The organism is Nocardia niigatensis NBRC 100131 (assembly GCF_000308655.1).
GTDB classification, from domain to species: Bacteria; Actinomycetota; Actinomycetes; order Mycobacteriales; family Mycobacteriaceae; genus Nocardia; species Nocardia niigatensis.
In genome coordinates, this window is the sequence record NZ_BAGC01000106.1 from 1 (window position 1) to 52,716 (window position 52,716).

Annotated in this window: 46 protein-coding genes and 2 pseudogenes; 29 read left to right on the plus strand and 19 right to left on the minus strand. The window is 66.7% G+C overall.

Annotation, left to right across the window (positions count from 1 at the left end):
• Window positions 1-1,267 (plus strand): annotated as a pseudogene (locus tag ON33_RS38750) (hypothetical protein); the annotation flags it as partial.
• Between the two features lie 296 nt (window positions 1,268-1,563).
• Here the strand turns inward: ON33_RS38750 and ON33_RS31695 are convergent.
• Window positions 1,564-1,770, minus strand: coding sequence for a hypothetical protein (locus ON33_RS31695; protein ID WP_040862829.1), 207 nt, complete (start codon window positions 1,768-1,770; stop codon window positions 1,564-1,566).
• A 239-nt stretch (window positions 1,771-2,009) separates the two neighbouring features.
• On the opposite strand from ON33_RS31695, the gene ON33_RS31700 reads away from it, so the two are divergent.
• The 3 genes from ON33_RS31700 to ON33_RS38760 are packed head-to-tail and all read left to right on the plus strand — an operon-like array spanning window position 2,010 to window position 4,527.
• Window positions 2,010-2,513 carry a plasmid mobilization protein gene (locus ON33_RS31700; RefSeq protein ID WP_245550914.1) on the plus strand — a complete coding sequence of 168 codons (504 nt, stop codon included), beginning with the start codon at window positions 2,010-2,012 and terminating at the stop codon, window positions 2,511-2,513.
• Window positions 2,510-2,851, plus strand: a complete 342-nt coding sequence (locus ON33_RS42385; RefSeq protein WP_051153203.1) for a hypothetical protein — start codon at window positions 2,510-2,512, stop codon at window positions 2,849-2,851. The genes ON33_RS31700 and ON33_RS42385 overlap by 4 nt, the downstream gene beginning before the upstream one ends.
• Window positions 2,824-4,527 carry a relaxase/mobilization nuclease domain-containing protein gene (locus ON33_RS38760; protein WP_169336859.1) on the plus strand — a complete coding sequence of 568 codons (1,704 nt, stop codon included), beginning with the start codon at window positions 2,824-2,826 and terminating at the stop codon, window positions 4,525-4,527. The genes ON33_RS42385 and ON33_RS38760 overlap by 28 nt, the downstream gene beginning before the upstream one ends.
• Before the next feature lie 11 nt (window positions 4,528-4,538).
• Here the strand turns inward: ON33_RS38760 and mobF are convergent, their stop codons facing one another.
• Entirely contained in the window at window positions 4,539-9,227 is a 4,689-nt protein-coding gene (mobF, locus tag ON33_RS31710; protein WP_245550943.1) for a MobF family relaxase, read from the minus strand.
• A gap of 515 nt (window positions 9,228-9,742) precedes the next feature.
• Here mobF and ON33_RS41850 point away from each other — a divergent pair.
• From ON33_RS41850 to ON33_RS41860, 10 genes and pseudogenes are all read left to right on the plus strand, one after another.
• Complete coding sequence (locus ON33_RS41850) at window positions 9,743-10,702, plus strand: hypothetical protein (RefSeq protein WP_157184822.1); 960 nt, start codon at window positions 9,743-9,745, stop codon at window positions 10,700-10,702.
• A complete protein-coding gene (locus tag ON33_RS31715) occupies window positions 10,683-11,435 on the plus strand; it encodes a hypothetical protein (protein WP_157184823.1) in 753 nt (250 codons plus the stop codon). The genes ON33_RS41850 and ON33_RS31715 overlap by 20 nt, the downstream gene beginning before the upstream one ends.
• A 1,534-nt stretch (window positions 11,436-12,969) precedes the next feature.
• Entirely contained in the window at window positions 12,970-13,125 is a 156-nt protein-coding gene (locus ON33_RS41855; RefSeq protein WP_157184824.1) for a hypothetical protein, read from the plus strand.
• A 105-nt stretch (window positions 13,126-13,230) separates the two neighbouring features.
• Window positions 13,231-13,923 (plus strand): response regulator transcription factor, encoded by a 693-nt coding sequence (locus tag ON33_RS31720; RefSeq protein ID WP_040862831.1) that lies wholly within the window; start codon window positions 13,231-13,233, stop codon window positions 13,921-13,923.
• The gene (locus ON33_RS31725; RefSeq protein WP_083869445.1) at window positions 13,872-15,104 is read left to right on the plus strand and encodes a sensor histidine kinase; all 1,233 of its coding nucleotides are present in this window, start codon (window positions 13,872-13,874) and stop codon (window positions 15,102-15,104) included. The genes ON33_RS31720 and ON33_RS31725 overlap by 52 nt, the downstream gene beginning before the upstream one ends.
• Window positions 15,089-16,141: a DUF8320 family protein gene (locus ON33_RS31730; protein WP_157184825.1), complete on the plus strand. Its 1,053-nt coding sequence runs from the start codon at window positions 15,089-15,091 to the stop codon at window positions 16,139-16,141. Before ON33_RS31725 ends, ON33_RS31730 begins: the two co-directional genes overlap by 16 nt.
• Window positions 16,142-16,192: 51 nt before the next feature.
• Window positions 16,193-17,550: pseudogene (locus ON33_RS31735) on the plus strand (IS701 family transposase).
• 520 nt (window positions 17,551-18,070) lie between these two features.
• Window positions 18,071-18,448: a hypothetical protein gene (locus ON33_RS31740; protein ID WP_157184826.1), complete on the plus strand. Its 378-nt coding sequence runs from the start codon at window positions 18,071-18,073 to the stop codon at window positions 18,446-18,448.
• A 545-nt stretch (window positions 18,449-18,993) separates the two neighbouring features.
• The gene (locus tag ON33_RS31745) at window positions 18,994-20,016 is read left to right on the plus strand and encodes a hypothetical protein (protein ID WP_040862834.1); all 1,023 of its coding nucleotides are present in this window, start codon (window positions 18,994-18,996) and stop codon (window positions 20,014-20,016) included.
• A gap of 305 nt (window positions 20,017-20,321) precedes the next feature.
• Window positions 20,322-21,590 carry a hypothetical protein gene (locus tag ON33_RS41860; protein ID WP_157184827.1) on the plus strand — a complete coding sequence of 423 codons (1,269 nt, stop codon included), beginning with the start codon at window positions 20,322-20,324 and terminating at the stop codon, window positions 21,588-21,590.
• A 94-nt stretch (window positions 21,591-21,684) separates the two neighbouring features.
• On the opposite strand, the gene ON33_RS31760 is transcribed toward ON33_RS41860, so the two are convergent.
• Window positions 21,685-22,245, minus strand: a complete 561-nt coding sequence (locus ON33_RS31760) for a recombinase family protein (protein ID WP_040862837.1) — start codon at window positions 22,243-22,245, stop codon at window positions 21,685-21,687.
• Window positions 22,246-22,755: 510 nt separating this feature from the next.
• Between ON33_RS31760 and ON33_RS31765 the strand changes: the two genes are divergently transcribed.
• Together ON33_RS31765 and ON33_RS31770 are read left to right on the plus strand one after the other, a co-directional pair.
• Window positions 22,756-23,454, plus strand: coding sequence for a trypsin-like serine protease (locus ON33_RS31765; RefSeq protein WP_157184828.1), 699 nt, complete (start codon window positions 22,756-22,758; stop codon window positions 23,452-23,454).
• A 17-nt stretch (window positions 23,455-23,471) separates the two neighbouring features.
• The gene (locus ON33_RS31770; RefSeq protein WP_040862839.1) at window positions 23,472-23,828 is read left to right on the plus strand and encodes a hypothetical protein; all 357 of its coding nucleotides are present in this window, start codon (window positions 23,472-23,474) and stop codon (window positions 23,826-23,828) included.
• A 232-nt stretch (window positions 23,829-24,060) separates the two neighbouring features.
• On the opposite strand, the gene ON33_RS41865 is transcribed toward ON33_RS31770, so the two are convergent.
• Both ON33_RS41865 and ON33_RS41870 read right to left on the minus strand, forming a co-directional pair.
• A complete protein-coding gene (locus ON33_RS41865; protein WP_157184829.1) occupies window positions 24,061-24,294 on the minus strand; it encodes a hypothetical protein in 234 nt (77 codons plus the stop codon).
• Between the two features lie 210 nt (window positions 24,295-24,504).
• Window positions 24,505-25,344, minus strand: a complete 840-nt coding sequence (locus ON33_RS41870; protein ID WP_157184830.1) for a DUF2599 domain-containing protein — start codon at window positions 25,342-25,344, stop codon at window positions 24,505-24,507.
• Between ON33_RS41870 and ON33_RS31780 the strand changes: the two genes are divergently transcribed.
• The gene (locus tag ON33_RS31780) at window positions 25,334-29,437 is read left to right on the plus strand and encodes an nSTAND1 domain-containing NTPase (protein WP_157184831.1); all 4,104 of its coding nucleotides are present in this window, start codon (window positions 25,334-25,336) and stop codon (window positions 29,435-29,437) included. The genes ON33_RS41870 and ON33_RS31780 overlap by 11 nt on opposite strands.
• A gap of 333 nt (window positions 29,438-29,770) precedes the next feature.
• On the opposite strand, the gene ON33_RS31785 is transcribed toward ON33_RS31780, so the two are convergent.
• Together ON33_RS31785 and ON33_RS31790 are read right to left on the minus strand one after the other, a co-directional pair.
• Window positions 29,771-30,310, minus strand: a complete 540-nt coding sequence (locus ON33_RS31785; protein ID WP_051153209.1) for a hypothetical protein — start codon at window positions 30,308-30,310, stop codon at window positions 29,771-29,773.
• The gene (locus ON33_RS31790) at window positions 30,310-31,137 is read right to left on the minus strand and encodes a hypothetical protein (RefSeq protein WP_040862842.1); all 828 of its coding nucleotides are present in this window, start codon (window positions 31,135-31,137) and stop codon (window positions 30,310-30,312) included. The genes ON33_RS31785 and ON33_RS31790 overlap by 1 nt, the downstream gene beginning before the upstream one ends.
• A gap of 1,100 nt (window positions 31,138-32,237) precedes the next feature.
• Between ON33_RS31790 and ON33_RS31795 the strand changes: the two genes are divergently transcribed.
• The 6 genes from ON33_RS31795 (at window position 32,238) to ON33_RS31815 (ending at window position 36,396) form a co-directional block, all read left to right on the plus strand.
• Complete coding sequence (locus ON33_RS31795) at window positions 32,238-32,798, plus strand: RNA polymerase sigma factor (protein ID WP_051153211.1); 561 nt, start codon at window positions 32,238-32,240, stop codon at window positions 32,796-32,798.
• On the plus strand, window positions 32,795-33,724 hold the full coding sequence (locus ON33_RS31800) for a hypothetical protein (RefSeq protein WP_040862843.1): 930 nt from the start codon (window positions 32,795-32,797) through the stop codon (window positions 33,722-33,724). The genes ON33_RS31795 and ON33_RS31800 overlap by 4 nt, the downstream gene beginning before the upstream one ends.
• A 178-nt stretch (window positions 33,725-33,902) precedes the next feature.
• Window positions 33,903-34,748 carry an RNA polymerase sigma factor gene (locus ON33_RS31805; protein WP_157184832.1) on the plus strand — a complete coding sequence of 282 codons (846 nt, stop codon included), beginning with the start codon at window positions 33,903-33,905 and terminating at the stop codon, window positions 34,746-34,748.
• A 46-nt stretch (window positions 34,749-34,794) separates the two neighbouring features.
• Entirely contained in the window at window positions 34,795-35,325 is a 531-nt protein-coding gene (locus tag ON33_RS31810; RefSeq protein ID WP_040862845.1) for a hypothetical protein, read from the plus strand.
• A gap of 475 nt (window positions 35,326-35,800) precedes the next feature.
• On the plus strand, window positions 35,801-36,034 hold the full coding sequence (locus ON33_RS41875; RefSeq protein ID WP_157184833.1) for a hypothetical protein: 234 nt from the start codon (window positions 35,801-35,803) through the stop codon (window positions 36,032-36,034).
• Window positions 36,035-36,123: 89 nt separating this feature from the next.
• Window positions 36,124-36,396, plus strand: a complete 273-nt coding sequence (locus ON33_RS31815; protein WP_157184834.1) for a hypothetical protein — start codon at window positions 36,124-36,126, stop codon at window positions 36,394-36,396.
• A 78-nt stretch (window positions 36,397-36,474) separates the two neighbouring features.
• Here ON33_RS31815 and ON33_RS38765 read toward each other — a convergent pair whose 3' ends face one another.
• From ON33_RS38765 to ON33_RS31865, 10 genes are read right to left on the minus strand one after another with little or no spacing between them, the layout of a single operon-like run.
• Window positions 36,475-38,847, minus strand: a complete 2,373-nt coding sequence (locus ON33_RS38765) for a hypothetical protein (RefSeq protein WP_051153213.1) — start codon at window positions 38,845-38,847, stop codon at window positions 36,475-36,477.
• Window positions 38,848-38,849: 2 nt separating this feature from the next.
• Window positions 38,850-39,176, minus strand: a complete 327-nt coding sequence (locus tag ON33_RS31825) for a hypothetical protein (RefSeq protein ID WP_040862847.1) — start codon at window positions 39,174-39,176, stop codon at window positions 38,850-38,852.
• A 42-nt stretch (window positions 39,177-39,218) separates the two neighbouring features.
• Window positions 39,219-42,140 (minus strand): toprim domain-containing protein, encoded by a 2,922-nt coding sequence (locus tag ON33_RS31830; RefSeq protein ID WP_040862848.1) that lies wholly within the window; start codon window positions 42,138-42,140, stop codon window positions 39,219-39,221.
• Window positions 42,137-42,859 (minus strand): DUF4913 domain-containing protein, encoded by a 723-nt coding sequence (locus ON33_RS38770; protein WP_051153215.1) that lies wholly within the window; start codon window positions 42,857-42,859, stop codon window positions 42,137-42,139. The genes ON33_RS31830 and ON33_RS38770 overlap by 4 nt, the downstream gene beginning before the upstream one ends.
• The gene (locus ON33_RS31840; protein ID WP_245550916.1) at window positions 42,856-44,784 is read right to left on the minus strand and encodes a type IV secretory system conjugative DNA transfer family protein; all 1,929 of its coding nucleotides are present in this window, start codon (window positions 44,782-44,784) and stop codon (window positions 42,856-42,858) included. The genes ON33_RS38770 and ON33_RS31840 overlap by 4 nt, the downstream gene beginning before the upstream one ends.
• Complete coding sequence (locus tag ON33_RS31845) at window positions 44,769-45,626, minus strand: DUF5131 family protein (RefSeq protein WP_040862849.1); 858 nt, start codon at window positions 45,624-45,626, stop codon at window positions 44,769-44,771. Before ON33_RS31845 ends, ON33_RS31840 begins: the two co-directional genes overlap by 16 nt.
• Window positions 45,623-45,868, minus strand: a complete 246-nt coding sequence (locus ON33_RS31850; RefSeq protein WP_040862850.1) for a hypothetical protein — start codon at window positions 45,866-45,868, stop codon at window positions 45,623-45,625. Before ON33_RS31850 ends, ON33_RS31845 begins: the two co-directional genes overlap by 4 nt.
• Window positions 45,868-46,341, minus strand: a complete 474-nt coding sequence (locus tag ON33_RS42925) for a WhiB family transcriptional regulator (RefSeq protein WP_218001542.1) — start codon at window positions 46,339-46,341, stop codon at window positions 45,868-45,870. Before ON33_RS42925 ends, ON33_RS31850 begins: the two co-directional genes overlap by 1 nt.
• A gap of 56 nt (window positions 46,342-46,397) precedes the next feature.
• Entirely contained in the window at window positions 46,398-46,634 is a 237-nt protein-coding gene (locus ON33_RS31860) for a hypothetical protein (RefSeq protein WP_040862852.1), read from the minus strand.
• Window positions 46,634-46,999 carry a hypothetical protein gene (locus tag ON33_RS31865; protein ID WP_040862853.1) on the minus strand — a complete coding sequence of 122 codons (366 nt, stop codon included), beginning with the start codon at window positions 46,997-46,999 and terminating at the stop codon, window positions 46,634-46,636. Before ON33_RS31865 ends, ON33_RS31860 begins: the two co-directional genes overlap by 1 nt.
• A 114-nt stretch (window positions 47,000-47,113) precedes the next feature.
• On the opposite strand from ON33_RS31865, the gene ON33_RS38775 reads away from it, so the two are divergent.
• The 4 genes from ON33_RS38775 to ON33_RS40685 all read left to right on the plus strand — a co-directional run bounded on the left by ON33_RS38775 (window position 47,114) and on the right by ON33_RS40685 (window position 50,655).
• Window positions 47,114-47,947, plus strand: coding sequence for a GntR family transcriptional regulator (locus tag ON33_RS38775; protein WP_169336860.1), 834 nt, complete (start codon window positions 47,114-47,116; stop codon window positions 47,945-47,947).
• 22 nt (window positions 47,948-47,969) lie between these two features.
• A complete protein-coding gene (locus ON33_RS31875) occupies window positions 47,970-48,212 on the plus strand; it encodes a hypothetical protein (protein ID WP_040862854.1) in 243 nt (80 codons plus the stop codon).
• A 237-nt stretch (window positions 48,213-48,449) separates the two neighbouring features.
• The gene (locus ON33_RS31880) at window positions 48,450-48,896 is read left to right on the plus strand and encodes a hypothetical protein (RefSeq protein WP_245550918.1); all 447 of its coding nucleotides are present in this window, start codon (window positions 48,450-48,452) and stop codon (window positions 48,894-48,896) included.
• 637 nt (window positions 48,897-49,533) lie between these two features.
• A complete protein-coding gene (locus tag ON33_RS40685; protein WP_040862856.1) occupies window positions 49,534-50,655 on the plus strand; it encodes a hypothetical protein in 1,122 nt (373 codons plus the stop codon).
• Between the two features lie 95 nt (window positions 50,656-50,750).
• On the opposite strand, the gene ON33_RS31890 is transcribed toward ON33_RS40685, so the two are convergent.
• The gene (locus ON33_RS31890) at window positions 50,751-51,083 is read right to left on the minus strand and encodes a hypothetical protein (protein WP_040862857.1); all 333 of its coding nucleotides are present in this window, start codon (window positions 51,081-51,083) and stop codon (window positions 50,751-50,753) included.
• A complete protein-coding gene (locus tag ON33_RS31895) occupies window positions 51,080-51,904 on the minus strand; it encodes a ParA family protein (protein ID WP_245550941.1) in 825 nt (274 codons plus the stop codon). The genes ON33_RS31890 and ON33_RS31895 overlap by 4 nt, the downstream gene beginning before the upstream one ends.
• 131 nt (window positions 51,905-52,035) lie before the next feature.
• Between ON33_RS31895 and ON33_RS31900 the strand changes: the two genes are divergently transcribed.
• Together ON33_RS31900 and ON33_RS31905 are read left to right on the plus strand one after the other, a co-directional pair.
• Window positions 52,036-52,263: a hypothetical protein gene (locus ON33_RS31900; RefSeq protein ID WP_063711107.1), complete on the plus strand. Its 228-nt coding sequence runs from the start codon at window positions 52,036-52,038 to the stop codon at window positions 52,261-52,263.
• A gap of 154 nt (window positions 52,264-52,417) precedes the next feature.
• Window positions 52,418-52,716: hypothetical protein (locus ON33_RS31905; RefSeq protein ID WP_040862859.1), on the plus strand; the 299-nt coding region annotated here is incomplete at its 3' end.

A 52,716-nucleotide genomic window follows, 5' to 3' on the forward strand; every position in this document is an offset into this window, starting at 1 on the left:
GGACGCCGTGATGGCGTCCTCGGCCGCCGCACCGATCACCGCGCCCGCTCCGGCCGCCAAGCGCATCCGGACCGCCGCACCTGAGCCTGTCGGATTCGAGGGTCCGGCCGACACGGTGGCATCTGGAGTCCGGACCGGCGGAACCGAGCCCGGAATTCCGGTCGTCGTGGCCGGCGAGCCGAGCCCGGAGCCTGGACCCGAGTCCGAGGCTTCGGCCGCGTCCGGCGCCGATCCGGAAGTCCAGCCGGACTCTGCCGGACTCCCGGACTCGGAGTCCGGACTCTCGGGCTCCGGTCCGGCGGAGTCCGGCGGACCCGTTCTGGACGACATGCGGAGTCCGGCCATGTCCGAAAACCGCTTCCGGGAGTTCGGCGGACTCTCGGACTTCCCGGACTTCGATCCGGACCCATTGCAGGCTTCCGGCCCGACTTTCCCGGACTCGGCCGCCGGGGTCCGGACTGCGGCCGGACTCGGATTCCGGACTCTTCCGGAGTCCGACGGAGCCCCGAACTCGGAGTCCGGGAGCGGGCCGCGGAGTCCGGCGGAGTCCGAGACGGTGGGTCCGGCGGTGGTGGCCAAGTCGCGGCCGTGGACCAAGGGTCTGTACGTCTCGGCGGTCATGTGCATGTTGATGAGCCTGGACACGTCGTGGCGGTTCGCCGGGGACCACCTGCACATCACCAATATGTGGGAGCGGGCCGGGCTGTTCGTGATCCTGGAGACGTTCCTGGTCAGCTGTGCCGCCGCGATGGTCGGCAGTGTCAGCCAGGGCAAGGACCCCGGCCCGGTGCGGCTGGCGGTGTGGGCCGGGGCCGGGGTCGGGGTCTGGATGGCGCTCGGTCTCGAGCTGGGCAAACCCGAACCGGACCTGTGGGCCGGGGTTACCCGCCTGTTGATCGGCCCGATCGGCGCGGTGGTGGCGCTGCACCTGGCCCTGGGCATCGAGAAGCGCGAGCGGCGCACCAAGTCGGGCACGCTGGCCCGCATCGGCCGCGAGCTGCGTGAGCGGTTCCTGAGCCGCCTCGGCCTGGCCGACGATGAGCGCGACGCGGCCCAGATGATGCGTGATCGGGCGATCACGCGGGCGGTGGCGTTGTCGCGGCCGGGGTGGGCGCCGTTCCGCGTGACCCGCTTGCAGCGCGCCCTGCTGGCCGCGGGAGTATCCGACGACGCGGAGCTGCGGGAGCGGCTGCTGGCGCGCCGCAAGGTGGTCCACAGCGCTCGCGAGTTCATCGACTTGGAGCAGGGCTCAGCCTGGACCGAATAGTCCGGAGTGGTCCGCCGGAATCACGAAGGCCGGAAGCGTCCCTATCGCTTCCGGCCTTCGTCATGTTCTACACCGGTAGCACGCACACACCTTTTGCACCCTCCCTATCCCGAGTCCGAACCCGAGTCCGGCGGACTGGGCCGGACAGTCCGAGTGGAGTCCGAGAGTCCGAGTCCGGGTCCGGAGCGGAGTCCGGGGACTGGTCCGGCAGAGTCCGGGAAGAGTCCGGACTCGGAGGGTGCAATAGGTGTGCCGATTCCGGACTGATCCGCCGGGGCTGTCGCGTGCCCGGGGGATTACAGGCCGCGCTCGAATACGACGTCCTTGAGTGCGAGGGTCGCGTGGATCTGTGCCTGGGCCTGGATGGCCTGTAGGCGGATCCACAAGACATCAGCGCGGGACGTCTCCCCGCCGGCCACGTGGTCGAGCGCTGACGGCTGCGCACCATCGGCGCGGGCCTGCGTCACCTCCAGCAGTTCGACCAGCGCCTGCCTGCCCTGCACAGCCGACTCATCAGCAGCTTCCGAATGCGATCGAATCATCCACCCGACGCTACGACCGAAGCGCGAACCGACCACCCCGAGAACCCCTCGATGAAGTCACGACTACCAGCAGCTCCACTACCGAAGTCCCCGGTACACTCATACTGAGCCCCAGGCGGAGCAAGTTAGTATTTAGGTGCACTAATGTGCACCCCACCCGGTTCCGGGTGGTCGCTGCGCTGGGCATGAGGGAGGTTGCGGTGGCAGGGGAATCGGCGAAGTCGCGGGCGCGGGTGCGTCGGGTCCGCGCGGCGAACGTGGCCGGCGGGCGACCACACCGGCATGTGGTGAAGCTGTCGGATGCCGAGCAGGCGCTGCTGACCGCACGGGCCGAGGCGGCCGGGGTGAGCGTGCCGCGGCTGCTGGTGGAGACCACCCTCGAAGCCGGGGGTGGGGAGGTCGGGCGCGCGCATGCCGCGGCGGCGCTGCTGGAGCTGGACACGCTGATTCGCCGGTTGGGTAACAACGTGAACCAGTTGACGCGGTACGCGCATCAGGAGCGGGAGTTGCCCGAGGGGGTGGCGGCGGCGTTGGTGGCGGTGACGCGGGCGTCGTTGTCGGTGGATGCGACCGCGCGGTGGGTGATGGGGTTGGCGCCGGCGGTGGGGGAGTCCTCGATCCCTGCGGCTCCTGAGGTTCCGGAACCGGGCGGGGATGAGGAGTGGTTGGCGGATTTGGACGCGGGCCCGCAGGACTTCTCGTGATTCCGAAGGTGCACCGGTCCTCGGACATGGTGCGGTTGCTGCGGTATCTGGCCAGTCCGGGCAAGGCGAACGAGCACACCAATCAGCGGGTGCTGGCCGGGGATCTGGTGACGGCGAGTGTGTTTGTCGGGCGGGTGGACACCGCGCGAGCGGTGGAGATCGCGCGGCTGCTGGATTCCCCGCGTCAGACGTTGCTGCGGGGCGAGCCTGTGCTGGCGGTGAGTCACAAGCAGGCGCGCGCGCTGATGTCCGAGGGGATGAGCCGCAAGGAGGCATTCGCGGCGGCGACGAAGGTGGAGAACACCTGGCATTGCTCGCTGAGCTGCATTGCTCGCTGAGCTTGGGGGCGGAGGAGGGGCAGCTCGACGACGCGACGTGGGCGGCGATCGCGCACGACTTCATGACGGAGATGGGGTTCGCCGACCGCGACGACCAGGTGCCGGATGCGCGGTGGGTGGCGGTACACCATGGTCTGTCGGCCAACGGCAACGACCACATCCATATCGCGGCCGGGGCGATCCGCCCGGACGGGTCGCGGCTGGACACCTACCAGGACTATTCGCGCGCGCAGGACGCCGCGCGGGTCCTGGAACGCAAGTACGGGTTGAAGGTGCTGGCCTCGCGTGAAGAGGGCGGCACGGAGCGGGGGACGAGTCAGGCCGAGCGGGCCCGCCGGGAACGCACCGGCGCGCCGGAGACCGAGCGTGAGGCGCTGCGCCGGCGGGTACGCGCGATCGCGATGGCGACCGGCAGCGAGGCCGAGTGGCTGCGGGAGATGCGGGCCGCGGGGATCGTGGTGCGGCCCCGCTACGAGGCGGGCGGCACCGACGAAGTGATCGGATACGCGGTCCGGTGGCCCGCCCACGTGGCCGAGGACGCGAGGCCGGAGAAGCCGATCTGGTATTCCGGCGGCAAGCTGGCCAAGGACCTGACGCTGTCGGCGATCCGGGGGTGGGCGGCGTGGGAGTCCGGGCCGGCGGCGCGGGAGGAGGCGCTCACCGAGTGGCGTCACGGCCTGGCCGAGAAGACGGCGCGGCCGCGGCGCGGGGCGGAGGCGGCAAGCCCGGAGATGCAGGATCGGGTGATCGCGGAGTTGGGGGCGTGGTCGCGGTACCTGCGCACGATCCCGGTCGGGGATCGTGATGCGTGGGCGACGGCGGCGTCGCAGTCCGCGGGCGCGTTCGCGGCGCTGAGCATGCGCACCGAAGTCCGGCCGGGCCCGCTGGACCGGTTGTCGCGGCAGCTGGCGCGCGCCGGGCAGCAGCCCGCCCACACACGGCGCCCGCACAACGTTCACGGGTCGGGGCTGCGGTCGGTGGCGCGGATGCTGTGGGCGGCCCAGTCGCCACAGGCCAGTCAGGTCGCGCTGGCGACGGCGCTGGTGGAGTGCCTGACCGAGATCGGGCGCATGCTCGAAGCCAGCGACCGCGCGCACGCGGCGGCGGCGATGGCGTCCACGGCCCGGCGCGCGCTGACCGAGATCCATATGCGCGCCGAGGGTATCGACCCCACCCGCCCGTATCGGCGTGAGACCGGGTCGCCGGCGTGGGCGTGCGCGATGCGCGCGGCCGTCGTCGTCGATGGCGGCGACCGCGGCGAGAACGAGCGCGTCATCGCCGAGGCAGCCAAGCAATGGGATATCGAGCGGCTCATGTCCAGGGTGCGGCCGGGCGGGGAACGCTACGACGAGAAGGGCCGGATCCTGGGGCCGAGCGACGCACAACGGACCGCCGACGTCCAGGAGGCGCTGGACGCTGCGAGCGGACCACTGACCCCGTCGACGGGGCGGCCACGCCCGCGAGGCGTGGATCCGGCGTTGTTCGGGAGGCCGAGGCGGCCAGGTGACTGGGCGGCGATGCGCGACGGCACCGAGGAGCTACACACCTACTCCGAGGACCCCGACACTTCGGCTCCAGGATCCTCGGCAGGCCCGGCACGCACGCCGGAGACCGAGCACCGGCCGTACCGAGCCCCCGAGTCGAATCCACGCCATGATCGCGATCACGGGCGCTGACCACGGGCGTGTCAGAGTCCGATGTCGTGGCCGCGGTCGATGGCCGGCGGCGGCATCGGGTAATCCCGGGGTCGTGCCGCGGCCCGGGAGCGGGGGCGGGCAGCGGGGGCTTGTTGTTCTGGTGGGTGCAGGTGCGCGCGGGCGCGGTCTTCGAGCTCGCGTTGTTCGGCGGGCAGGTCGTGGCGGCGCTGCCGTTCGCTGCGGGCGGCGGTGAGGATCTGTTCGGCGTGGGCCTGGCGCTGCTCGCTGCGTTCGCGCTGGGTTTCGGCGTGGGCGTCGGCGGCTTGCGCGTGTTCGACTGCGGCGCGGCGCATCTCGGTGTCGGCGGCGTGGGAGAGGATGTTTTCCCACCGGTGTTCCGGGGCTCCGACCGCGTCTTTCGCTTCGCGGGCCTGCGCGCGGGCGGTGTCCAACTGTTCGGTGAGAGTCGGTTCGCTGTCGCGCAGGATCTCGATCCGAGCGTTGAGGTCTGTACGTGTGTCTCGCTGCCACCACTTGGTGTTCCTGGCCTGCCGCTGGAGCTCGGCGAGGTCGAGGCGTGTGTCCAGGAGTTGTTGTGCGGCCTCGGTTTCGGCGCGCATCGCGGTGTACGCGGCGCGGATGTCGGCGGCCTGGGCGTCGAGCTGGGCATGCTCGGCGGCGACCGTGTCGACGTGGCTGCGGCCGTCTCTGGCAACGGGATCGAACGCGAAGAGGATCGAGTCGTTCTGTCGAGAGGCGGTGTGCTGGCGGATCTGGGCGGCCAGGGCCGTGTCGGATAGTTGCCTCCACCGGTCGGCCTGGATCTGCTGCAGCGTGTGCATGAACGCTTGCGCGGCTGGGTCGATACGGTTTTCGTCGAGGTCGGCGGCCAACCGCCAGCGCAGCGCGGCCGCGGGCTGCTCGTCGGGCAGCGACCGCACCGTGGCGGCTTCGCGGGCGGCGGTGCGGATGTCGCGGCCGGCGTCGTGGGCGCGGGTCAGTTCGGTGGCCAGCACCGGCCAATACGGGTCGGTGAGGATGCGCGGATCGAGGTCACGGGCCAACGGGGTCCAGCGCTGTACGTCGGAATCCGCGGCGCCGACACGCTTTTCGGCCTGTTGTTCGAGCAACCGTTGTTCTCGGCGCTCGGCCTGCGGGGCGCGGTCTGGGCCGGTGAGGCGGCGGTCGTGGTCACCCACCCCTTGGGCGGCACGCCAGATCGCCAGCCGTTCCACCAGCGACGGGCCCGCACCGAGGAACGGCTGTGCCCACAGGGGTGCGGATTCGGTCGTCCAGGCGCGGGCCGTCGCGGCGATATCACTGCATAGGCCGAGGATCTGCTGTTCGCGGGCCTGCAGGTGCGCACCGTATTCCGGGTCACTGGCCAGCACCTGCGGGATGGCGGGCAGCCAGGGCAGCGGGCCGGCCGTGCGTGAGTGTGCGCCGGTGGGGTCGATGCGCCAGTCCAGCACCGCCGCCCGATCCACCGCGGTGTCGAGCTCGCGGCCCGCGACCGCGGTGGTAAGGGCTTCGACCAGGTCGCGGCCGTGCAGGGCGAGGGTCGAAAGGTGCTGGCGCAGTACCGGATAGGCGTCGTCGCTGGTGATCCCGGGCACCAGCTGTTCGGCGGTGGTGTCGAGCGCGGCGAGGTAGTCGTTGCCGAGGCGCTGCTCGGCGATCGCGCCGAGGGCGTCGAGGTAGGCGTCGACCGCGCCGGACAGCCGGTTGCGGGGGTCGACATCGGCGCGGGCTTGTCCGGTCGCCGAGCGCTGGGAGCCGTCGCGGCCGAGGATGCCGGTGAGCACATCGACCGCGGTCGGCGGGTGGATCGCCGCCCAGGTGTAGAGCGAAGAGTCCTGGCCGTCTCCGGCGGTGGCGACGTAGGCGTAGTTGCCTGTCCGGCCCCGGGTGAGCATCACATACGCCTGGTTGCGGGTTTCGCGGCCGGTCAGCACGCCATGGCAGGTGTCGACGGTGAGCCCTTGGGCGGTGTCGATGGTGGTCGCGTAGCCGAGGGTCACATGCTCGCGGACATAGTCCGCGGGCAGCGTGATCCGGCGGCCGGAGCCGAGGTGGGTGGCGGTGATCCGCCCGTCGGGCAGCACTCCCCGGACCTGCCAGCGGTAGCCGTTGCGGACGTGGTCGGTGCGCGAGATCCGCAACCGGTAGTCGTTGCGGCGCGTGCAGATCACATCCCCGGCCGAGGCCGAAAGCCCGTCGGCCAGCTCGGTTTCCGGGCCGTCGACACCGCCGGTCCGGGCGAGTCGGGCGGTGCGGGCGCGGGCGTTGAGGTCGGCGACCAGGTCGCGGGTTCCGGCGAGCAGGATCGAATCGCGCCCTGCGTCGGTGTCGGCGGCCCATGCGGTGAAGGCCGCCTCGGTGACCGTGCTCAGGGTGCCGACCTGCAGGCGGCTGTTGTCGGTGTAGAAGGCGATGGCGGCGGGGTCTCCGGCGCGTACGGCGAGGCTGGCGGCGCGCTCTGCCGGGTCGGCGAACCGCATCACCTGCGACAAGGTGACCGCGCCGGTGTGTTCGACGATGTCGCGGATGACTCCGCCGGCCGCGACGGCCGATAGCTGCCGGTCGTCACCGATCGCCCGCACACTGGCGCCGCGCTCCAACAGCCAGGACAGCGCCGAATCCAGTTTCAGCGTCGAGGCTTTCGCGGCCTCGTCGAGGATCACCAGCGTGCAGGCGTCGATCGAGGTCACCCAGTCCGGGGCATCGGCCCAGGTGAGACGGCCGGTGTCGAGGCGGTCGAGGACATCGACCAGTTTGTCGATGGTCGCGGTCGCAGTGTCGATCTCGGCGGCGAGCACGGCCGCGGCGGCGGCGGTCGGGGCGAGCCCGATCACCGTGCCGCCCTCGCTGGTCCAGGCGTGGGTCAGCACCTGCATGGAGGTGGTCTTGCCGGTCCCGGCCGGGGCGATCGCGACCTGCAACCGGGCTCCGGAGGTGGCGAACTCCTCGACCAGGGCCCGCTGGCCTGGATTGAGCTGGCGGCCTTCGTTGTTCGCGGCGAACTCCACCATCGCCAGCTCGACCGCCCGGGTGATGGTGCGTCCGTCGCGGCGGCCGGCGGCGGCGATGATCCGCTTCTCGGCCGCGATGATCTGCGGGGAGGTGTACAGGGTGGCCCCGGCGGTGGTGTAGACGCTGGTGCCGTCGGAGCGCACCAATACCCCGGCTGCAGGCGCGATCTCGGTCTCGGCCCGCGGGATCGAGCACGGCGCGGCCAGTGCGGTCTCGACCAGCACGGCGACTGTGCCGCGCCAATCGTCGGGTGCGATCGCGCCACGCAGCACGCGCTCGGCCTCGGCGCGAATGTGGTGGGCCTGCCAGGTGGCGCGAGCTTGGGAGACGGTCTCTACCATCTGCTGCGCGGTCGCGGTGATCCATTCTCGATCGATCACGGCCCGCACTGGGAGGGCTTGGTGCAGGGCGGTATTCACCATTGCCGCCACCGCGCCGCCGTCGCCGAGAACCCGGGCGGCGTCGGCGGCCCAGTCGGCGCGCTGCTCGGCGCGCGAGCGGGCCGCGTGCTTGCCGGTCCGGGTCGACAAGGTGGCCTGCTCGGAGAGTTTCAGCCGCTCGACCGGGGTGGGTTCGCGGCCGTGGTCGTCCTGGAATCGCGACGCGAGCCGCGCCAGTTCGGCGGCGATCTTCGCTTCGCGTTTCGACCATTCGGTGCACAAGCGCGGGTCCATGCCGACGATCTCGCGTACCGGGCGGCGGTCCGAGCCGGGCGCGCGGTCGGCGAACACCAGGCCCAGATCCCGCTCCAAATACTGTTCGAGGCGGGTGTTGTAGAGCTCGCTGGCGGCAACGGCGTGGCGGTAGATCATGCGCCCGTCCAAGCATCCCCAAACGCCGTCGAGACGCTGCACCATGTTGCTGATCACGACGTGGGTGTGCAGGTCCGGATCCCCGGCGCGGGAGTCGCGGTGATCGAACGCTGTGGCGATCAGGCCCTGGGTCTCGACCTGGCGCACGCTGTGGCGGCCGACGCGGGTGAAGACCGCGTGTTCGTCGATGTAGTCGAGGGCGTCGCGGATCGCCGCATGGTGCGCCTTTTCGATGACCTCGGAGACCTCGCGCGGCGCGAGCGCCCACAGCGCGCTGACCGACTTCACCGGTGAGAACGTCAGGTCGTATCCGGCCACTGCTTTGGTCCGCGGCCGCGACGAGCGCGCCACCCACCCCGACAGTTCCCGGTCGTCCAGTGGTGCTCGATCGTGCTCGGCGGTGAACATGCGCACCGCCACCGCAGTCCGCATCGCGGCGCGCTCGGCATCAGGGATCGCGGCATTCCCTGGGCGGCCGGCGCGCAGATTCCAGGCCGCGAATTCCTTGGCGCACTCATGGCGGTAGCTGCCCTCGTGCACGGCGTAGACGCTGAACGGCCGCCCCAGCTGCGCCTGTTTCATTGCGTAGCGGATCGCGTCTTTGCCCTTGGCACCCAACCGGATCTGCTCGGCCAGCGTGGTTTCGATGATCGCGTCCGCGTCCGGATGCAGGCCCTCACCGAACAACGCCTTCATCTGCGACCCGGACACCCGATCCCCGTCGGCCAGGCCGACGGTGTGCAGTCCGGGACCCAGCCAGATGCCGGGGGATTCCCCGCGCTCGGAGTAGTAGTCGTCGAGTGCTTGGCGGCCGCGTTCGTTGGCGTCGTGCGTGGCGATATTGCGGACGTAGTACTCGTACCCATCGCCCGCTGACAGCTTCGCCAACGACATCACGCCATCCACGCTACGCCCACAAGATCAGGTGTTATCGGAAAGTTACCTTCGGAGCAAGAGGTGTGAGTTGAGTTTCCGCGGGAGTTTTCGAGTCCGGAAACTGATCACGTAGGGGAGCGATGCAGCTGACTAGCGGGCGAGCATCGGAGTGGCGCTGGGTGCGGATCTCGGCGTGCTGCTGGGTGGTCGGGTCGTAGGGTGCGGTGCATGACGGGCACCAAGCTCCCGACCTGCGCGCCGAGCTGGCCCGCATCGTCGAGCAGATCGACCTCTCGGGGCGGCCGGAGCTCGAATCCGCCTGCACGGCACCCGGTTCCAGGGCAGCGACCTCCAGAAACGCAGTGACCGAACTTGTCTGGGGACATTCAGGCCGCCAACAGGGCGCGGCTGTTTAATGCTGAAAAGCACTTGCCAGCTAAAGTTGCAGCTCAGGGGGTGTTGTTCGGGCTGGAACACTCCAATCGGCACGCGCGATATGGCAGAACACACGAAGCGGAAGGAGAGGACCGTCGATGTCGTTGGTGTACCGGGCGATATGGCAAGACGACCGCGCCGAGCTATGCGGACGGGCGCTCGAGGAACTGCGTACGTGGGTGCATGGAAAGTACGCTCCCATGCTCACGGTGCCCGACATCGGGACCGCCAAGGCCAGCGTGTTCACCAGCGGAACCCAGCGGGAGGTGGACATCAGTGTCGAAGCCGCGACCTCGGATACCGAAGCTCTGACGGCCCTGCGCGCGACCCTCGTGGAGGCCTATGTCGGTGGTAGCCACTGGAAGACGACATTGCGGGCTTGGCAGGATCACACCGCTGGTGCAGGTTTCGCCTGGGTGGATCTGTCCGTGGTGGGCGAGGACATCAATGTGCGCACTCTTGCGCCCGCGGCACCGCGACTGGTGCGCACCATGCTGTCGAACGCCGAGGCGCCCCGGGTCGATACACACCCGATCTGGTTGGGTCCTCGAACCTTCACCGGCACCGAGGGCGGTGAAGAACTTGCTGAACTGGTCTCCGATTTCGAGCGCACGCTGCCGACCGTGGTCTTCGCTCGCGACGACACCCGCTTCGCGGTCTTCGGCACCCCAGACCGGTATTCCTTCGATGATGTCGTTGCCCGTGTCGCGGACAGGGTGGCGGGTGTCGCCAACATCGCGGTATTGGATCCGCCCGGAGCCGATGCCTTCACCGAAGCACTGGGCAACAGCCACGGGTGTGTGGGAGGGCGCATTCAGGGTCTACCTACGCAATCTCGATCCCGCCGCGGCAGACGACTCCTGGCGTCACCGCTACGTCACCGCCGACCGCTACATGGGCCAGCAGCTAACGGCCGCCAACATCGTCGCCCGCATGCTCAGCACCATCTCCCCTACACGGCGCCCGCCCGAATCATTCACCCGGGCAAAGGAATTGCTCACTACCGATCGGAAGAGCCAGCGCGACCACGACCAGCTGATGGCCTATGCCGACAGTGAAATCGAACGACTGACCCAAGATATCATCGAGCTCCGCGACCAGGTCGGTGCGCGCGACGAGCAGATCCTGGGCTTCGAAATCGATCAGCTCGAGACATTGCAACAGCTCGAAGCCTCGACCGAGATCGCCCGCAAGCTGCAGCGACGAGTCGGATTCTGCGAGAACAACCACACAACGGCCACCACGTACTCACACCCTGCCGACGACCCCCTCGACGCCATCCCGATGACGGCCGCCAACTCCAGCGACGCGGTCGACAAGGCACGCCAGTACCTATCAGACCGTCTGATCATCCCCACTGCAGCCCTGAAAGACCTGGACAAGCTCGATTCCGCGGTCAACAGCGCCAGCTGGGGCCAACATGCATGGCGAGCATTCCTGGCACTGCACGCCTACGCTCGGGCCCTCGCCGCCGACCCGGCAACCTACGGCTTCTGGCAGTGGTGCGAGCATTCCCACGACCCCCTGGCCTGGCCCGCCCGAAACAAGCGGCTAGCGATGACCGAGTCGGAGAGTGTGATCAACAACCCCAAATATCGCGCTCAGCGGGTTCTGCCTGTCGCCACCGAAGTCGCTGCCGTCGGCCGCATCTTCATGGGCGCCCATATGAAGATCGCCGAAGGCGGCGGTGATCTCGCGCCGCGCATCTACTTCCACGTCGATGACCGCAACGCCAAGGTGCACGTCGGCTTCTTCGGCCCGCACTCCCACATGCGCAACACCCGATCGTGACAACGCCCACCAACCCGGCGGCCGACGCGACGTCATGAGCGGGATTGCCGCGCAATCGGTTTCGGCGACGACCGCCGTCCGTGCCTGGTATCGGCCACTTCGTGACTGCCCCGCTGCGGTGGATCGCCGGTGCCGGGGGGTAGTGGTGCAACCGGCCGGAATCCGGCGCTAACGCAGTGATGCGCCGATGACCTGGGATTTGGGCTGAGAGTGAAGTACCGGAACAGCTCCTCGCGGCTGATCTCCGGGAACTCCCGAAGCCGCTGCAACTCCTCATCCGCGAATACCCGCGTTGCCACGAACCACGCCCTCCGGCACACCGACCGACCTCATCGGCAGCCAAGCCAAGCACCAACCACCCTGCTCCACACCCGGATCCGGCGAATCACCTTCTACCAGGGAGCATCCCGAACTTCGTTGGATTTTCGGCGATTACTGCCGGGACCCCCAGCAGTGATGGCGAGAGGTTTCGCCGAAAATGCGGGCGTATATGCTGTAATCAGCTGTCTTGCAGCAGCTTACGGACTCAACCCGAATACGTCGGCAAGGGGCAATGGTCGATCATGCTGTCCCATCGCTCGCATCTGATGCGAGATCAGCACGGTTCCGTATGACGGGGGTTCATTGGAACAGGTTTCGGAACACCGCACCGGAAAACCCCGTGACCAGCCGCGCGGAGAGTTCGATGCCGGTGTTCCGCTGGACGAAGGTCTTACGGAACGCCAGCCTCGACCGTGCATGAGTGCCGAATGCGCAGGTCAAGCGAACTTCGTTGTTTTTCCGCGAAAACTACCGGGATCCCAGACATCTGCGTGGCCAGCATGTTTCGCAGTTCACGCCCTAGATGGCTGAACTGCGGGGTCGGCCACCAACCTCGCCCGGCCCGAAACCGCGCGATCCTGACACTCGCCCCGACTCCCGCAGATGCGTTGAAGCGCGGCTTCTGACAGCCATTTCCGCCCAACTTTCGGGAAGCTGTTTGGCGGTCAGCGCCTCCTCGGTTTTGGTGAGCTTCGGCCAGGACGCGGGCTCCGGTGAGGTCGGCCAAGTCAGGAAAGCTGGTGACGATCGCGTAGTCGGGGTGCCCCGGGCGTGCACGCGGTCGTACGCGGTCAGCCTCGGCCAGCGGGTCGAGGGCGAGGACGCCCCAGAATTGTTGTGCCACACCGGTGTCGCGGGCTGGTCCCCGACCGTACTGGAACCGACGCGCGCGGAGGTCACCTGCGCCCGATGCCTGCGCAAGCTCGGCGGGCCCTCCACCTCTCGGCAGCTTCCGCTATTCGGCGACGACCCCAACTACGGGTCGGCCCGCGCGGTCAGGGGCACTCATCACGCGCGAAAGCTACACCGCGCCAACGTCCGCAACCCTGTTGCGCGCGGGCTTCATGTACCTGACTGATGGCACGGTTCTTACCCTGGAGGTGAGTTCCGACCCCCACGCCTCGGGGCCCCGCGCGGCGGCCTCTATCGACCAGTCCGGGCCGGATTATCAGCAATGACATTCGCAGGTCGGCCAGGACAGTAGCCTGCTCGCATGGCCTTCGCTGTGTTCACTCCCGATGTCGATCCGCACCGCGGCCTCCAGTTCGGAGACCAGGACGAGTTCTGGTTCGAAGGTCCGGCGCTGGTCGTCCGTAGTCACCTCGGCGTGCGGTACTACGCCCCGAGGCAATGGCAGGAAGTGCACTAGCAGCTGGACTGTGCCCGGCAAACCGAATCAGGTGATGCGACAGTGGTTCGGCCGCTGTGGTGCTTTCGCATAGCCCTGGTCGGTACACAAACGATTGGAGCAATAATGGCCGAAAGGAGCCAGGGCCCGAGCACTGTGTGTCGGGTCGGCATCGTCGAGGATCATTGCCTCACGATCACCGGACTGCGACAGGTCTTGGCTGCCGAGCCGGGGCTCGAATTAGTGGCGGATGCGGCCACGGTGACGCAGTTGCTTGCTATCACAAGCGATCTGGATCTCGCGGTGCTGGATTTGCGTCTACCGGACGGGTCCTCGCCGGCGGACAACGTCGAGCAGCTGCGCCGAGTGGGGATCCCGACCCTGGTGCTGACCTCAGGCGACGACCCGTATCTGATACGCGCTGCGGCGCGAGCCGGTGTTCTCGGGGTGGTGCTCAAGGCCGCGGAGGAGAAGATCCTCACCGCCGTGATCCGCAACGCCGCGCAGGGACAGGGGTTTCCGACAGCGGAATGGGCAGCCGCGATCGATGACGACGCCGAGCTCGGGGAAGTCGGGCTGACGCCGCGGCAGCGCGACGTACTGGCCTATTTCGCTGACGGCATGTCGGCTGACAAGGTTGCCAGGAAGACGGGCTTGAGCGAGAACACGGTCAACGACTACCTAAGGCGGATTCGGCTGAAATACGCGGAGTCCGGGCGCCGGGCACCAAGCAAGATCGACCTGTACAAGCGAGCCCTGGAGGACGGATGGCTACCGAGGCCTCTGCCGCACTGGCCGCCCAGGCGGCACCAACCGTAACGGCTTCTGCATTGGCGGAAGCTGGGGCGGAAGGGCCCGCGGAGGCGCGGGTAGTGCGTTTGTTCGCTCAGTTCGTTGCAGCGGGGTATGCGGGCTATCTGGGGTTGCTCACGCCGAGCATCAGAACCCAGATGCACGCGGTGGCGATGTGGTGGACGATAACGGCGGTGGTGTTGGTGTTCGCGCCGGCAGCGGTGATGGGCGCGCTGTCGTTTCGGGATTCCACAGTTCGAATCCGGCGGGCAGCGGGGGCCACGGCATGGGGATACATCGCCGCTGCGCTTACCTGGTGGCTCGGGTGGAACGATGTTCTGCTGCAAAATGATTTGTGGATTTCGGTGATTCCCGGGCTGACTGGTTTAGCGGCCGCGATCGCGTGGCGGCCGCTGTGGGCGGTGCTGGCGTTGGTGACCGCAGTGGTGTCGGTGCAGCTGATAAATCATTTCTGCCGGGCGCCGGGTCACAACGGGCTGTTTGTGCCAGATTTGGCGTTCGCCTTGACGTTCTGCCTGTTGTATGTGGCAGCAGAGGTGATGGCGATACGCACCGGACGCAAGCTGGACGATGCTCGGGACCACGCTTACGCACTCACCGCGGCTGCGGCCGAGATCCGAGCGCGCGACGTGCAGCGCAAGTGGTTCGAAGCTCTGATTCACGATTCGATGCTCTCGCCCCTGGTGGCTGTGCTGCGGGAGACGCCGCGTGAGGGGATCCGAGTCAAGGCCCGGCAAGTCATCGATCAGATCACGAGCGGACCCCACAACGGACCCGAGTCCTATACCGGCAGCGAGGTGGTCGCCCACCTGCGTACTGCCGTCACCGCTGAGGATGCGAGTGCCATGGTCGACGTCGAGCTCGAATCAGACGCTGCAACCCTAGATTTCCCGTCCAGTCCGGTGGAAGTGCTCGGCGCGGCGGTGGGCCAAGCAGTACGTAACAGCGTGCTGCACGCGGGCGCGGGCGCGATTCGGCAGATCGCAATCCGGGTCGGTGCGCGGCGGGTGGCCGCCGTGGTCGCCGATGACGGGGTCGGGTTCAATCCACAGAAAGTCCCACCGAATCGGCTCGGCTTGAGGGTCAGCATCATCGGCCGGATCGAAGAACTGCCGGGCGGCACAGTCAAAGTAAGAAGTAAGCCGGGCGAGGGCACCGTGGTCATGATGGCGTGGCAGGCGGCGTGAAGGCACGCGCGGCGCCGATAGAGGATGTGCGGGAACTGCTCGGCATGCACACCCGCGTCGCATGGGTGCTCGCGGTGCTCTTCCTCGGCGCAGAGGCCTTGTTAGCGCTCACGTCCTGGGACGGCGCCCATCCGCATTGGCCGATCGTTACCGCGCTGATGTTGGTAGCGGGGGCGATCGTACTGTTGTTGACGGTGCGGCCGGACCCCTTGCCACCCTGGGTCACCGCCGTGCTCACCGCCGTGCCACCCGGATCCGCGGCGCTGGTGTTGGCCACTGTGCCGGTGCCACTGAGCACGCCTGCACAGCTGTGGCCATTCGGCGGCGCGACGGTGGTCGCCACCTTCATGTGCGTGCGCGGGAGAACGGTGTGCGCATGGATCGCGCTGCTAGCGATGATCGCAGTGGCCATCGCTTGGTCGATGTGGACCAGTCAGGGGTGGCGGCACGGGGTGGCGGTCTCCATCATCAACGTCGGACCATTGCTGATGTCTACCATCTTCGCCAGAAACATCCGTCCCGCCGCCAAGGAGATCTTCGCGCTCGGCGAGGCCGTAGCCCGCCGTGAAGACGAACTCGCCAAGTCCACCGCGCTGACCCGCGAGTTCGAACGGCGACAACAAGACCTTGAAGCAGCTACACGAGATGTTTTCGACCGGCTCGCCGGTCCAGCAGTGATCGATGAACAGCTGCGCGAGGAATGCGGTCTGCTCGAGAAATATTTGCGCGACGTGCTATGCGCCCCAGGCTTCACCACCGAAGCGCTCGCGCGCGCGACACGCCGCGCGCGGGAACGCGGCGTCGAGGTGACGCTGGCAGACAACCACGGATTCGACTCTGCATCATCAGATGTCCGTGACCGCGTGATGCCCGCACTCATCGAACTTCTCGACAACGCGCGAGCCGGAACGATCAAGATCCGCAGCCAGCCTCCGCACAGACCTTATCTGCTCACGGTGGTGTTCGACGATCCGGTCCGTGGAGCCGGCCGCGTCGAATTCGGCCGCGACGGCTACATGCTCCCGACAGCCAACTAGTACTCCAGCCGGACTTCGTGATCAATGATGCTGCTGGTCAGGGTGCCGGATATGGGGCGGCCACCGCGTGATCAGGTTGTGTTTGTGTGGGACACAACTGAATTGGCGGTGGCCGCGCTCGACAGCGTAGCCGCTGGCCGGTGGCGGCGACAGTTCGACGAGTTCACCGGCATGCTCGGGCCACGGTTCGCGCGGGTGGAGACTCGCCGGACCGCGGCACGGATGCTGACTGCGATGATGTCGGAGCTGCCGACCAAGAACTGCTGGACACTGGCCGAGCACGCGGGCGATCGGTCGCCGGATGCGATGCAGCATCTGCTCGCGTCGGCGGTGGTCGACGAGGACGGTCTGCGAAATGATCTGCGCGACTATGTGGTCGAGCATCTGGGTGAGGTTGACGCGACACTCGTGGTCGATGAGACCGGTGACATCAAGAAGGGTGTGCGCACCGTCGGGGTCCAGCGTCAATACACCGGCACGGCCGGGCGGATCGAGAACAGTCAGGTCGCGGTGTATCTCACCTACGCCACGGCCGTCGGGCACGCCTTCCTCGATCGTGCCCTCTACCTGCCGAAATCGTGGACCATCGACCCGGACCGCTGCCAGCAGGCAGGCGTACCGGACGAGGTGGGTTTCTCCACCAAACCCGCTCTGGCGAAGCGACTGATCATCGACGCTCTCGATGCCGGTGTCCCGGCACCGTGGGTAACCGGCGACGAGGTCTACGGCGGCGATCCGAAACTGCGGTCTGCGCTCGAATCGCGTAGCACCGGTTATGTTTTCGCCGTTGCCTGCGATCACCGCGTCACCACGCCGACCGGCCGCGTCCGTGCCGACCTCCTCGCGAAGAGCCTGCCGAAGCGGGCCTGCCGCTCTCGGCCGGTGACGGGGCCAAGGGCCGCCGCGTCTACGACTGGGCCTGGATCGAGATCGGCGCCGAGGACGGCAAGGCCGTTCCCGGACATCGCTGGCTCGTGATCCGCCGCAACCAGCGCACCGGGGAACTGGCCTATCACCGCTGCTGGAACAGCGAACCGGTGGCGCTGGCGCGGCTGGTGAAAGTGGCCGGTCGCCGATGGTCGACGGAGGAAAACTTCCAAACCGCCAAGACCCTGACCGGACTCGACCAGCACCAGGTACGCAACTGGGGATCGTGGCACCGCTGGACCCTGCTGGCCATGCTCGCCCACGCCTTCCTCACCGTTCTCGCCGTCGCCCACCGCACCGGCACACTCTCTACCGGCCTGATCACGTTGACCCGCAACGAAATCCGACATCTGCTCACCACGCTGGCTCTCGCACCGGTCCACACTGTCCGCCACCGAATGCACTGGTCGCGCTGGCGACGCCGACATCAATACCGCGCCCGCCGCAGCCACTACCAGCGACGATCCCGACCCACACCATGATCACGAAGTCCGGCTGGAGCACTAGGTGATTACCGCGGCGAATGATGACCCCAATCTCAGGGGCAAGAAACTGGAACCTGCCCAGAATCGCAGGTCAGAGCTACCTTTCTTCTGACACCCGCTCACCGTGGGTGCGGAGGCAAGAGGTGAGAGAGGAGGAAGAGAACATGTTCGGACTGTTCGATGCGTTCTGTCATCTCGGCATCTGGGACTTCCACGTCGATCCCAAGCTGCTCGGAAACGGACACACGGTCATGGCGTGATCCAGATGAAAGACCCCCGCATCTGTTGATGTGGGGGTCTTTTCGGCCACGGCGAGCGTTTCTCCCGGACCGGGACCCCGAATCATGCTGGTCACCGCCGCGACGGCTACACGCTCCCGACAACAAACTAAGTGATACCGCGGCGAATGATGACCCCAATCTCAGGGGAGCTAACTTTCTTCCGACACCAACCGGTGTCGCAGGCCAAAACTTTGCTCGTAAGTAATCGCTGAGTCGGAGGGTCCAGAAGGAGCGCAATGACCAAATCACGCTTGACACAGGTAGTCTCGACCGCCATGACCGCCCTCGGGCTGGCTGGCGCCAGTCTGGTCATCGGGGCCCCGCCGGCCCAAGCCAGGAATCCGCTCGACGTCGGCGACATCCCGGAGTACTACGACTTCTGCAAGGAGAATCCCCCGAACCCGCAGGGCGAAATCCTGGGTTTCCAGTCGGTCTACAAGACGGCCATCGCCAAACCCGAGGGGGTGACCTGCCAGCACTACCACGGCTATGAGGGATGGTTCGTCCCGAAGGTGTGGGAGACCTACTACAGCTGGGACCAGGTCTGCCGCATGCGAGGACTGGGCCAGCACGGGCGGCTCGACAGCAAGGGGATTCCGCACTGCTCCAAATAGATCGGCGTTTGCGCACGTCCAGCACGGCGAAAGCGACGAGAACAAACGGCCCCAGACGGGATAAGGGGATAGTGGCGCAACCGCTCGGTATCCGGCGCTAGTGGCGAAATGTGCTGTAGTGCAACAGGATTCCAGGTCGCATGGACATTCGCGTGAAATCCGGCGCTAAGGCCGTTACCGCAGATAATTTCGGCACTATCTGTGGTAGCTCGATGTGCGACCTGCGGAAACGTGGTCCGCGCAGCGGCGCGACTCGGTGAGTTATCTGTGGTAGTGGTGCAACCGCCGGATTCCGGACAGTTGCACCACTACCCCCGGATCGGACGGGAGGGCGGGCCGTTGGCGCTGTATACCGTTCGAGGAGCAGATATTTCGCGGGTGAGCTACTCTCTGGCAAGGATGACGCCGTCGAGCGCGAGCGGTGGTGTCCCGATGCTCGGATACGGCTGGGAGGACACCGGCGTTCGAGCTCGGCCGAGATCTCGTACCCCACCCCCCGGCCGCCCTAGCGAAAGTTTCCAGTGAAGCCCTCCCGAATATATTCGATGCTGGCGTCTGTCGCCTTCGTAGTCGCCCCGCTGTCACTGGTGATGATGGTGGTTAGTTCTGTCGTCTATCTCTTCTCCGGCGACGGTAACGGCGTCATTGCGAGCACGCCCGGGAGCAGCCATTGGCTGATCATGACGGGATTCGAGTGGTTCCTGCTTGCGGTGGCAGCCGGGGTGGCCGGATTCGTTCTGTCTGGCATCAGCGCCCGGCTGGGAAAGGCGGAGCGGGCGCAGGAACAGGCGGCGCGCGAAATCGTCGCGGCCGCCGATCGGAAAGCGCAGGAAAAGGCGTGGGCCGAGGCGGAGCGTCGGCGGATACAACAGGAACTGAACGACACGGTGCGGGACGCCAATCGCAGCGCGAGTAGCGCGCTCGACCGGCTGCCGGGGCATCTGCAAGCAGCGATGGATTTCCTCGGCCAGGCCGAAATCGACTGGAAAGAGCGGGTTTACAACCCGTTTTGGTCGTCGATCGAGGGCTGCACGGTGAAACTGTCCGATTTCAAGGACGATGTGGAAACCATCGAATCGAGCGCGAATCGCTATCTCGCCGCGGCGCCACGAATCGAGGGTCTGGTCCCGCCGTTCTCGGTCTCTGAGGTTTCGGTGGCGGCGCTGGACGCTTACGAGGGCATCTACGACGCGCTCGCGAAGATGACGCGCCGCGCGCTCGGCGACATCGAATTCGCCACCATTTTCGAGGCGTGGCGCGGGAACGCGATCATGGAGAAGGGTTTCTCCGGCCTGCGCGCCGCTGTCACCCAGATGGGTACGGCGATCGCCGGCGAGCTGTCCACCCTGCGGTCCTCGATCGACCAGCTCGGTCGAAGCGTTCACTCCGGTTTGAGTGATATCTCAGCGGTTGTCCGTGGGCAATCGGCCGCCCTCGCCGACCAGTCCGCAGCCATGTCCCAGTTCCACGAGGAGAACATGCAGTTCGAGCGTGACCGAGCTCGTCGCGAACAGATCGTGGTCGACCAGATCAGATACATGCGCATCGATCAGAAATATCGCCGGTGAGCAGCTCCCGAATTCCAGACCGCTACCGCGCTCGAGCGCAACTCAGCCGGTGACGGTCAGGTAGATCAGCAGGATGTTCAGGACTCCCGCCGCACCCGACCACACGAAGCTGCCTGCGTGTTGCAACGTTCCAGCCCTCGTTACCCGGACCCGACACCGGGATGTATGGCCAGGACAACGCGACGTGATTTCCCGACACGCCGCAGATACCCACTAGGTTGCAGGAGATACGGGACCAATCAGGGGCGGTGACGTTGCCGACGCCATCGGGCGTCGTGTCGACCTGCAGTGGGAGGATTACGAGTTTGAGCGTGTATGGCGTGAACCCGCCGCCATGCGTCATTGTCCTGGGCGCCGAGGCCGAGAACGACCAAGTGACACCCATCGTTTCGAAGTACGCGAAGACTATCCGTGGCGGTCTTGACCCGCAGCCGCGCTGGTTGAGCTGGGACGCGGTGGTGGCAATCGGTTATCCCCACCTACCACTGGACACTGCCCTTCGCGTAGTTCAGGTAGGTGGTGGCCAAGCCGCCGGTGCGTATGTCCAGCGGTCCAGTACACGGACCATGTACCACTATCCCCGGCGATACATTGAGCCCGGGCATGAGCTGGTCATCCCTGCGAACCTGAGTGACGCGCGGAGGGATCTCGTGAAGCGCCACCTGATCCCAGCCCTCCCGGATGCCCCGTCCAACCGCAGCGTGTTCCATCGTCCACCAGGTGCTGACGACGATAACTGGGTCCCGATACTCGAGAACGCGGATGGCAACGCGATCGCTGTGATCTACCGTCCGCACGCGGGCGCGAGCGAGGTGTGGTACCTGCCGGAAGAGGCAATCGACATATTGGATCCGGCGCTCCATCTCGCATTCGGGGAGTGGAACAGTCAGGACCCGAAGCGATTTCCATCGTCACCGAAGTGGACGTCCGATGTCCGATGGATGTCCGCGCATCAGCAGAAGCAGATCGAGGCTGTGCGCGCCGAAATCGAGGAAGCGCGAGAGCAGGTAGTGCTCCTGACCGCGAGCATCGAATTCGGCGAGGTGAAGCTTGACGAGCTGATGAGAGACGCGGAGCAGTCGCCTCAGCGACGGCTGTTGACAGACAACGACGATTCCCTGGTCGAGGCCGTGATGTATGCGTTGAGGAAGTTCGGCTTCGTGGTGGTCGATCTCGACAAGCAGTTGAGTGAGGGTGAGCCTCGAATGGGTGATTTGTCGGTGTCCGATGAGGATTGGACCGCGATCGCCGAGGTCAAGGGATACACGAAGGGCGCGAAATCGAACGACCTGCTGACGGTCGGACGACATCGCCGCGTCTACGAGAAGAAGCACGGGGACGTACAGCGCATGTGGTACGTCGCCAACCCATTTCGGCTGGACAGCCCCGACGGACGGCCGAAGATCCTCGACGGTGCCGACGAGCACATCGCGGACTTCGCGCACGACGATGGATCGGTGATCGACACCCGAGACCTGTTCGACCTACTCAAGCGGGTTGACACAGGCGATCTCACCCCAGAATCCGCACGAGAAGCCCTGAAAGAGGCGAAGGGCCGATTGCAGCTCGATTGATACGGGCCCGGTTTCTATCGGTGGGAGCCGGTCGGGTGGATGGAAGTGCTCGAACTTCCCGGGTCTCGGGTAGCCCACAGCTTCTGTGCCCGGCTCAGCTGCTGACGGTGTCGGCGCGGAGGTAGCTGTAGACGGTTTCGCGGCTGACGCCGAATTCCTTGGCCAGCAACGACTTCGACTCACCAGCTGCGGCGCGCTCGCGTAGTTGGCCGGCCTGGGCGTCGGTGAGGGCGGGTTTGCGGCCGGTGTAGGCGCCGCGGGCCTTGGCCGCGGCGATGCCTTCGCGCTGTCGTTCGAGGATCAGCGAGCGTTCGAACTCGGCGAAGGCACCCATCACGCTCAGCAGCAGTGTCGCCATCGGCGAGTCCTCGCCGGTGAAGGTCAGGTTCTCCTTCACGAACTCGACCCGCACGCCCTTGCCGGTGAGCAGCCGGACGAGGCGGCGCAGGTCGTCGAGGTTGCGAGCGAGCCGGTCCATCGAGTGCACGAGGACGGTGTCACCATCGCGGACGAAGGCCAGCATCTCGTCCAGCTTCGGCCGCGTGGTGTCCTTTCCCGACGCCTTGTCGATGAAGGTGCGTTCGACCTCGATCCCGTCGAGCTGTCGCACGGTGTTCTGATCAACCGAACTCACCCGGATATAGCCGACCCGCATTACCGACCCTCTCTCACGCTCAAACTGTCAAGATGAACTCTGAGAGCCTACCGTACAGGTGTCAGGAAATTAGGAATCCGACTTCAATCTGACGCATTCCGGCCCGGTCGGCGTTGTGGTGCTGGGGTCTACCCCAAAACGACAGCCACGCATGCATTCAGAGAGGGTCGCGCCAGCCGGTTCGGTCAGCGCGGTATGGCGGTAGCGGATCGTTGAGATGTCATGTGGCTCACGCTATATAGGCGGCCAGGATGTAATTCGGGTGCCGGTCGAGGTTGGTGCGGCGCGGTCGTAGCGCGTCGCGACATGCGGATCAGCGTGGCGGACCACATGGACATCGCACAGGTCCACGTCGGCCGATTCGATCACCGATTCAGCATCTCGCGCGGCGCTTGGTCGGCGTGATAGATCCGTTTAGACCTGTTCTCCGCGAACATGTTACGTCTCACGTTCAGATAGGGAGCGCGGAGAAGCGCCGACCGGTGCCGGTCCTTACCGAAAGATCAACCCTTGCAGTATCGAGTCAGACTTGCGCGGCTTCTGCTTGCCTCGGCCATGGCCGTCGGCCTGGGCGGCGCGGTGTCCGCGACCGGGGCCGCCGAACCTCCATCACTGGGGAAGGTGGCCGCGCCCGGCATGACGATCTCTACCGACACCCAAACCTGTGCGCTCGGCGCGGTCGGAACGATCGGCGGAATCGTCAGCGGTGCACAGTACGGTGTGACCGCGGCCCACTGCTTTGAAGACGGCAAGCCCGTTTATGGCGGTAGTAAGCAAAAACCGTGGTTGCTCGGCCATTACGAGAAGGGTTTCGGCACCGACTCCTCGCCGGCAGAGCTTGGTTTCGCGTTGATCCGGCTCGAACCGGACGTGTTCATGCGCGCGTTCCTGCCTGACGAGACCGTAATAAACACTGCCGACACCGCCGCCTCGCCCGGGCAAGAGGTCTGCCACATCGGATACGGCACCGGCTGGAACTGCGGCACCGTAACTACGGTCGCTGACGCCTACTTCAAAACCAACTTCCCCTCCGACCACGGCGACTCTGGCGGCGTCGTGTACCACAAGACCTCAAACAAGACCGTCGACTTCCTCGGCATCCTCATCGGCCGCACTGACGACGGCCAAGCCCTGATTGAAACTGCGACCCATCTGCAGTCGTTGATCTCCGCCCATGCTGGCGGCCAATTCGACTGGTACACCGAATGACTCACCGATCTACACGCGTGAAGGAACACATGCTCTCCCCCAGGCTCGGCCTCACCCTGCTCACCATTGCCAGCGCGCTCACCGCTCTCACCTGCCTGGTGCAAGCACCGGCTGCCCATGCCGACTTCGGGCCCGGCTGGCGGTATGAGTGCTATCCCGGTGAAGGGTCCAAGCCCCTGCCGCATCAGGGCATTGCGCAGAAGAAGTGCCGGGCGATCGACGACGCGCCCGAACAGGGCCAGGTCGGACGCGTGTATCTAGAGAAGAACTACTACGGCCTCGTCCTTGTTACTACCTGCGCCAGCGCGGTAGTGCGGATCGGTGTACCGGACGTGGAGTACGAACTGATCGGCAGCGACTGCCACAACGCCTAGAACTCGACTGCGCGTTGTTTCACAGACCGATTCCGGTGCGTTCCAGAACGGCCACGTTCCAGAATGCGCTGGAATCGGCTATGAGCGGACGTTCTGCGCCGCACCAGGTTCCCCAAGTAGGCACTCACCGTCAGGTACGAGCTGAGACGCTGGCAGGTCATTCGCCTGTATCGTGATGCGGGCGACCCCAGCCAGTCACTTGGTGCGGGCCAGGGTCTCAGGGGATCGGGGATTACTGCACGACCTTATCGAGAAACAGCAGTGTCACGCCGAATGCACCGCCGCCGGCCAGGACGCCCGCTGCGGCGTGTTGACCGGAGTAGACGGTCAACAGCCCCGCGGCTACGGCCACGACCAGGGAGATAGCCACGAGCACGAGTGTGCGCAGATCCAACATTGCCACCAAGACCCTTTCCGAGAGAATGCCGAAATCCGTTGTTATTCGGCTGATTTCAGCCTCGGCCACTCGTTCAGTGACACTCCAGCAATCCATACGGCAATCACCTCAGTCCAAACACCGAGCGCGATCCAAACGCCTATCTCGGCCGGGAAGGTAGTCGTCGCGGGTACGTCCTGGCGGCCCGGAAAAGCTGGGTCGGACCTTATCGGGCATGCGGGTGCCCACCCCGCATAGTGCGGGGTGGGCAGGATGTCGGTCCCTTTGAAGTTGGTGATGTCACCGGAAGAAGTTGAAGACGTCTCCGCACCCGGTGGCCAGGGTGCCCCAGTAGCCAAGGTTGGGGACGTTGTTCTCCAGGTTCCACTCGTGCTTGTTGATCTTGGGGGCGTAGTCGGCGTGGCAGTCGAACTGGTTGCGCAGGCTCCAGTACAGATCACCACTCCAGTTGGCGTGCATATAGCGGTAGAGCTCGTCGAAGGCGGCTTGCTTGTCGATGGTGGCCTTGTCGTATCCGCACGCAGTGGGTATCACGTGCAGCGACTGCACACCATTCGCCCGGGGGATCCATTGGGCGGTGGCGATGAAGCTGGAGCAGGGCAGTTTGGTCTTCTGCTCCACCACCTTCGGGTCGGCGTGCGGGTCTTGGGCGCCGTGGGCGTGCTGGGGGACGTAGTCTTTGCAGTTCGGGATGCCGGGTGTCCAGCCGTCGTGGTCGGTCTTGATGAACGCGTTGGGCAGCCACGCGCCGGTGTCGAGACGCTCCCACACGTCAATGGTCTTATCCCCGTTGGACACCGGCTGACCGATGCCTTCGCACACAATGGTCACTTTCGCGCCGTCGGGCAGGGCCTTGCCGACTTGACCGGAACCCATCGACGGCGCGCTCTGCGGATAGATGCCGATCTTGGTCCAAGCCACGGGGTACTGGGCATCGGCGTGCGCGGTGGGCGTCGTGACCGCGGCCCCGGCGACAGCGATCGCGATGGCAGAAGCGAACACCAGCGCGCCACGTGCCCAGCGGAGCGAGCGCGCCACCCGCCGTCGTGCCGGACCCGCTATCTCCGCTCCCGCCCCCGAGGTGCCGCTGCGGTAGGGGGAGGGATGAATGTTGTTCATTCCGTGCTCCAGTTCGTGCTGGGTGTTTGTAGGGTCAGCAACGACTTTTCGGCATGTCTGGACCGACACGCCAGCAGTCCAAACAGGTCCAATCATCGCGGTCACCAGCGCTGGCGATGCGTGCAAGAATCCCGTCGTGACCGGGGTGAACAACCGAATTGACCTGCCCGCGCTGCAGTCCCGCAAACAGTTCGGCGAAGCGCTACGCAGCATCACTCCGATGGACGACGACGACCTGAACCACATATCGGTCCGGCGACTGGCCGCCAAGGTCGGCATGCCGGCGGGCACACTGGGCAATTGGTTCGCCGGCACCTCAGTGCCCGGGGTCAGCAGCAAGGAATTCCGGCGACTGCTCAAGGACTGCAACCTCGACGAGAACGCCATCACGGCATGGACGCGCACCGCTGACCGGATCCGGCGCCTTCCCCGCGAAGGCAAGCCTGCCGAGGTGGATGACGACGAGCCGCCGTACCGGGGCTTGTCTCCGTTCGACCGGGACCACGCTGGCGAGTTCTTCGGCCGTGAGGACCAGAAGGGCGCGCTGGTGCAGTTCGTCCGTGATGGTCTGGCGGGAGTCGACTCGAATGTCATCGGTGTCGTTGGCCCGTCCGGTTCGGGCAAATCGTCTCTGCTGGCCGCGGGTTTGCTCCCCGAGGTAACCGAGGCGGTGATGTTCAACCCGACCAGCGAACCCGACGCTGCGCTGGCCGCCGCGCTGGCCCGGTTCCCGGCCGATCAGCAGAACCAGGTGCTGGTGATCGACCCGTGCGAGGAGTTGTGGACCCTGCAGCAGCAGCGGCCCGCCGCCGAGGGCGAGGAGAAGCGTCGCCAGTTCATCGGTCGGCTCTCGTTGTGGCTGCACGAGCCACACCATGTTGTGGTGTTCGGTCTGCGTTCGGACTACCACGGGCATGCGAGCGAACTGGAGGTGTTGGGACCCGGTGTCACCGACGCCCAATTCGCGCTCAGACCGATGACCCGTGAACAGCTCGAGGACGCGATCATCGAGCCCGCCGCAAGACGCGGGGTCGACGTGCATCCCCACCTGGTGCAACGGCTTCTGGAAGAACTCCACGTCAGCGAGGGAGGGCGGGCAGGTGCAGGCGTGCTGCCCTTGCTGTCGCACGCGTTGCTGCAGACCTGGAAACTGCTCGACCCTTCGGACAAACGCAGCACGCGCCGGATACTGACAATCGATGACTACTACCAGACCGGTGGCATTCACGACGCGGTTAGTACCACCGCTGATCAGGTCTTCTCTCAGCTCACCAAGGATCAACAGCGCGCCGCGCACCGGGTGTTCACCCGGTCAGTAATTGTCGCTGACGAATCCTTGGCACGGCGGACAGTGCCCCGCGATGAGCTGGTGTGGAAGGACATCGCCGCCAGCGATGTCACCGTCGCGATCGAGAGATTCGCCGACCAGCGTCTTCTGACCCTCACCGATGCCGGTGTCCAGATCAGCCACGAGGCGTTGCTCACCGCGTGGCCGCAATTGGACGAATGGATCGACTCCGACAGAGTCACGATCATGCGCCATCGGCGTCTCAGCTACGAGGCGAAGCTGTGGGTCGACGACAACCGCGACGACAAGCACCTGCTCAGCGCCGGAAGGACAGAAGAATTCCAGGGCTGGGCAGGCGACGAAGACGTGCGCCGCCAGCTCAACCCCGTCGAACTGGAATTCCTGACCGCCAGCATCGAGCACCGCGATGCCGTCGTCGAACACGACCGCCAGACGAGACAGACACTTGAGCGCAACGCCGCCGACCTACGGGCGCAAGCCGTCCGCTTGCGTCGACGGACACGATTGGCCGTCGGGACATCCGCCGTACTGGCTGTCGTGCTGGTTCTGCTGGTCGGCGCGATCAAGTCCACCGTCGACAGCCGAAACGACGCGACCCGCGCGCGAGACGAAGCGCAAGCCCGGCAAGCCGCCGTGCAATCGCAATACCAGCGCGAACGCGACCCGGCGCTTGCGCAACAGCTGGCACTGGCCGGGTATCGGCGCTCCCCCGCAACCCTCGAAGCACGTTCCGCGCTGCTGGATTCGACGGCGGTGCCGACACCGGTGCGAACTCCCACCGTGCCGGGAACGATCGCTGCGGCGCTGACCAGTGACAGTGATCTCCTGGCAGTCGCCAACGCAGACGGCCAGATCCGTGTGTTCGACCGCACCCGCCCAGGACGATCACTGACAGCGACGATCCCGATCAGCACGGGGCAGCACCTCTACGCGGTCGCCTTCCGCCGCAACTCCCGACTGCTGGCAGTCGGCAGCGACCACGACACCAGCTTGTGGGACCTTACCCACACCGACAACCCCCGCAAGATTGCGCTGCCCGGCGCTGCGGACAAGGTCGACCATCTGGCATGGTCTCCTGACGGGCACGAACTCGCCGCCGCCACCCCCCACGGAACAGCCCGCTGGTCGGTCACCGACGACGCCACCCCGACCGCCCTGGACACGCTGCCCTGCCTCGACGCTCAAGGAAAAGCACTCGACGCCACCGGGACACCGTTCGACGCCACCGCCGTCGCCTACAGTCCCGACGGCGCTCTGCTGGCCACCGCCGGAAACAACGCGGCCATCCAATTGTGGGACCGACGCACCGGACCCGCACCGGTCCCGCTGCCTTCGGTGCCGATGGAAAAACCCACTTACTGGATCCGGGACCTGGAGTTCGATACGGCCTCTGACAGGCTCGCCGCCGCCAGCGACAACAAAGAAGCTTTGGTTCTGGACGTCACCACACCAGCCAAAGCCGCCATCGTGAGGCGTGCTGGTGGTTTCGCCAACCTCGCGACCTCGGTCGCCTTCACCGATGACGGCACCACACTCGCCGTGGGCAGCACCGACAGCAGCGTGCGTCTGTTCGACACCCGCACCGACACGCCGGCACGGCAGATACTGCCCGGATCCGCGATCGTCACCTCGTTGCAATTCACCCACGACACGCTGATCACCACTGCACAGGATGGCTTCGTACGCGACTGGCCGATACCCGGCCCGGTGAGCAACTACCTCGGCGGCAGTATCTACACCCTCCCAGCCACCGCAGACGCCACCACCATGCTCGTCGGACTGAACACGTCTACCGCCGTGCCGCAATACGCCCTCACCGATTCCGTCGGCATCCGCGGACGCGGACCGGCGATGACCATCGACGCCCCCGACGAATCATCTGGGGTTGCAGCGATCTCCGATGACGGGCACACCGCCGCAGGAGGAACCAAGAACGGCTCCATCTATCTGTGGGATCTCAGCGACCCCGAGCACCCTCGCCGGCAGGGCGGGCCGGTGCGTGACGCGACCCCCGGCCCGGTCGCCGCGGCGGTATTCACCCCGGACAGCAGCTACCTGTTCACCGCGACCAACGGGGGCGACAAGCACCAGATCAACATCATCGACCGCGGCGACCCCGACCACCCCCGGATCATCAACCCGATCGACGCCGGGGACAGAGTCCAGCTGATCACCGTTAGCAGCGACGGCGCCTTCCTGGCCGCCGCCACCACCAGCAAAGTACGCCTGTGGGACATCTCGAGCGGACCGCAGCGGGCCCGACTCATCGCCGACGCCGCCGGATCCCTAGATACCGTTACTGTCGTACGGTTCGGCGCCAACCATCTCCTCGCTACCGGCAGCGCAGACGAAACCGTGCGGCTGTGGCAGGCGACCGACACTGCCTTGACCCCACTCGCCCGCTTCACCGGACCGTCCGGCGCGATCGAATCACTGAGCTTCGACCAGAACACAACCCGCTTGGCCGCTGGAACCGACGGTGGAATATGGGTGTGGGACGTACACAACCCACACACCCCGGTCCAAGTCGCCACTCTCAACGCCTACACCAGCAGATCCAACGACGCCCGCACCGCGCCGATAACAGGCCGAATCAACGACATCGCCTACGGACCCGCAGCCACAAGCTTTACCGCCGCCGGCCCCAACGGTGTGCTGCGAACCTGGCTCACCGACCCTGACGTCATAGCCGCCCAGATCTGTGCACACCCGGCGGCCACGATCACTGAAACCGAATGGGCCCAGTACCTTCCAGGCACCGACTACCGATCACCCTGTCCCTAACCGGCCCCGATACGTCAAGCGAGGGTGTACCCCCAGATCGTCATGCCTCGGTGATAGAGCTGCTCTTGCAGCCTGTGGTCTGAAGTGAAGCTACGGGGAGCCAGTCCTAATATTCCCAGGTGCCGCTGTGAGACTCTCGTTGTCTGATGGTGCTTGTCTTTGCCAGCTGAGCTGGCAATAATCAAAGGTGTCCAATGCACTAGCTGCGGAAAGTGGTGCGTGTAGGAGGTCTCCGAGGCGTAAGTACCCCTGAGGCAGCCTCACCAGATGGTTTCCAGCCTTGCGCGCCCATACAGACAAAGCCTGACCCTCAGGGTCAGGCTTTTCTGCTGTCTAAGATGGCCGTAAGCGCTCGACCCCGTCGATGCGTTTCGCGATCGCCGTTCGATACTTGCCGCCCTTCCCCCACGCCCACGCATGGACATCGGGCAACCACAACAGCGGATTGTCCGGCCGCTCGTGCTGATAGTGCATCGGTGGATCGGCGCCCAGCACACTGCGGATGATCTTGTTGTCTTCGTGGTCCTGCTTGCAGGTCTCGATAATCACACGATCGACATTCAACGTCTGTAGGTACTCGAATGTCCTGGTCAACACACAATCACGGGCTTGGCGGACCGTTTTGAAATTAGTTGCCACGATCAGGCGGCTCGTCGCCTCGAGCGCCGCGACACCGTTGATGATCGGCATAACCAAGCGCCTCTCGACGCCGTTCATGTGGATGCGCAGACTCCCCTTGGGGCACAGCCGGATCAACTCCTTCTTGATCGGATTCGAATCCGAAGAGGTGATAGTGACCGCGCACATCACATAGTCCTTACCGGACCGGCCGGACTCGTCGATGTAGGCGTGCAAGCGCCCGCCGCCCGCCATCACCGACTTCCTTTCGCTACCAACGACTTACGTGCCACCTGTTGCAGTTCGCGACGGTGCGAGGTGCTGAACGGTGTTCTCAGCGCGCGGTGATAGCGGGAGCGAAGCACCCCAGCTGGCAGCCGCGGTGAGGCCACCTTCTGAACATGGATATCGAGCAGCTTCTCGGCGTTGAGCTCGGCGTAGCCGCGCTCGGCGGTCCGCTCGGAGATGCCGTACCACTGCGACGCGCGCTCGACCGCCATCTCGAATGGCGGTTTGCCCTGCGTCTCCTTGAGCATGATGAGCAGTATCGCCTTGCCTGGCAATCGAAGTCGATCGATGTAGCCCTCGGTCCAGTATTCGTGCGGGATCGTGAAATAGCCGACCGGGTTGTCAGGATCCTGCGTGGGTGCGCCTGGTTTCGGCCGCAGCTTTCCGCTCCCGTCTTCGAGCAACGGACTGATCAAGGTGGCGTGACCACGCCGCTCACGAGTCACCAGTTTCCGTTCCTCCAGCTCACGGAAGGTCTTCGAGACTGTGGTCAGCCCGCAGTGTTTGCGAGTGCTGAGGATGTTCGCCCACGCACCCATCGGCAGCGGCGCCGAGTCCGATAGCACTGGCTGCAGCGCATACAAGGTCAACAGCGCATCCAGCGCCCGTTCCTGGCGGTCGCGCACAAGCGCCGCCAACGTCGAGGCACGATCGGCTGATTCCGATCCCCGCTGGACCAGCACATTCCATGCCGTCGCGTACCCGCTTTTCGCGCTGTCGAGCAGCTGCTTGATCGCCTCGTGCGGGCCCAACGCCACTTCGTCTGCGAGGCCGGCGAACGGATCTTCTTCCATGGCAGCCGAGACTACTCCACCAGTCCTGAGTAGCCTTGCAAATTTCCCGACCTAATATACCCTGCGAGGTGCCATAATGAGACACTGCAAAATCTACTTGATACGTTCACTGATACACCTATGAAACTCCTACACGGAAGAGCCAGCGGCGTGAAGGTATCTTCGACCGGCGCTCGGAGTTGAACCGTAAGGAGAATCTGCAAAGGATTAGATGAAGCGCCGCGACCCGACGCGAAGCTGGGCCGAGCTGGTGAAGCACTCCTGACCCACGCATGCCACGGCCGATCCAACGGAGGCGGGTACTCGCCGGACGTTCTTCACCGCGGCCGCCTGGCACCGACAAACCAGTGCTACCGAGCGGGGGCCGCTGGTACAGCCTCGTCGAATACCAGCCGCCGAGAGACCCGACGTGGTCCGGGGAAACTCCACGATCCAGGGACAGACCCCCCACCATGTCGACGACGTCGGCGACCAACATCTCGATGACCTACAAGCTCAACGGCGCCTGCTACCGCCTGTCCACCACCGAGGCCATCGCCGACACCACCAGCGCCGCCGGCCCGGCGGACTTCCGGATCAGTCTCGACGACAACCTCGTCGTAAGCCTGCCCGCAGCCAAGCCGACCCGCTGTCCCCGTGTAACCAGACCCCGACTTCGCAACACGCTTTTCGACACGGCACCCGAATCACGATCCTGCCGATTCATGTTCGTGTGCCGTGGTGTTGGGAACCGATCGTTTTCCGAACGGGGTGCAGGGCAGCTCGAATCCCGGTCGGCGCCGCAGCGTCAATCGAATTTCGGGTCTCAAGTTCACGCGGGGGCTGTTCCAAGGCTCTTAGCTCATGACAGGTCAATCCGAGATGGGAAGAACGACACCGATGAGCCCGAGCGCCGGAGTGCTGATGACGGTCCTGATGATCCACGTTGTGGGGGTCGCGGGCCGTTGGCTACGCCTACGGTGGCGCACTGAAAGACAGTGGCTGCACCTCCGATACGTGGTCGCGCTGTCGCCCGGGCTACCCCAGGCCAGCCAAGTCGACGACCCGCACGGTGACGGTCGACGTACTCAGCTGACCACCGGACCGACCGCGGAGCGTTCATGATCGACGACCCTGACCACCTGACCGGCGAGACCCATCCGACAACCGCGCGACCCCGCCCTGACAGCGGAAGCACCGATCTCGATGAGTTCAAGGAGTTCTACCGCGAATTCATCAAGCCGCTCATCGGATTCCTGATGTGGCAGGGCGCCAGCCTGGCTGATGCGTCCGAAGTCGCCCAGGAGACGATGACGAAGGCCATGACCTGCTGGGCCGACATACGGAACCCGAAGGCCTGGACGCGTCTGGTCGCCGGCCGTGCCCTCGTGCGCCGGTTCGCGAGCGTCGACGAGGACCCCGTCGCTGAGGTTTCCGAACGGCCAGCGCTGCTCTATAGCGACGCCGACCTCGATGCCTGGGAACAACGACAGGATGTCATGGCGGCCTTGGCCAAGCTCCCGCCCCGTCAACGCCAGGTAATGGCGTGGACGTTGCAGGAGTACACACCATCCGAAATCGCAGACACTCTGCAGATCGCGGCCACCGCCGTCCGCGCCAACCTCAAGAAGGCTCGCCGCAACATCGCGATACACCTGGCAGCCGGGAACGAGGACCAATGACCACATTCGGACAAGACCAGGACATGGACCGCTGGCTAGCCGAGCACTGCGCCAGCATGATCAAGGCCCTCGATGAGGTCATCGACGTCGAGGCGGGTCTGCAGGAAGTGCTGATCCCTGTCGAAAACGCAAAGCTGATTGCCGATCTCGACAAGGTCGTTGACGTCGAAGCCGGACTTGCAGCCCTCCTGCCGATCCCGGACCCCATCCTGGCCCCAGCTCGCGGCGCGACGAGCAGCGACCTCGACAAGGCTCTCCGATCAATCTCGCCACTGCAGCGGCTAGCACTTCGGGAGGCGTTCAGCCCACTCGTCGGCGGTGAAGTGCTCGCCGTCGCCGGAAACATCGACCACAGTGGCGAGAAGATCAGCAGCCTCGACGCATCTTTCATGGAACAGGACGGGTACGTCCTTGTCCGACATGAGCTGAGCAGCACCGAGGCCTCGGCGAGCCATCTGCGTGGGCTCACCTACCGGTGCGACGGCACCATCCCGGACGAGAACTCCATCTATTCCCGAGTCCAGTGGGCGATCCTGAGCGATCTCGGTGACCTCAGCGACGTCATAAGTGAGCTGTACGAACACATCGACCGGGCAGAGAAGTACCTGGAGGACGCCAGGGCTCCGCTGGTGCAGGCGTTCGACGTCATCGATTGCCGTATCCAGGTGCGCGGCTTCGCGGAGGCCTGCCGCCAGGCCACCTCGCGAGTTCGGGCTTTGCAGCGTTTCTTGAACGACTTCATCGGCGCAGACCTGAGCCAGGCAGATCTTGATGGGATGCATTTGGTCGGCGTGCGCTGGTCACTCACCACCCTGTGGCCATCGCTGGAGTGGCGGGACCGCATCGAACAGAGCTCTATCGAGATCAGCGACGGCATCTACGAAATCGGTGGAGACGAAAGCCGCCAGCGGGCCGCTGTCGGCTGAGAGGCCGAACCCGTCTCTGGTTGGCGTTCGGCCCCGGAGCTTTTGCCACAGGATTCCGGGGCCGCAACGTCGTCTGTAACCCGAACGGACCTGCCTTCGTACGTTCGGCAACGTCCCTTCTTGCTCGAATCCGCAGCTAGGGCACGGCAAATCCCGTGCCCAAAAGATCTTTCAAAAAGTGCGTGGGGTGATCGCCAGATGGTCCCGTACAACGCTGGCGAATAACTCCGGAGCAGGAGCCGATTGGCGGTCCGGGGAAGGCTTCTCGCGCATGCGGGATCGTAACTTGGAGATTTCTATGCATACAAGGGACGAACCGGTCACTTTCGGGCCGGCGCTGGGGTTCGCCAACGACGCCGAGCTGGTGGCGGCCGTGGCGGCTGCTGGGTTCAAGGGTCAGCTGCGGGTGTCGCTCGAACACCAGCTGTGGCGCTACGGCTGGCGGGTCTTGCGTGCCATGGTGCGTGACCTGTCGATTCTTCGCGTTCACACGGCGTTGCCCGCGATGTCGGTCAGCCCCGACGACTACGCCACTCTGCACAACAGTGCCGAGCATCGCGAAGAGCTCGTCCTCGACACCCTGGCCCTCGCCGTGCCGTTCGTGGTCGAGCGGCTCCGTAAGGGCCGGTGGGATCCGCAGCGGTCCGCGCGGCTCGGCACGTACTTCGTCACCGCGTGCGCGATCAAGTTCCGCGACGCCTATAAGAGCTGGCATCAGGCGCGGGTACGTCAGATCCGTGATGACCTTGCGGGTATCGAGGCCGAGGTCTTCGGTGCCGATCACCGGCCAGACCCCTACACCGTGGTCTCGGACCGGTTCCGGCTGCACCAGATACTGAAGGCGGCGACGCTCGAGGAGCGGTTCATCTGCCTGGGCATCCTGGCAGACCGGCCCCGGGCCGATATCGCCGAAGACCTGGGAATTTCCGAAAAGGCCTTGGAAGGGCGCATGTATCGGCTGCGTCAGCGCACTTGGAAGAACCTCGGTGCCGCCCCGGTTCGCCGCAAGAAGGTGTCTGCGTGATCCACCTTCTGCGTGCGGATTCGGCACTGCGGCATCATGAAATCCGGTGGTGGAGAACCGGGTTGTCATGGTCTTCGTCGTGGCACGACGACATGCACCCCGCGCGGACGGCATCATGACCGCGCGCTCCGAACGTTCAGGGCCCCGCCGTGGAAACGGCGAGGTCCGGCCGGCCCGTTCCCGCCCAGCTTCGGCAAAGTCGGCACCTGATCAGGCCTATGGCCCCCGGTCGGAAACCGAACCGAAGTCTTGGAAGGATGTCATCGACCGCGGACGTGCCGACATCCTGTCGAGCGACGAGTCGACCGACCGCTACCTGAGGGTCTCGGCCGACTTTCGCCTCAATGCAACGCTGTTCGGCGCTGTGATCGGCGGGATCTATCTGGCATCTGCGTACGGAGGTATTCCGCCGTCCTACAGCTTCGTGGGGATGCTCGGCGTCATGTCGGTGTCGGCACTGGTCCGGAGGGGTCGGAAATGGCTGGAACAGCGCCGGCCGTCAGGCCCGGCCGAAATCACTGGCGGTGCGGACTCTTCCGAGAGCGCAGGGGACGGCACTCCTGTGCTGCCGAGCTAGCCGCCGACCGCAGCGTCTGCTCGATGGCAATCATCAGGAAGGCGCCTGCCACGGCTGCTGTGTACGCACCCGCGCTGCCCCTTCCGGCCACGAAAGCCCCGACTGCTGCGCCCAGACCAAACCCCACCGCGGCGGCGGCGAACTGCCGCAGGACATCTCGTATTGCCGCATGTCCCACCGAGTACCGCACATTCAAACCCTACGGCAGCCGCGCCGCAGGCCGAATAGGTGCACGACGGTGAACTCCTGAGGGAGTTCACCGTCGTGCACCTGGGCCTATTTTTCGCGGGCGGCGATGGCCCTGTAGTAGGGGGTAGCGGTGCAACCGCGCGAGATCCGGCGGTTACGTCGCTACCGCAGATAATTCACCGAGTCGAATGCCTGCGCCGACCGCATATCCCCAGGTCACGCACCGTGCTACCGCAGATAAGTGCCGACTATGTGCGGTAACCGCTAAGCGCCGGATTTCTCAAAGATGTTCCTCGACCCCCGGGCCGGGCGCACCGTGCACGCGGTCAGCCTCGGCCAATGGGTCGAGGGCGAGGAAGTCCCGGAACTGTTGTGCCGCACCGGTGTCGCGGGCTGGTCTCCGACCGTGCTGGTACCGACGCGGGCGGAGGTCACTTGCGCCCGATGCCTGCGCAAACTCGGTGGACCCTCTACCTCACGGCAACTTCCGCTGTTCGGCAGCGACCCCCACTATGGGTGAGAACCCCCGGTCCGTATTCGTTTCCTGGGTACCTTGTCGTCCGGTGGTGCCATGCTGGGGTTCGTTGCCGCCGCAGAGGGGAGGTTGTGGTGATCCGCTACACCTGCACGAACTCGACGTGCCTGGATCCGTGGCACTACACCTCGGTGTGTCCGCGCGAGCCGACGCGGCTGGGATCGTTCACGGCCGCTGACCGTGAAGTCCGTGATCATCTGCGCAAGTTGAAGGCCGATGGTGTCATCGAGGCGCCGCTGCCCGGCACGACCAGCCTCTTCCGTTGGATGCTGCCGTTTTTGCTGCTGTTCGGGCTGCCGGTGGCCTTGTTTTTGTTCTTCGTGGTGGTGCTGGTGTTCGCTCGCTGACCACTTCCGGTCTTGAATATGAGGCAGCCCCGGCGGATTCGGCCCGCCGGGGCTGCCTCATTTGAGTGTTATCGAAGGTTATCGGCCGATCTCGTGGGAGTTCTTCCGGTAGGTGGCGGTGCGGGCCCGTGGGTGCTCCTGGGCGGCGCTGGGGTCGGGGCGGGTCGTGCAGGCCCGGCCAGGGCTGGTGCTTCGTCCGGCGTTGGCGGCTCGGCGTTGGGCGATCTGGTCGTCGCGGGTCGCGACGACACGGTCGATCTTCGCTGTCCACTGGTCGGTGCGGGCGGCGGCGGCCCGACCGATCTCCCCGGCTTGGCGTGCGCGCCCGTCGACGAGGGCCCGGATGTCTTTCTGGATCTCGGGGTGGACCTTCTCCTGCGCGAGGGCCTGGGCCAGCCGGTCGCGCCGGTCCATGTAGGTCTTGCGGTCGGCGGGCAGGTCACCGGAGCGGGAGCCGCAGGCCACGGTGTAGATGCTGTCGGAGATCGAGGTCACCGCGTACCGCAGTCGGTCATTGCGGTGATCAACCCGGACACCGGCACCCTGGATCAGCTCGGCGAGATCCTCGCGCGCGGCCGAGGACAGAACCGACGCGGTCGCGCTGATCCGCATGGCCTCGGCGTCAGCCTTGGACCGCTCATCAGCGAACAGCAACTCGGGCAGGTTCTCACGGTCAGCGATGCGGCCGGCGTCGATGTCGGCGAGGGTTTCCGACAGCTGCGCCCGTTCGATCGCGGCCAGGCCCTTGCCTGCACTGATCGTCGAGCGCAGTTCATCAGCGCTGTCGGCCATGCGCGCGATCCGCTTGTGGACCTCGTCGGAGAGCGTGCTGTTGCCGCGCGCGAAGACCACACCGAACCGGTCGTGTTCCTCGGCGGTCATCCCGCCCTCGGCCAGGTAGTCGGCCTCGGCGCGCAGTTCGGCGGTGTCGGCGGCGTAGTCGATGATCTGTTCGCGGATCGCGTACCGGTCGGTGTAGCCGGGCCAGATGTCGAGCTCGACTTGCTCGCCGCGGGCGATCTTCTTGCCGACCTCGCGCACCGTGGCCTGGTCGGCGGCGGTCATGACCGCGATCTCCTCGCCCACGAACCGCGCGGCGTTGGGGTTGTCGCGGAACACTTCCAGGACTCGGGGGATGCGGCCGCGGGCCTCTTCGCCGGGGTCGACGAACACCGGCGAGGCCAGCAGATCCGCCGCGCGGGTCTTGCCGCGCAGGTAGTCGACGGCGAACTCGACACTGGCCCGGTCGTTTCCGGACACCGTCGAGGTCGCCAGGGCGGCGGCCAGCGCGGCCCGCCTGTCGTTCTCGCTGTTCAGGTGCGCGAGCGGGGCGCCGGGGTCGATCTGGTCGCGCCAGGCCGTGATCGCTTCGGCGACCTGACCTTTCGCCGCGGCCCGTAACCCCATGCCGGTCACGAAGTCGAGCACTGCCGATTCCCGCTGCCACAGCCGTTCCGCGTCGGCGCGGTCTTGAGCGGGCCAGGCGTCGAAGTCGGGATCGACACGGACACTGAAGGTTTCGGGGTCGACGACCACACCCCACTGGGAGGCGTAGCGGCCGGTCAGCTCGGACAGTGCCTGCTGGGCGATCTCGCTGTTGCCTGCCCACAGCAGCGCGTCGGAGAACACTTTCACTGTGGCGGTGAGGTTGTGCCAGGGGATCGACTGCATGCGCGCCTCGGCAGCGGTCTGGTCCTCGCTGGAGCGGGCCCGCAACGCCTCGACCGCCTCGGGTCCTTCGGTGCGGGCGTTATCGACGGCCTGGGCCAGGGCCGCGTCGTCGACTCGGGCCTGGTTGGCGGCGACGGTGGCCAGCAGGAACGCGATGCGCTGATTGTGGCCGTGCGGGGTGACGGCCTGGTTGTCGGCGCGGTCGAGGTCGGCCAAGTGCCCGTTCCAGTACGGGTCGGTGGACAGCTCGCTGCGGTATTCGCGCAGATGCGCTTCGAAGGCGTGTTCGGCACGTATCGCCTCGTCCTCGCTGCCGACCTCGCGGGCCTCCTCGAACGCCGTCTCCAGCTCGCCGGCGCGCCGGTGGATGTCGAGGGCCGAGTCGGCGGCCGGGCCGCGGGCGGCCTTGTTGTCGGACATGGTGTTTCCTTCCTGGGGGGTGTGCTCCCAGCCGGGAGCGGGGGCGGTGGATTCGGTGAGTTCGGCGCGGGTGATGCCGTGCCGTTCGGCGGCGCGGGCCTGGTGCTCGACGGTGGCTTTGCGGATCGCGTCGAGCTGGGCGGGCGTGGGGACCCGTTTCGGGGCGGCTTTGCGCACGTCGAACAGGTGCGCAATCAGGCGGCGGCCCTTGCTCTTTCGGACCATGAGCGCGGCCACGTTCTGGCGGTTGGGACCCAGACCGGCCGCGCGGAGTTGACGGCGGGTCTGCAGATGAGGCGGGGCGAGGCCCCAGTCGTACTCCTGGCGGGAGTCGTCTGGAGCCTCGTCGATGCTGGTCACCGCTACGCCTTGAGCGCCGGGCGGCCGGTGATGCCGAGCTTGGCGGCGTACCACAGGGCGGCGTCGGTGAGCCGCTCGTTGTCGACGGCCAGGTTGCGGCACTCGGCGCGCACCGCGGTGAGCTGCTCTCCGGCGGTGTGCCAGTCGCTGGTGACCACACCCAGGCGGGTCCGCAGGTGGCGGGCGCGCGCGGCCAGTTCCACGATGACCGCGGCCGGATCGAGGTAGAGGCCGGCGATCTCGGGGTTGGCCAGGATGTCGTCGGCGAGCAGATCGACCGGCGACAGCGCGGCAGTGACGTCCGTGGTGCGGATAGTGTTCTCGGACATGGTTTCCTCCTGAAATGGGTTGGGTGGGAGGGGAAATCGGGGTTACTTGCCGTAGCCGCGCTGCTGGCCTCGGTGGTGGGTGTGCTGCACACCCGCGCCCGGGTTGGTCTGGCGGGCGGCGCGGCCGGGGGTGCCGTTGACGGCGGCGGAGGGCGGGGTGCCGCGGCCGGCGTCGGCGGCCATGCGCTGGCGGACCTCATCGGGGGTCAGGTCCGCTTTCTGCAGGTCTGCGGCCAGGGCCCGGCGCCGTGCGGGGTTGTCCCAGTCCGGGGTGGCTTCGGCGCGTGCGGCGGCGACGGCGGCGGTGCGCTGGCGCCAGGTCTCGGCGATGCGGTTGGCCTGCTTGCCCGCGGTCGCGGACTGCCCGGCCGCCTCGTCGAGGTGGTGGCGGACCTGGTTGCGGACCGGTTCGGGCACACCGGCGCTGGCCAGCGCGGCCAGTGCGCGGGATTCGTGGCCGTGGTGTTCGTAGTCGGGCAGGTTTCCCTGCCCGGCCGCGAGCTGGGCCTGGCCTTCGAACAGTGCCGCGATCTCGTTGTGGGCGCGGGTGGCGGCGTCTTTGGGCACCGAGGCGGTGGTCAGGATCTGGCCGAGCTGGTGGCGGTGGTATTGCGCTGTCTGGTGGGCGATCTCGCTGCAGCGGTCGCGGTCGATGGCGGCGGCGGTGCGCTCATCGGCGAACACCATTTCCGGCAGCTTGACGTGACCGGCGTCGATATCGCGCAGCGTCAGCTCCAGCTGGTCACGTTCGAGCGGATGCAGGCCCTTCCCGGCACGGATCGCGCGCTCGATGACCTCGCGGTGCGCCTGTGCGCGTTCGCGCATCTTCTGATCCCCCACGCTGTCGGGGGTTTTCGCTTCGGCGGCCTGGGCGTCGATGATCGGTTTCATCGCCGCGTACATGCGCACCGAGTCGGTGACCGCGGTCCGGTCGACGTGATCGGGCCACAGCGGCTTGTGGACCTGGGCGGGGTTCGCGGCGACCTTGCGCAGCAACGCGCGCGCTTGTTCCCGGTCCTCGGCGGTGAGCAGGGCGGCCGCGTCGGCGAGCTGGGTGCGCAGCTCGGCCACGTCGCGGCCGTGCATGAGCTTGACCCGGTAGGAGTCGATGAGCCGGTCCAGGCGGGCCTTGACCTCCTCGCCCGGATCGACGAGCGGGACCCGCATCCGGCGCATGTCCACCGTGGGTGAGCCGGGCCGGGGCGCGCCCGGCTCACCGGGGGCGCCGGCCTCGCGGGGGACGCCGATGTAGTCGGCGACGAAGCGCACCTTGGCGCGGGTGGCTTCGCCGAGGCCTTTGGCGGTCATGGCCTTGTTCAGGGTGTCGAGGGTGTGCGGGGTCGGGTTGGTGCGCCACTTGCTGATCTCGGCGTAGAGGGCCTGTTTGGCGGATTCGTCGAGGCCGGTGTCGGCGGCGACGATCTCGACCATCCGTTCGTGGGCGCGGCGCAGGCGCAGATCGTCGGCCTGGTCGAGCTCGGCCTTGGCCATCGTGGCCAGGAACGCCGGTGACTGCGTGCGCGTGGTGTCCTCGTCGGCGGCCAGCGTGTCCGGGTCGATGACCACCCCGTAGCGGTCGTGGATGTGGGCGCGCAGCTCGCTCAACGTCTTGTTGGCGACCTCGGAGTCTTGTGACCATTCCGCGGCGTCGGCGACCGCGCGGGCGAGCTCGTGGCGGTCGGCGTGGTCGAATCCGCGCTCGCGCAACCGATTCAGCCGTGCCTCGGCGGCGTTGCGTTCGAGCTTGTGCCGCTCGGCGACCTCGCGCTGCTCTTCTTCGCTGCGGCGGCGGGCCTCTTCTTCTTCGCGGCGGCGGACCTCGGCGCGGCGGCGCGCGAATTCGAGCATCTGCTGCAGCAGCAGCCGCACCAGTACCGCCAGCTGGGAGTGCGCGGTGTCGATATCGGGGGCGTGGTCGGCCGGGGCGTGCTCGGAGCTGCCGTAGGCGAGGCTGGACATGGGGGTACCTCCAGGCGATGCGGAAACGGACTCGGCACCCGCAGCGGGCGTCGAGGAGAGGAGCGGATCCAGATACGGGACGGGGTCGAGTTCGTCGAGGCCGTGCCCGGCGTTGAAGTGGTCGGTGAGGTCCTTGCCGTCGCGGGCGGTCACCACCCGCACCTGTGCGACCAGGCCCGCCAGGCTGGCGGCGACCTTCTCGGCGCGACGGAATCCGGGGGCGTCGCGGTCAGCGACGATGACCACACCGACCGCGCCGTCGAGCCAGCGGGCATGCTCGGTCGTCCACGACATCGCCCCGCCGGCGTTGGTGGTCGCGACCAGCCCGGCGTTCTCGGCGGTCAGGACGTCCTTCTCGCCCTCGCACACATAGATCCAGCGGCCGGCGGCCACAGCGTCGAGGACCTGGGGCAGCCGGAACGGGATCGGGTCGAACCCGCCCGGCTCGAAGTCCCCACGTGCCGGATTCCAGTGCAGCTGGTGGAACTTCTTGTCCCGGCCGCGCTCGAACCGGGCCTCGGAGCGGACGATCTGCCCGGCGACCACTCCATCGGCGTGGGTGTAGTCGTAGGTGGCGGTCTGCTGCCACCTCGAAACCCGCTGCCCACGATCTGTTTTCGTCTTCACCAGCGGCAGCCCGGCCGCCGCGATCGCGCGGTCGGCGGCCGTGACCGGGCGCCGCGCAGGTCGTGCCGGACGCGCAGTCTTGCCGGTGGCGCGGGTGATCGGGGTGTCGAAGAGGTCACGCACCTGCAACCCGAGCGCGGCGAGCACGGCCTCGTCTGCACAGCCCGCCCGGCACGACACCTTCGTGCGGCCGGCGTCGCTGAGGTGCTTGACGATCAGCGACGGATTGTGGCGGCGCCCGTCGGCCTCGTGAACCGGGCAGCAGTACTTGACCCACTCCCCGCTGCCCCGGCCCGGTCCCACCGCCAGCTCCAGCGCGGCGGTGAGACGGTCGAACGACGGGGTGGAGCTGGCGGTTCCGGTGGCCTTGGTGGTCACGGGAACTCCAGCGCGGGCGGTCTGGCCGGGGCCGAGGCCGCGGGGGTCAGGATGCCGGTGGCGGTCTCGGTGAAGGTCCCGAATCCGGTGATCTCGTAGTTGACGAACGCCGAGGGCGGCGCGTCAGGGCTGTCGAGGGGCTGCAGCTCTTCGCTGTGCCCGCGCGAGGGTGAGCAGTACCTGAACGGGCCTTCGGGATCGAGCAGGACCGCCATGGCCGGGTCCAGGTGCTGGTTCCAGAACACGCTCATCCCGGTGGTGCCGTCCAAGCGCAGGTGCTCGAACGCCGACCACGCCGCGTCCATACGCGCGAAGGCTTCCCCGTGCTTCCACCACTGCGGGCACCACGCGACACGCGATTCGTTGAACTCGCCGCTGTCACGGCGGTAGAGGACCGTGACGTAGCCGTCGACGAACGCCTTGACCGTCTTGAAGACCAGCTCACGGGGCTCCTCGGCCCCGGCCAGCTCGGTGGCCAGCTGCTTGGCGGCCTCCTCGTCGGCGACGGCTTGGAGCTGCTCGCGGACCTCGGGGGTCAGCAGCGGCTCCAGCGCGGCCTGGGCCATCTCCTTGGCTAGGTCCTTGAGCTGGTCGTTGACCGCCGTGCGGGCTTTGCGCGCCAGTTTCGGGCGCAGCTCGTCAGTCAGGGCCGTGACCTGCTCCACCGGCGTCGAAGCACTGGTGGCGGGGGTGGGCTGGGGGTTGGTGGTGTCGCTCATGCGGACTTCTCCTGCTCGTCGGGTTCGGTCGGCACGACCCGCAGCACCGCACGCCCGCCCGCAGGCATGGGCGGGTCGGCGATGGTGGGGTCGAAGAACGCGGGATCGTGGGCGCGCTGGGAATCCCGCACGGCCTGGGCGTAGGGCCGCTGCTGCCACGGCACGGTGGCGATCAGCGCGGGCCCGTACCCGGACGCGAGCAGCAGGGCCCGCCCGCGCGGCAGCCTGGCCAGGTCCGACACCGTCAGCGTCGGCTCGGTGACCCGGGAAGTAGAGCGGGACGTGACACCCTTGGTGGTCGAGGTCGAACTCACCAGCTCGTAGTGGTTGCCGACCAGCTCGGCGACATCACGCAGGAACCCGGTGTCGGACAGGCCCGACCCCAGCACGCGAATGTTGGCCGCACCCCACAGCGCCTGCATGCCTTCCGGGCCCCAGCAGCGCACACCCTGGGCCCAGGACTGCAGCACGGTCATCACGACCATGCCGCGCGACCCGAAATGGCTGTACTGCTTGGGCAACTCGGCCCACTTCACGATGTTGGCGGCCTCGTCGAGGACCAGCAGCAACGGCACCGGCAACCGGCCACCGCAGCGCTCACCCTCACGGGTGCCGGCGTCGGCGACCGCGGCCGCGAACGCGGTCACCAGCGGGCCCGCATTCGACTTCTTGTCCGCCGAAAGCAGATACAAGGTGTCGGTGGAGCGCACGAACGCCTCCACGTCGAAGCCCTCACGGTCCTGGTCGGGGGTGACCCACTCGGTGATCGAGGCCAGCGCCAGGCAGGCCGCCATCTTCTTGGCGGTGGAGAAGATGCCCGCCCTCTGCCGGTCCGGGGCGTTGTACTGGTCGGCCAGCTGCTTGGCGACCATCTCGAACCCGGCCGCCTTCACGAGCTTGGGCGGCTCGAGATCGCGCGGCGTGGTGATCCACTCGAAGACCTGCGTGATCGGCCGCTCGGCCACCGCCGCCGCCAGGATCAGGCCCGCCAGCAGCCCCTCACCCTCCGGGTCGAAGAACGCATCCCGCTTGTCGGCGTCGCCGCCAGCGGCGAAGTGCCCGGCCAGCTCGATGGCCCGCTCCTGAGCGCCGGGGCCGCCGTCGTCGCCCATCACCCAGGCCAGCGGATCCCAGAACCAGGTGCACACCTCGTTGGCGACCTGCTGCGGGTCGAACACCTTCACCGTGCCCAGCCCATCCCGATGGTCGCGGGTGGCATCGACGACATCACGCTTGTTGCTGGTAGTCAGCACCGGCCCGATAGCTTCCATCACCGCCGGAATCACCCGCGACGTCGACTTACCCGCACGCGGACCCCAGATATCGACATGCAAGTCCTCGTAGGAGGCATAGAGCATGCCCCGCCCGCCGACCGGCTCACCGATCGAAACACCCGGCGCGCCACCGGCTTCGGGCATCCGCACCTTCAACTCGGCCGCCTTCGCAGTCATCGCCCGCGCAGAAAGCCCATCGAGCTCCTGCCCGCGCGCCAGATACTTGGCCTGCGCGTCGACCGCGTGCTTCTTCTGCGCGGCGGCACGGGCACGGTCCTGGCGGGCACCAGCGCGCCCGGCGCGGCGCTCACGCCCACGTTCCCGCAGCTCCGCGCACCGCTCACACGCCCACCGCACCCCGCACGCGGTAGCGGTCACCCCGGCCGCGGTCGCAAGCACCACCGTGCCCAAACCTGCCCACGCCTCGACCGGCCACTGCAACGACTGCTCGGCGAACAAATGCCAGCCCAGACCGACCGGATTACGCAGCGGCACATCCTGTTTCGGGCCGCCGAACACCGGCGCCAGCCACACCGACAACCCGGCGACCTCCACCAGCGTCGGGACACCGACCGCGAGCCCGGCCATGGCGTACATCTGCCGGGTCTCCGGATCCATCTCCTGGCCAGGGGCTTTCACGCTGCGGTCCACGCCGCACCTCCTCGGGGCATTTGGTCCCAGGTCTGGCCGTCGAGCAGGCGCCCGGCGGCCTTCGGGGTGCGGCCACCCCACTGCTTGAAAAAGAACGGCACACCCGCGTCGACGCACTCGTCGCGCAGGTCACGCACCCAATCGGCGTGCATCGGGCGCGGAGACGGCCCGGACTCGCCCCCGACGATCACCCAGTCCAAGGCAGGACGCGGTGACCATTCGGTGCACTCGCCATCGCAGGCGCACTCGAACCGGTCGCCGTCATCGCGACGCCGGCACCCGCACCCGCCCGTGCAGCCGGTCGGGAACAGGAACCGGTCCAGATCCAGCGGGCCCAGCAGCGGCTCGCACGACAGGAACCTCAGCGCGGCAGGGACTTTCAGCAGCGAGTCGATGCGGTGGGTGACCGCGCCGTTCTCGACCGAGGTCCCCAGCCACACGTTCGGCGGGAACACAAGGCCGCGCTCGGCCAGGCGCCGCGCGCGTTCGGGGCGCTTGGTGAGGACCTGGTAGGTGTGCTGCGGGGTGTCGGCCATGACCTCGAACACCGACCGCACGAAGTCCTCCGACACCTTCGCGTGGAACAGGTCCGACATCGAGTTCACGAACACCAGCCGCGCGGTCCGCCACTTACGCGGGATCGCCAGCGCCGCAGGGTGTTCGGTCACACCGAACCCGGGCCCGGAGGTGCGCGGGTCGCCGTCGTTCTGGTACTTGGCCGCGCCCATCGCCTTGAGGCGGCGGGCCATCGCCAGCGCGTAGCAGTCGTCGCAGCCCGCGCTGATGCGGTCGCAGCCGGTCACCGGGTTCCAGGTGACCTCGGTCCACTCGATGCCGGTCACGCCAGCACCTCCGCCCCAGCGGCGCGGCACGCGATCGCGTGCTCGCCCAGCGCGACGGCCACACCGGCCAGCAGTTGCCCGGCGGTCTCGGGCTCCAGGAACAACGTGACCTCGGGAGCGAGCCCGTGGCCGTCCTTCTCAGCGAAGTGGACCAGCACCATCGCGGGGCTCTCGTCGAACTGGCGGTACTCGACCGCGCTCACACGCAGAGCCCGGGTCTGGGAAGTGACGAACGTCGACATCACGCCACCTCCAGAACGGTGGTGGTGTAGGCGGCCAGGGCCCGGCGGGCGGTGTCCTCGCTGACCGACACGTGCTCCATGACCTGCGCCCAGGTCAGTCCGTCCTCGACCCGCAACCGGTGCACCAGGGCCTGGAACTGCCGATCGCGGTAGGCCGGGACCTGGGCCTCGGCCACCACCGGTTCACCACCGGCAGCGATCTCGGCCAGCAGGGCGCGGGCCTCGGCGCGGTCGGCGTCGTCGCTGTATTCCGGCGGCATCAGCACCGACGCGACCACGCCCTCGTAGATCGGGGTGGTCAGCGCCCACTGCGCGCAGGCGGCCAGCATCGGGCACGCCGCGCACACCAGCTGAGCAGGACGGGTATCGGCCTTGTGCTCGGGAAAGAACACGTCCGGATCGGCGGTCCGGCAGGCCGCCGCGGGCCACACAGCCGGGTGGGAAGAGTCGGGAACGAACGTGGGCCGCGTCATGGCGGGCTCCTTCAAAGCAGAAGTGGAAGAAGAGGTTTCGGGAGTCCGGGCGCGGGTCATCGCTGCGCACCGTCGGTCGGGATGGGCGCGGCGTCCGAACGGAGCGCGCAGAACGGCTCACACGGGCCCAAGGTGGGCGAGACCGGCGAGTTGCCGTCGCTGAAGTGGGCGCAGCTCACGCCGGCCGCCAGCACGGCAGCGAGCACGACCACAGCGAAGAAGCCCCACAGCACCGCGCTGACCGCGGGCACCGCCAGCACGACCGGGACATGGACATCGATCCGGCGAGCCATCACGCCACCCCCAGCGCGACACCGGTGCGCCGGGGACGCAGCGGGTGAGCCAGCCGCCACAGGACCCGGCCCTGGCTGGTCGAGGCGGTGGCGTGCCGGGCGCGGGGGGTGTGCAGCCGCTCCGACATCGCCCACTGGGTCAGCCGCTCCATCTCCGGCTCATTGATCGGCGAGGCGTCCTCGGAGAGGTCATCGAGAGCCAGCTGGGCCCAGTGCAACTCGACATGCAGCTGCTGCACCTGGGCAGTCAACGCAGCCACACGATCGGCGGTCAGATCCAGCGCGGAACCTTCGGGCCGCGCATCGGACAGCTGAATCGGCCGAAATACGGCCTCTGAACTGCTGATTTCGGTTTGAACAGTCATTCCAATCCCCTGCCTTGCTCATGTACTATCTGTGAGCTTGGTAATGACTGTAATTACAAAGTCCGCCGAAGCGCAATACTTGTGTTGTCTGTACTTACGGAGATGATGGAGATCATGACGAGTCCACGACCGCGCTGGCAGGTAGTCCACGACCACCTGCGCGAGCTGATCACCAGCGAAAAGCTGCGCCCTGGTGATCAAATCCCGACCGAGGAGAAGCTGGCTGAGCAGTTCGGATTCAGCCGCCCGACCGTCAACAAGGCTGTGCGCCAGCTGGAGCTCGAAGGGCTTGTCACCTCCGCAGTGGCGGGCATCGGCCGTCAGGTTCGCAGCAAGGACCCGATCACCTGGAGACTGACGAAGTTCGAGCTCGGCGCCTACACCGACGACCCGCTGAATCGCATCGACCAGTGGGAAGCTGACGCGCACGCCGACGGGTGGGAGACGCGTCAGGTCGTCGCCAGTGTCGAAGAGCTGGAGGCCCCCGCCGACGTGGCCCGCTACCTCCAATGCCGTCCCGGCACCCGTCTACTGCGCCGGCGTCGCCTGCGGTACGTGCACAAGGCCAACCACCCCGAGCAGTTGGCCATGGTCGCCGACACCTGGACACCGCTGGACATCGCCAACATGGAAATCGACGGCGTCGCACCCCTGCGCGCCGCCGACAACGTGGTCTATTCGGGCGGTATCTACCGGGCTCTCGGCTTCCAGCAGGTCCTGTTTTCCGACGAGATCACTATCCGCATGCCCACCCCCGAAGAGGCCGCCCTACTCGACCAACAGCCAGGCTCGCCTGTCGGACAGCATGCCCGCACCGGCATCGACGCCAGCGGCCGTCGCGTCCGTGTCCTGATCAGCGTCTTCTCCGGCGACGCGCTGCGGCTCCACTACGACCTGCGCGTGCCCGGCACCGGACCTCACAACGGGGGCTCAGGCTCACCTGCCTGACCCGAGGAGAAGGAGAAATCCCATGAGCGCCAACAGCAATGACCGGTACGACCCGACCGGCGAGGCAGCCATCTGGCAGTCCGCCGCCAACTTCGTCTCCAGCATGAAAGACGCCCCGGATCTCCCAGAAGGCTGGGCTGCAGCCTTCACACAGGCTGCCCGGGCCCTGGAGAACGAGGCCCGCGGACTTCGTCAGGCCGGCGGCATGTACTACCGCCGGATCAGCGGAAACAGCGACCGGCCCGCCGCCCCCACCACCAACTAACCCGCCGCCCCCAGACCGACGACGGAAGGCATTCCCTTGGAACACGTTTGGTACGCCGCCTACGGATCCAACCTCCACGCCGCGCGGCTGGCGTACTACCTCGAGGGAGGCACACCACCCGGGACGAACCACACCTACCAAGGATTTCGGGACCGAACACCGCCGCTGAAGACCGCACCCCTCACTCTGCCCGGGACTATCTATTTCGCGTGGCAAAGTCCCGTCTGGACAGGCGGAGTGGCCTTCTACGCCGACCGGTCGCACGATGGCTGGCCGCGCGGTGCGGCGGCTCGCGGCTACCTGCTGACCCGGCAGCAGTTCAGTGATCTGCTCACTCAGGAGATGTACCGGATCCCCGGCGAGGCACCCGATTTCGATATCGATCAGGTGCTCCATGAAGGGCGGGTCCAGTTCGGACCTGGCCGGTACGAAACTCTCGTTCATGTCGACGATCTCGACGGATTCCCGATCCTGACCTTCACCTCGCCCTGGGACACCGCGACCGTCGAGCTGCGGAAACCCTCGGCGCGATACCTCGGCATGCTGGCCGGAGGTCTGCGCGAGTCACACCGCTGGACTGAGAGTCAGATATTCGAGTACCTCTCCAAACTTCCTGGTGTCCAAGGAGTTTGGGACTCCGGCGAGTTGGGTGCGCTCATCGAAGCGCGATCAGATCTTCCATGATGACGGCCCGCATGTGGCGGCAGCGATCGAAACTGCTCCTGCCACATGCGCACTCGACGCGATCCTTCCGCAATTGCTCACGAACTACCCGGCGCGCCTCCCACTGTCACGGGCTGAGAGGTACTAGTACTTGCTGTCATGGCTAGAGAGAAGCTCCCCGCCACGAAACCTGTCGGCACGAACCTCTCGCACGAAGTCATCGACGCCTTAGATGCGGCCGTCAGTGCGCGAGGACTGAGTAAGCGAGCACTGCTGGAGATTGCGCTGAGGCGCGAGCTGGGCCTGCCCGAATATCCCGGAGTTCGTGACCCGAACCAAGAATCGCTTCCGATGTCAGCCTGAGTTGCTAGCTGCGTGCTGATGACGCGCGGAAACTGACCCCAAAATTGCGAAGGCCCCCAGCGCCAACTGGGGGCTCTTCAGGACCCTGATAGGACCACGCTTGCTAAGCGGTTCTCAGGGTAGCAAGGCCGTACGTCCTCAACAAAGGATCGTCGCCGGTGTAGCCGGTCACGATTCAGGGAATCCCTCGGCCGGGCTGCCCTCTCGTGTATCTGGACGAGGTTGCACCTCCTCCCCTGCCAGGCGCCGTCGCTGTGGCCTGACGCCGGTAGCTGCGCTGTTCGTCCTACCGCCGTTGCGGCTCGAGTTGCCCGAGGACGCCTACAAGGACGTCCCGTCGTGCTGGTGGTCACGCCGGCGATGGGTCGCTGTCGGCCTGGCGCTCTACGACGAGCTCTACCGCGAGCTGCGCGCCACACTGCGCGCGCCCAGCGTGAAGCGCTCCACATTCCTGGCCTGGCTGATCGCAGAGTCCCAGTGCGCCAACATCATCGACGGCCGCGGATGCCGCCCCTCGGTGCGCCACCTGGCCAAAGTCATGGAACGCAGCCCCCGAACCGTGAAACGCTGCCGCGAGCTGGGCAGGCTCATGGACCTGCGCCAGGTCGTCTTTCGGGGCCGACACCGCACCAAGACCGAACGCCTGGAGGGCTGGGAGCGCGAAGACCGGTACCGCGGCTGGACGGCCGTCGCAGCGCTGATCGAGTCGCCCGCTTACTCACACCTTGTGGATAACCAGGTCATCGAAACCCTTCTCCAACAGGACTTTGTCACCCCTCTGCCACGAAGTGGCGGTTCCCTTTTTCTGTTACGAGAGACGGTGGTCTCTTCCACCAAGAACGTGAGGAAAAGACGCGCTCCGCGCGGCACCGACAAGAAGGGGCTGCGCAAGAAATCGACCCGCGCCTACGATCCCGAGGCCCTACTGCTGGCCTCCAGGATCAAAGCCGACGCGCGATTCCCGTCCTGGGCACGACGGATGCCCACCCAGGGCCTGGCGGCCGTGGTGACCAAGCGAGCGCTGGCCGGATGGGCCGTCGACGACGTGTACCTGGCGCTCAACGACGTGACCATCGCGGGCAAACGCATCTTCGACCGGCCCGACAACCCCTACCGGTACCTGGCCTGGCTGCTCGGCCACACCCCGGTCGACGCACCGCCGGCGGCACTGGACCGAGCCCGCGAAGCCGAGATCGAGCAGGCCGAACGCCAGCACCGGGCCCGCCAGCGCGAGGAAGCCCGGGCCGCGGCGATGGCGGCAGCGGGGCCGGACTCTCCCGGTCGGCGTGAGGCCATGCGGTACAGCCGAGCGATCGGCGCGGGCGCCGCCAGCCGGGCCGCCGACCGGGCCCGCGCGGCCGAGTACGCCCGCCGCCAGCTCGCCCAGCAGACCCGCGACGGTTCGTCGGCGACCTGAGCTCCCCGCGTGTGAGCACGCGAGTAGGGATACCACTGCGTGCTAGCTAGGCGCGCTAGCAGACCTAGCTAGCCGTGTTTGTGCAGCTCAGGGCGTTAGCAGCCGTTGCGGTCGAGGTATTCACGCAGTGCTTGGTCGGTGATGGAGGCGATGGAGATCGACCGGTCTCCGGTCTCGTAGCGCAGCTTGTCGACCGCGCGGCCCAGGCGTTCCTTCGTGGACGGCCGGATCCGGACGTTGTGCTGCTCGATGAGGCGCTCCTGGAGCGGAGTCGCCGGTGCAGGCACCGCCATCGACGGGGCCTGCACAGTCAGCGCGGGCCGCGCTGGGTCCGGCTCCTGTGCGGGTGCGGCCGGTGCGGGCTTCTCGGGGATGTCGTCGGCGGGGTGGTGGCGCTGGATCGCGGGCTTGCGGTTCACGGCGTTCATGCGGGCACCCCTGCCGGGAGTCCGAGCTCGCGCGCGAGATCGGTGTAGGCGACCTGCAGCGAGAGGGCCTTGCCGCCCCGAAATTCGTGCATGGGCCTGGATTCGGAGTGGGCGTCCTCGCGGGCTCCGAGGTCCTGGATCTTCGTGCGGGCGACCAGGCCGCCGTTCTCGCCGAGGGTGCCGTAGGCCTCGCGCAGCTCGGGCTCACGGCTCAGGTGCTCGCCGCGGGCCTTGAACTTGGAGATGACGATCGCGCCGATCTTCAGGCGCGGGTTCGGCCGGCGTTGCACCCGCTGGATAGTGCGCTCGAGCTCGCCGACGCCCTTGAGGCTGTCGCGGCTGGCCTCGGTGACGATGAGGACCTCATCGGCGACGGTCAGCGGCGCGAACAGCAGCGTGCCGAGTGTCGGCGGGCAGTCGAACAGCACGACGTCGTAGGCGGACAGGTCCACGCCCTCGAACGCCATATCCAGGCGCCACACCACATCGGAGTTTCCGGACTCCGCGACCGTGCCCAGCTCGACGTCGGCGGGGGCGATGTCGACACCGTCCCATTCCGAGGCCACGACTACGTCGACCAGGTCGCCGGTCTTGACGCCGCGGTCGAACAGGTCCGCGACCGTCTTCTGCTCGGTCTCGACCTCGACGCCGACTCCCCCTGTGGCGTTGCCCTGGGGGTCCATGTCGATGATCAGCACTCGCCCGCCGGCGTGTTTGATCGCGCTGGCCAGACCGAGGACGGTCGCGGTCTTCCCCACGCCGCCCTTCTGATTCGCAATCACCAGCCGCCGAGGCTGGCTCCGCTCGCTGTCGATGCTCACGAAGCGAACCTAACACCACTAGCAAGCATCCTTAGCATGCGAAACACACCTAGCTACGTATGCATGCTATGCATGCTAGCTAGCATGCATACAGCCCAGCATGTAGCTATACATGCTGGTAGAATTATGCTATGACTCGCCCCGCAACCCCGCCTGACGTGGTACTTCCTGCTCGCAGACCCCACGGCAAGCGACCCTTCTCCACACAGCTGCGCCCCGAGACGCTCGTTCGGCTGGAATGGATCCGCCGCAACGGCTACGTCATCAACGACACCGTGGACGACGCCGTCAACGCCTACCTCGACGCGGCGGGTGTCCCGCCGGCCTCCGAATGCGGCACCAGGGGAGGGGACAACTGATGTCCGAACAGATTGCTGACACCGAGCGCAGTCTCCACGCGCAGCTGGGCAACCCGCGCCCCGATGGCCTGGAGAGCAGGTATGGCGAGATCTGGACCCGGCGGCGAGTGCGCGGCCGAGTGCATCGACAAATGGTGAAGGAAGGCGAGAGACCGTGACCATCGACAAGACCGAGGCCCAGGCCCGCACGGAGCCGCCTCCCGATTTCGATATCCACCGCGCCGAGTTGTCCGCCGCGCTGAGTCCGGGCGCGATGGTCCGCTACGCCCGCGCCCAGCTCGGCCCGGACGCCCGGGCGGTGCAGGTGCGGGAATGGCTGGCCGCGTACGGGCACAAGGTCCCCAAGTCCACCTTGTACGACCACATGAAGGAGCCTGTGAGCGTGAGCCCGGAGCGCAGCGTCACCGACACGTCCGATCTGCCCAAGCTCACCCCCGAGGAACTGAAAGCCCT

Coding starts and splice junctions, on each gene's coding strand:
- ON33_RS31800 (WP_040862843.1), top strand. CDS start 32,795: ATGACCACATTCGGACAAGACCAGGACATGGACCGCTGGCTAGCCGAG.
- ON33_RS41855 (WP_157184824.1), top strand. CDS start 12,970: ATGGCCTTCGCTGTGTTCACTCCCGATGTCGATCCGCACCGCGGCCTC.
- ON33_RS31720 (WP_040862831.1), top strand. CDS start 13,231: ATGGCCGAAAGGAGCCAGGGCCCGAGCACTGTGTGTCGGGTCGGCATC.
- ON33_RS41870 (WP_157184830.1), bottom strand. CDS start 25,344: ATGAACAACATTCATCCCTCCCCCTACCGCAGCGGCACCTCGGGGGCG.
- ON33_RS31860 (WP_040862852.1), bottom strand. CDS start 46,634: ATGGCTCGCCGGATCGATGTCCATGTCCCGGTCGTGCTGGCGGTGCCC.
- ON33_RS31745 (WP_040862834.1), top strand. CDS start 18,994: ATGCTGGCGTCTGTCGCCTTCGTAGTCGCCCCGCTGTCACTGGTGATG.
- ON33_RS31715 (WP_157184823.1), top strand. CDS start 10,683: ATGGCCTATGCCGACAGTGAAATCGAACGACTGACCCAAGATATCATC.
- ON33_RS31850 (WP_040862850.1), bottom strand. CDS start 45,868: ATGTCGACGTTCGTCACTTCCCAGACCCGGGCTCTGCGTGTGAGCGCG.
- ON33_RS31760 (WP_040862837.1), bottom strand. CDS start 22,245: ATGCGGGTCGGCTATATCCGGGTGAGTTCGGTTGATCAGAACACCGTG.
- ON33_RS41850 (WP_157184822.1), top strand. CDS start 9,743: ATGTCGTTGGTGTACCGGGCGATATGGCAAGACGACCGCGCCGAGCTA.
- ON33_RS41875 (WP_157184833.1), top strand. CDS start 35,801: ATGTTCCTCGACCCCCGGGCCGGGCGCACCGTGCACGCGGTCAGCCTC.
- ON33_RS31890 (WP_040862857.1), bottom strand. CDS start 51,083: ATGAACGCCGTGAACCGCAAGCCCGCGATCCAGCGCCACCACCCCGCC.
- ON33_RS38770 (WP_051153215.1), bottom strand. CDS start 42,859: ATGAGCGACACCACCAACCCCCAGCCCACCCCCGCCACCAGTGCTTCG.
- ON33_RS31740 (WP_157184826.1), top strand. CDS start 18,071: ATGACCAAATCACGCTTGACACAGGTAGTCTCGACCGCCATGACCGCC.
- ON33_RS31790 (WP_040862842.1), bottom strand. CDS start 31,137: ATGGAAGAAGATCCGTTCGCCGGCCTCGCAGACGAAGTGGCGTTGGGC.
- ON33_RS31875 (WP_040862854.1), top strand. CDS start 47,970: ATGAGCGCCAACAGCAATGACCGGTACGACCCGACCGGCGAGGCAGCC.
- ON33_RS31780 (WP_157184831.1), top strand. CDS start 25,334: ATGTTGTTCATTCCGTGCTCCAGTTCGTGCTGGGTGTTTGTAGGGTCA.
- ON33_RS31865 (WP_040862853.1), bottom strand. CDS start 46,999: ATGACTGTTCAAACCGAAATCAGCAGTTCAGAGGCCGTATTTCGGCCG.
- ON33_RS31795 (WP_051153211.1), top strand. CDS start 32,238: ATGATCGACGACCCTGACCACCTGACCGGCGAGACCCATCCGACAACC.
- ON33_RS31825 (WP_040862847.1), bottom strand. CDS start 39,176: ATGTCCGAGAACACTATCCGCACCACGGACGTCACTGCCGCGCTGTCG.
- ON33_RS38775 (WP_169336860.1), top strand. CDS start 47,114: ATGACGAGTCCACGACCGCGCTGGCAGGTAGTCCACGACCACCTGCGC.
- ON33_RS31785 (WP_051153209.1), bottom strand. CDS start 30,310: ATGGCGGGCGGCGGGCGCTTGCACGCCTACATCGACGAGTCCGGCCGG.
- ON33_RS31900 (WP_063711107.1), top strand. CDS start 52,036: ATGACTCGCCCCGCAACCCCGCCTGACGTGGTACTTCCTGCTCGCAGA.
- ON33_RS31725 (WP_083869445.1), top strand. CDS start 13,872: ATGGCTACCGAGGCCTCTGCCGCACTGGCCGCCCAGGCGGCACCAACC.
- mobF (WP_245550943.1), bottom strand. CDS start 9,227: ATGTCGTTGGCGAAGCTGTCAGCGGGCGATGGGTACGAGTACTACGTC.
- ON33_RS42925 (WP_218001542.1), bottom strand. CDS start 46,341: ATGACGCGGCCCACGTTCGTTCCCGACTCTTCCCACCCGGCTGTGTGG.